Here is a 57,671-nt window from a genome sequence, read left to right as displayed (position 1 = left end):
TTTGTCGTATTATTGATGCCATAAGGTTCATTAAGGTGAATATCACGATTACGAATAGATGAAGTGATCTGAGTTTTATCTTCAACTAACTGAGTAGGAACATCATCAGTCACCAAAGACATTAACCCTGTTGCTTTGATAGTCAACACATTGGTCGATATGAGTGTTGTTGAAGGTTCAAATAAACTCTTCACTCTATCCATAAAGCTCGCTGATTCACCCGCTGTAATGGTAAGCTCTTCTGTTTTTGCCATATCAATCAAGACTTCTCGACGTTCACCCGGTGCCAACGACAGTTCAGGCACTTTGACTGGTGATGTCAATAATCCTTGATCGGAGGCTATCATCACAAAAGGACGCCCATCGCTAATTTTCATGACATAGCGCCTCGAATTAGAGGCATTTAATAAGCGTAAACGGATCCAGCCACGGGAAACTTCAATATAAGGGTCTTGAACACCGTTAATTAATAACGTATCCCCAAGAAAACCGTCCTCATTGGCTTGGTATTCAGGAACCCCAAAATTATCTAAGCGCTTATCTTGGATAATAATAGGAAAATCATCGACGCCATAATGTTTTGGTAGTCGCAGATTCTTCGTTGAATCATCTTCAATGATCCACATCCCTAATAGACCATTATAAATTTGAGGCCCCATTTTGCCTTCTGTATTCGCGTGATACCAAAGGGTCGCTGCGGGTTGACGAATAGGGATCACAGGAGACCAATCGGCTCCTGAAGAGATTAACCTTGCCGCTCCACCTATTTGAGTACCAGGAACTTGCAGGCCACTAACTGTCATGGAAACAGACTCAGGTAAGCGATTACTATAAATCAGCTTAATATCATCGCCATTTTTTACTTTTACCGTTGGACCTGGATAAGAACCATTAACCCCCCATATATCCGCAGAGTATTTCCCATCAAACGACCAATGTATTTTTTGTAATGTCAAAAATAACGGCTGTCCTGATTTGGATTCTAATAATGGAGGAACAGGGAGCGGGTTTTTGCCATTACCGCTCGCAAAAGCATAGTTTGATGTATTGACCAAACACAAAGCCAGCCCTGCAATAAGCAGAAACTGACGCCGACTGAATGACATAAATTCTCCACTAAACTAAAAATAGCAGCGCTAATTATTGTTAGATATTCGCAATATAAGCCAATTTAATCGTTAATTTTAGGTTCGCGCTAGCATAACCCATCATTGGGCCATAATCTTAAACTTGATACAAATGGGTTGTAATGATATCGCGAAAATAGATGAAACTCTAAAAATATCTATAACGATAAATAAAATTTAATAGTCAAAAATGACAAGATAAAATGTAATTAGACGTGTAAACAGGATCATGTGATTCATTAAATAAAAACGCCCTTTTCTGATGAGATAACCTATTCAGAAAAGGGCGTCATGTTAAGTCATCGTGCCGAACAACTTATTTATTTTGCTTGTCTATTTCAGCAATCTCTTCATCGAGCTGCTTAATTTTAGCTTCCATCAAATCATGGCAATATTCAGCGAGCTCCCTGACTTGCTCCTTGGAATAGTTTTTTGTCTCTATTGGCTCTAACATTTCAACGATCACATGACCATTATTCCAACGGTTGAGTTTGATCCTTCCTTGAGTGGTAGAAACACAAACCGGTACAATTGGTACACCCGCAGCAATCGCCGCATGAAATGCCCCTGTTTTAAAAGGTAGCAACCCACGACCACGGCTACGAGTTCCCTCTGGAAACATCCAAATTGAAATTTGATGTTTTTTGATTTGTTCAGCCACTTGCGAAATTGTGTTATGCGCTTTTGAACGATTCGAACGGTCGATCAAAATATTCCCCGTGATCCAGTACAGAAAACCAAAAAACGGGATCAACACTAAACTTTTTTTCCCTACTGTCACCGTTCTTGGTTGAACACCATTCGACATTGTGACCATGTCATAGTTATTTTGGTGGTTACCAATATAAATGCTCGGGCCATATTTTTTCGCTTTTTCTGGAACGCGGTTAATAATTTTTATGCCAAATAATGTTGATAACCGCCCAAACATATGGCCAAAAACCATCACATGTTTTGGATCACGAGGGCTAAATAAACAATAAATTCCCCCAAATACACACACCAATATTGTATAAATAATCACAATAATGGCCCTAATCAGCGCTAGCATAGAGACCTCTGTCTAAATAATCAGAACTTGATTATCCTCGCCATACTTCAAGTGCAGCATTGTCAGCACGATTGATTCCGCTATCGGCTGGCTGACCTTTACGTATTTAGAGCATAATCAATCCCATAATAAAATTGCACTATTATTATTTGTCTGCATCCGCAGTTTCAACTTCAATTCGCTCAATATTATGCAAGCCACGAGGTAGTGATGTACCACGACGCCCTCTTTCTGCACGATATTTTTGCAACTCTTCCGATTTCAATCTCAGTTTCCGTTTACCGAAATAGAGCGTAATTGAAGCCTGTGCTGGCAGCACTAATAACCAAACAAGAAGGTCTTCACCACTTGCCGCTTGAGCACCGGTAATATTGATGATCTTATTACCTTTCCCTTTCGACAATTGAGGCAAATCAGCAACAGGGAACATTAACATACGACCAGTCTTAGTAATGGCTAACAGTACATCTTCTTGCTCATTATTAATCTCAATTGGTGTGAGGATCTTGGCGTTATCCGGCAGATTAATCAGAGCCTTACCTGTTTTGTTCTTGGTGACAAGATCATTAAAGGTACAAATAAAACCATAACCCGCATCCGATGCCATTAAATATTTTTGCTCATCTTGGGCCATCAGAACATGTTCGATGGTCGCCCCTGGCGGTAGTGATAAACGCCCGGTTAATGGCTCCCCTTGACTGCGTGCGGAAGGTAGCTCTAATGGGTCAACCGAATAACTACGCCCTGTCGTATCTAGGAAAACAACAGGCTGATTGGTTTTACCTCGAGCGGCACCTTTGAAACTATCTCCAGCCTTATAATTCAGGTTAGAAGGCTCAATATCATGCCCTTTCGCACTGCGTACCCAGCCCATTTCTGACAATACAACGGTAATCGGCTCTGAAGGTAGAATTTCATGTTCGCTCAATGCTTTTGCTTCTTCACGTTCACGCAGTGGCGAGCGACGCTCATCCCCATAAGCTTTGGCGTCAGCCTGAATTTCTTTTTTAATCAGCGTATTTAGCTTACGCTCGGAGCCTAAAATACTTTGTAATTCATCACGCTCTTTAATTAATTCATCTTGCTCGCCTCGAATTTTCATCTCCTCGAGTTTAGCCAAATGACGTAATTTTAATTCTAAGATAGCTTCTGCTTGCGTATCAGAGAGATTAAAGCGCGACATTAAGACAGGTTTTGGCTCATCTTCCGTACGGATGATCTCAATAACTTCATCAATGTTAAGATAAGCAATTAATAAACCGTCTAAAATATGTAAGCGTCTAAGAACCTTTTCTAAACGATGATTAAGGCGATTACGTACCGTTTGACGGCGGTAAACAATCCATTCATTGAGTATATCTACCAACCCTTTAACTGCTGGACGATTATCAAGACCTATCATGTTGAGGTTAACGCGATAGCTTTTCTCGAGATCTGTCGTCGCAAACAGGTGATTCATCACTTGTTCGAGGTCAACACGATTACTACGCGGCACAATGACTAGGCGTGTAGGATTTTCGTGATCGGACTCATCACGTAAATCATCCACCATCGGTAATTTCTTCGCGCGCATCTGGCTTGCAATCTGCTCAAGCACTTTCGCCCCAGAAACTTGATGAGGCAGAGCAGTAATAACCGCATTGCCATCCTCTTTTTCCCAAACAGCACGCATACGAACCGAGCCGCGACCATTTTGATAGATCTTACGAATATCCTCTCGGGAAGAGATAATTTCTGCTTCGGTTGGGAAATCTGGACCAGGAACATACGACATAATGTCATCCAGCGACAGCGTTGGCTTATCCAGTAGAGCAACCAAGGCTTGAGCCACTTCCCGTGCATTATGAGGTGGGATATCTGTCGCCATCCCAACGGCGATCCCCGTTGTACCATTGAGCAAAATATTCGGTAAACGCGCTGGCAACATTTTTGGCTCATTCAAAGTGCCATCAAAGTTAGGGATCCAGTCCACTGTGCCATGCGCAAGCTCGCTCAATAATACTTCTGCGTATTTTGATAGCCGTGATTCGGTATAACGCATCGCGGCGAAAGATTTAGGATCATCAGGCGCCCCCCAGTTTCCTTGACCATCAACCAATGGATAGCGGTAAGAAAACGGTTGAGCCATTAGCACCATCGCTTCATAACAGGCAATATCACCATGAGGGTGATATTTACCTAGTACGTCACCGACCGTCCTCGCTGATTTTTTATATTTCGCCGTATTATTAAGTCCTAACTCGGACATTGCATAAACGATACGGCGCTGGACGGGCTTTAGCCCATCGCCAATAAAAGGTAACGCCCTATCCATGATCACATACATCGAATAGTTCAGATAGGCGTTCTCAGTAAAGGCGTGGAGGGGTAAACGCTCTACGCCGTCATGAGTAATTTCACTCATTCAATACTTTCCTTACTCTTTTTGATAGCGTGATGAATGTTAGACTTCAATTTCAGCCATATCGCCTTTTTCTTGTAACCAGTTACGACGATCTTCTGAACGTTTTTTTGCTAACAGCATATCCATGACGGCCACTGTTTCTTTGTAGTTCTCATCATCAATGGTTAATTGAACAAGACGGCGAGTGTTGGGATCTAATGTCGTTTCACGCAATTGAATTGGGTTCATTTCCCCCAACCCTTTAAAGCGCTGTACATTGGGTTTGCCTCTCTTACGACTCAGCCTATCAAGCACGGCATTCTTTTCGCTTTCATCCAATGCATAAAACGTCTCTTTCCCTAAATCGATACGATACAGTGGCGGCATTGCCATGTATACATGCCCTTCTTTGACAAGCTTAGGGAAATGACGCACAAACAATGCACATAACAGCGTCGCAATATGTAACCCATCAGAGTCAGCATCCGCAAGAATACACACTTTCCCGTAACGCAATTGGCTTAAATCCTCACTATCAGGATCCATACCGATGGCAACAGAAATATCATGAACTTCTTGCGACGCCAGCACTTCATCGGAAGAGACTTCCCATGTGTTTAGGATCTTCCCACGTAAAGGCATAATAGCTTGATATTCACGGTCGCGGGCTTGCTTTGCTGAACCTCCCGCAGAATCCCCTTCCACCAAGAACAGCTCTGTCATACTTAAATCTTGGGAGCTACAATCTGCTAACTTACCGGGTAAAGCGGGGCCACTGGTTAACTTCTTACGCACCACCTTTTTAGCCGCACGCATACGCCGCTGAGCGCTAGCAATTGCCATTTCCGCTAACTGTTCGGCAACTTGAACGTTTTGGTTTAACCATAGGCTAAAGGCATCTTTTACGACGCCAGCAACAAATGCCGCACATTGGCGAGAAGAGAGACGCTCTTTCGTTTGCCCAGCAAATTGCGGATCTTGCATCTTAACCGAAAGCACATACGCACAGCGCTCCCAGATATCATCAGCAGACAGTTTTACGCCACGAGGTAAGATATTACGGAACTCACAGAACTCCCTCATTGCATCAAGTAACCCTTGGCGCAACCCATTCACATGGGTTCCCCCTTGTGCGGTTGGGATCAAGTTAACATAGCTCTCCGTGAGCAGTTCTCCGCCTTCTGGTAGCCATAAAAGCGCCCATTCAGCCGCTTCGCTCTCCCCCGAAAACTCTCCAGTAAATGGTTGATCCGGTAACAGCTCTAATCCATTAACGGCTTCCATTAAATAGTCTGTTAGCCCATCCGTATAGCACCAGCTTTGCTCTGTATTGTTGAGCTGATCCTTAAACGTGATTTTCACGCCAGGGCATAAAACCGCTTTTGCTTTTAAATTATGAGCTAAACGAGAAACGGAAAAACGCGGATTATCGAAATAGCTTTCATCCGGCCAAAAATGCACGCTAGTGCCAGTATTGCGCTTAGCGCACGTACCGATAACATGCAATTCTTCGACTTTATCGCCATTTTCAAAGGCAATTTGATAAATTTGACCATCACGGCGCACTGTGACTTCAATACGCTTAGACAAAGCATTAACAACGGAAATACCTACACCGTGCAAGCCACCTGAGAATTGATAGTTTTTATTGGAAAATTTACCACCAGCGTGTAACTGCCCTAAAATCAGTTCCACAGCGGAGACTTTCATTTCAGGATGGATATCAACGGGCATACCTCGCCCATCGTCAATCACTTCAAGTGACTGATCAGGATATAAAATTACTTCAATATGCCCTGCATGCCCTGCCAGTGCTTCGTCAACACTGTTATCAATTACTTCTTGTGCTAAATGGTTCGGTCGGCTGGTGTCTGTATACATCCCAGGGCGACGGCGAACAGGTTCCAAACCACTGAGGACTTCAATGGCCTCTGCGTTATAACTAGATTGAGTCATGTTGTCATTCTGCGGTAATAGGTGATTAATTGAACAACTCAAAGCGTTCAATCAGTGATTTACTGTTGATAATAACAGTGTACAGATGTTTTGGCATTATTTCTCTGCCAATCTCAGAAAATGGATGATTTGCGGAAAGTGATTCTCAAAACCAACAAAGGCATGATTACCTTGTGGTTCAACAGTTTGTTTGCATTTTGCAAGATAGGAAACCGCTTGGCGATAATCGAGCACTTCATCCCCCATTTGTTGTAACAACCAGATCAAATCGGGATGATCAACTTGTGGCAGATGCAATGCTTTCAGTTCATGCATATGCTTAGGCTCAAGAAAATACTTTTCATGCGTATAAGGATTGATATTTTCGCCAAGATAATCCTGCAAAAGATCAAAAGGACGCACTGCGGGATTCACCACAACGGCTGGGATCTGAAAACGCTGTGAAAACCAAATCGAAAAATAGCCGCCTAATGATGAGCCAACGAGCCCCATCGGCGCGTCTTTATGCTGTAGCACAATCTCTTCTAACATAGAAGCGGCTTGCTTTGGATAGTTAGGCAATTGCGGCACAATCATGTTGATGTGCGGGTAGCGCTCATTCACCCACTGTTTTAAGCCATTGGCTTTCGCCGACTGTGGCGAACTATTAAAGCCATGGATATAAAGAAGCGTCGACATTAGTAGCCGTCCGAATCAAAGTCAGGACTGAATTCTTTGGTATTTAAACGACACACTTGCGTACTAATATGCCTTTCCCCTTTCTCATTGATGGAGAGTTCGAGATAGCGCCAGCCTGGAGCGACGGTATCTAGTGCAAAGTTGGTACAATGAGGCTTAAACTGCACGCATGTCGAAGGCGTCGCTAATAAACGAATACCATGCCAGTATTCATCCATTTCTTGATGAATATGCCCACAAAGCATCACTTTAACTTGTGGATACCCTTTTAGGTAATCCGCAAGAATATGGGAGTTACGCAAGCTGTGCTGATCAAGCCAAGTACAGCCCGAAGGTAAAGGATGATGATGAAGCATCACTAAAGTGGTACGCTGAGGGCGCTTATCCAAACAGCTTTTCATCCACTCAAGTTGCTGCTCTGACAATTCGCCATGTGGAACGTCTTGCAATTGGCTATCCAGCATCAAAATTTGCCATTCATCACCAATCAAAATTTCTTTTGCACTTGAAATCCCCGCTAACTTTAAAGAGCTGACCATTGCAGGTTGGTAATCATGATTACCTGGGAGCCAAACACAGGGAGCCGGTAGACGCTCAATCCCTTTTGCAAAATGTTGGTAAGCTTCTGGTGATTGATCTTGGACTAAATCACCGGTTGCAACGATCAGATCGATAGGCAGATTTTGTTCTAAAATAGCATCAAGGACGGCATGATAGCTCTTGTGCGTGTTAATCCCCAATAGGGTATTCGCTGTATCAGCAAAGAGATGCGTATCAGTAACTTGTAAAATCCTGACTACCTTCGCATTACGAGCAGTCACTTCGAGCTGGCTGTCCAAAAGTTTTCCTTGTTCCAATAAAAAATGTCACCGTTATTTTGCTATTCTACCGTTAACAGTAGGTTAATATCTGCTAAATAGCACACACTTCATTAGATTAATTGTTATTTAAGACAGTTTCACCCATTTTTGTTGCAATTTTTTGTAATTAAGCTGTAGCCACTGGAGCACAATGACCGTTGCCGCATTATCAATAATCCCCTCCTCAACCCATTGATAAGCCTGCTCACGGCTAACCACATGGACACGGATATCTTCATTTTCTGATTTTAAACCATGGATACCAGAAGCATGGGAACTGTCAACCTCACCAACATACACATACATACGTTCAGAGGTGCCCCCAGGACTCGATAAATAGCTTAATGCTTTTTCAGTGCGACCAATGACCAATCCGGCTTCTTCGTCAGCTTCACGACGTACTACTTGCTCTGCAGTTTCATCGGTTTCTATCATTCCTGCAACCGCTTCAAGTAACCATGGCGTTTGACTGGTTTCTATGGCAGGCAACCTAATCTGCTCAATAAGCACAACCTTATCGGCTTCAGGATCATAGGGTAAGATAACGCCGGCGTGCCCGCGTTCAAAGACCTCACGAGTAATTTCTTCGCTCCAACCCCCCTCAAATAATCGATGGCGAAAGCGGTATTCAATCATTTGAAAAAAACCATTAAATAATTTACGCTTAGATATAATTTCAACATCATTTTTATTATATTTAATTGGCTGCTCTACATTTTTTGTCATAACAATCTCCTAAGCTGATGTTTTCCATATTAAGGAAAAATTATGGAATAAAACAGTTTTTAGGGCTTTTTCCCTTTATATGAGTTAATGTTTAAACAAATTGAGACAAAATGGCACAAAACGCTACCGTTAACCTATGCGATACTCTGTTACAATAAGCGTCAATATGAACTGAAATATATAGGCAACAACAAGGTCTGTTTTTGACAAGTATTTCTAGTGATGATGATTTATTTACATATAGGTTCCAGTTTGTCCTATTTATCTCGGCTCTCTCCTCACTTATGCCAGTGGGGCACAGGTAACAGGCTGAACTTATTTGCTGTTTAATCAAGGAATCCAAATGAAGAAACTGCTTCCCCTTTTTATTGCATTAAGTTTTGTGGGTCTCAGTACGAATAGCTACGCAGAAGATCTACTTCAGGTTTACCAAAAATCCAAAGAAAGTAACCCTGATCTAAGAAAATCATTAGCGGAACGTAACCAAGCTTTTGAAAAGATTAATGAATCCCGTAGCCCATTATTACCACAATTAGGTTTAGGGGCCGGTATAACATATGGCAGTGGTTATCGCGATACGAGAAATACTGAAAGCAACGGTCTCAATGCTTCTTTGAAATTGACCCAAGTCGTTTTTGATATGTCAAAATGGCGTCAACTCAGCGTCCAAGAAAAAACCGCGGGTATCACGGATGTTTCGTATCAAACCAGCCAACAGCAACTGATTTTGGATACTGCAACAGCTTACTTTAACGTATTAAAAGCGATTGACGCGCTATCCTATATCGAAGCAAATAAAGAAGCCGTTTACCGTCAACTCGATCAAACGACCCAACGCTTTAACGTGGGCTTAGTGGCTATCACTGACGTACAAAACGCCCGTGCAAACTACGATAGCGTGTTAGCACAAGAAGTTTCAGGCCGTAATGACTTAGAAAATGCGGTTGAAAAACTGCGTCAGGTCAGCGGTGTTTACTACAATCAACTGGCTTCACTGAATATCGATCGTTTTAAAACCGTGACTCCTGATCAGGTTGATGCAATTTTAAAAGAAGCGGAAGAGCGTAACCTAAGCTTACTGAGCGCTCGTTTAGCACAAGATGTTTCACGTGAAAACATTCGTTTAGCGGAAACTGGGCATATGCCAACCATCAATCTTGATGCGGCTACCAGCGTTGCCAATACACATAACCATGGCAGCAACTTCAACGGGTTAGATCGCAATAGCTATACTGGTCAAAACAGCATTGGCTTAACCTTAAGCTTACCACTTTATAGTGGTGGTGCGGTGAGTTCACAAGTTGAACAAGCACAATATGGTTTCCAAGGTGCCAGTGAGCAACTTGAGAGTGTTTATCGTAACGTAATTCAGTTGGTACGTTCTTCATATAACAACGTGTCATCTTCTATCAGTAGCATCAATGCGTACAAACAAGTCGTTGTCTCTGCACAAAGTTCATTAGATGCGATGGAAGCTGGTTACCAAGTGGGAACTCGTACGATTGTTGACGTGTTAACCGCAACTACCGCGCTGTATCAGGCAAAACAAAACCTGTCTAATGCACGTTATGATTACATGATTAACCAATTAAACATTGAGTTTGCTCGTGGCACACTCAATGAAGAAGATATTGCTCGCCTTAATGCAAGCCTAGGCAAAGAGGTTTCAACCTCACCTAGCAGCATTATTCGCAATATTGAAACACCACAAATTAGGTAATAACAACTTTAAAGGGGTCGATAAGTCGGCCCCTTTTTATTCGCGCCAACCTCCCTCCTTTTTTAACTTTCCTTTCTTAAACACGTTGATGATCACCACGGCCTAAATTGCACGCTGTCATCAGTGAAACATTTGTGTTTTCTCCTCCATCAATAAATTAACAAAATCTATTAATATAAAATAAATTCAATAGGTTACAATGAAATCTAGCATAAATTATGGAGTTTGCGTCAGTGAATGCAAAGCCATTTTTCTCAATAATTAGGGAGTGATATAAAACGAGCTCCTTAATTGATAGATAACAGATGGAAATATTATGAAGAGATTTATTCTTCTTGCATTATGCACGACGCTTATACTGCCAACTATGGGTGCACAAGCATCCCCACGCTCTCATCATACTGAGGCAAAAATTTCAGCATCACCAGTTAAAGCACATAAAAATAAAAAGCCAACACCACCGCCAAAAAAGAAAAAAGCCCCAAGAAAACATAAATCTAAAATTCCACCAAGACCATAATTGGGACTAATGTGCATGGGTGTGTTTATGAATTTAAACCACCCATTATTTAGCAAGCAAAGTATCTTTAACTGATAAAGCCCTTTTATTTAGTGAATAATCACCATAAAACAGGGTTTTTGATTTTATAAAAAGCCTAAAACATCATGTAGTAATAGTAGAAATTCGTATAAATATCGTTTTTGCTATCTAAAAGAGTGCAACCAGACTTTATTGATTATTTCTTTGTGCAAAATCAGCCAACTCTGATGAGAAACATTAAGTAATAAATCAAAAAACAAACAAAATATAATTTATTGAAATAAAACAAAAATAGTTATACTTTTTCTAAAATAACTTCTCTTGCGTATTAATTCTGACGAGGAATTTGCAAAATTTATTATTTAATCGCATTTCATTGGCATTTCTGCTTTAATTTTCAACGTATTTCCCCTATCCTAGAGTCAACAAAACTAACCTCTTACTCACTCTTAATTCAGGGTAATTACCATGACCATGAAGCGTACCAAGCATATTAATCAAGACGCATTTCGTAAGTCTTGGCGTTCATATCGCTTAGCACCCGTTGCTATTGCCGTTAGTGCTGTATTTATGCTCTCCGCTTGTGAAGAAAGCGATGAGACTGTTTCTCTGTATACCAATGCGCAGGATTGTAGCCAAGCTAATCCTTCTCAAGCTGAACAATGTACTTTAGCCTACAACAATGCATTACAAGAAGCGGCAAAAACAGCCCCTAAATATGCAACGAAAGAAGATTGTATCGCCGAATTTGGCGAAGCAATGTGTACTCAAGCACCTGCACAGGCTAGTTTCTCAAGTACCGCAGGTAATGGTGAACAAACAGCTCAAGCACAAAGTAGCTCTGGTAGCATGTGGATGCCATTGATGATGGGTTACATGATGGGTCGAATGATGGGCGGTAGTGCACCTTCACAACCTCTTTTTAGCTCTAAAAATCCAGCTAGCCCAGCTAATGGCAAATTTGTCGATGCTACAGGTAAAAGCTATGGTCCTGCTGTTGCAGGTGGGCGTTCTATCAGCGTACCAAAAACAGCAATGGCACCTAAGCCACCAACCACTTCCACCATCACTCGTGGTGGCTTTGGCGACACGGTGAATAAGCAAGCGATGGCACAGAAATCTTCCTCGTCTAAATCTTCTTCATCTTCCCGTTCAATGGGTGGTTGATAAGTAATGAAACGAGTACCAATTATTGAGCGCCCTGATTGGCGCGAAAAAGCAGCTGAATTTGGCTTTGGTTTTCATACCATGTATGGCGAGCCATACTGGTCTGAAGACGCTTACTATCAATTCTCAATGGCGCAAATTGAAGAAATTGAAGATGCCACTGCTGAATTACACCAAATGTGTTTAAAAGTGGTTGAACGGGTTATTGAAAGTGATGAGTTACTTGCACGCTTTCAAATCCCAAAACACTGTTGGGAGTTTGTACGCCAATCGTGGAAGACGAGCCAACCTTCGCTCTATTCACGCCTTGATCTGGCCTACGATGGAGTTAACCCTCCTAAGCTACTAGAGAATAATGCTGATACACCGACATCGCTCTATGAGTCAGCCTTTTTCCAGTGGATTTGGTTGGAAGATCAGGTCAATGCAGGGAAACTACCTGAAAACGCCGATCAATTTAACAGTATTCAAGAGCAGTTGATCGAACGTTTCACTCAGCTTAAAGATCAACATGGTTTCCGTCTGCTGCATATGGCGTGCTGCCGTGATACCGATGAAGATCGTGGCACTGTTCAGTACCTACAAGATTGTGCTCATGAAGCAGGTGTCGCAACTGAATTCCTTTATATGGATGAAATTGGCTTAGGTGAAAGAGGTGAATTCACAGATACACAGGATCAGATCATTAGTAATCTGTTTAAACTGTATCCGTGGGAATTTATGCTCAGAGAAATTTTTTCTACCAAATTGGAAGATGCCGGTGTACGTTGGTTAGAGCCAGCTTGGAAGAGCATTATTTCGAATAAAGCACTGCTACCAATGTTATGGGAAATGTTCCCAAATCATCCTAATTTGTTGCCAGCTTACTTTGCTGATGGCGAAAAACCAGAGCTTGAAAGTTATGTGATCAAACCACTATTTTCTCGCGAAGGGGCGAATATTCGTGTGATTGAAAAAGGCCAAGAGATTGCCTCAGCAGATGGTCCATATGGCGAAGAAGGCATGATCATCCAGCAGTTCCATCCGCTACCTCAATTTGAAGGTAACTATACATTAGTAGGAAGTTGGTTAGTGAATGATCAACCTGCGGGTATCTGTATTCGCGAAGACAAAGAGCTTATCACTCAAGACCTCTCTCGCTTCTATCCTCATGTCATTATTGACTGATAGACAAACGGCATGTTAACCATGCCGTTTTCTTCCACTAAAAACACAAGGCAGTAAATTTACCTTCAACGCGGGAAAGTCATTTTTGTTTACCTTTCCTAGCCTGTTATTCACCTACTTGCACCGATAGCATGCTCAAAGAGCCTGATACAATCCCTTCTGTCGGGGTAGATATTGCTTCTTTACCATCCCAACTACCAATCACATACAACAAAGGTAAAAAATGCTCCGGTGAAGGGTTAGAACGCCTCCCATCTTCCCGTATAAGAGCCGCTGTCAAAGGGTGAGGTAACTGCTTGCTTGTTAGGTGCTCAATCACAAATTGCTCAAACGAACGCGCCCAAGGGTACGCCTCAACATTCGCATTTTGCCAATTCATTTCCCTCAGATTATGCACCACATTCCCACTAGCCATAATCATCACTCCCTGCTCTCTTAATGAGGCCAGCTTACGCCCCACTTCTAAGTGCCAAGCCGCAGGTTTTGTTCCATCAATACTCAATTGAACGACTGGAATATCTGCTTGAGGATACATACGAACGAGGATCTCCCATGCACCGTGATCTAGCCCCCATTCACTTTTATCTAAATAGACTGGTAATGGCGCTAATAAATCGGCGACTTGCTGAGCTAGTTCAAGGGAGCCTGATGCTGGATATTGCATTTGATACAAAGGTTCAGGAAAGCCGCCAAAATCATGAATGGTTCTTGGCTGAGCCATCGCGGTGACCGCGGTTCCTCGAGTATACCAATGTGCCGAGATCATCAAGATAGCTTTGGGTTTAGGCAGCGACTGCCCAAGAGCTGCCCATGCCTGAGTATATTGGTTATCTGATATCGCATTCATTGGGCTGCCATGGCCAATAAAAACCGCTGGCATTTTGTTCGCTGACATGAGTTTCATGCTCCATCTTACACATTATTATCTCAGCATACGCAGTTTAATAATAAATCACAGTAGATGGTGCTGAGCATCTTCGTCAAATAAATTGAATAAGCCACAAAGGTGTGCAACTTTGTGGCTTAAAATTCGATGCTAAATGTCTAACTCTCTGTTTGCTTAGCTCGCTTTCTTTTCCATCTGCAAACGGTATGCAACCAGATCTTCAATTGTTAAAACGGTCATACCATGTTCTTTAGCAAAAGCAACGACGTCCGGTGCGCGAGCCATTGTGCCATCATCGTTAGTCAATTCGCACAACACTCCCGCGGGTTTAAACCCAGCTAGTGTCGCTAAATCAATGCTCGCCTCTGTATGACCACGACGAGTCAGAACCCCGCCATCACGACCACGCAGCGGGAACACATGCCCTGGATGATGTAGATCTGCCGGCGTTGCATTATCAGCAATGGCAGCACGGATTGTTGTGATACGGTCTGCTGCTGAAACGCCCGTCGTTACCCCTTTAGCTGCCTCAATCGTTACCGTAAAAGCAGTATTGTTTTGGCTGGTATTATTTTGCACCATCATAGGCAATTCAAGCTGTTTACGGCGTTCTTCCGTAATGCACAGGCACACAATCCCGCTACTATAGCGGATAGTCATGGCCATTTGTTCTGGCGTCATTGTTTCTGCGGCAAAAACAAGGTCGCCTTCATTTTCACGATCTTCATCATCGAGCACAAGCACACCTTGGCCTTGGCGCAATGCTGCAATGGCACGTTCAACACGTTCGATTGGATTACCGAATTCGGAAAGTAGCGTCTGATTCATGGTAAAAACCTCTTAAGTAATAATTTATTAGTTACCAGAATCAGGGCAGTCTTAGGAGTATGAGAACTGAATAAACAAAACAGCCACGAGTGTGCGCTCTGCCAATTCAGATATGAAAAGCAATACAGTGCTTCGATAGCACAATGATGCTAATACCGTTATTCTCTCCCATCCGGACTATAACCGTCGGCTCCAGATTCACACTGGATCTGCTGACCTTTACCCTAACAAATGATAAAGCGCTCGCGGGCTTCATGCCTAGGCATGTTACCGCCGGTGGGGACTTCCACCCCGCCCTGAGATAAGCGCATTCAATATAACGCCAATAATTACAACGTGCAACGGGCAAACCCAAAATTAACGGCTAACTCACATTTTCTGTCAAAAAAAATCAATAAAAAAACGAAGCGTTATTCATTCGAGTCACACATTAGATACGCTTAAGTGAAGATGAGTAATTGAGGAAGACAGGCCTATCTTGCACACCTTTATCTCAACTTGCTGCACAAGGTGCATATGGGCTTTATTACAAAGCATTCTAGTATTACACTATCGGCAAATTGATCTTTTAAAACTTAAGGACCCGCGAATGCTCGATCCGAAAAAAATTGAACAAGTAGCCCGCCAAATTCAAGGTGCTTTACCAAAAGGCGTCCGTGATTTGGGTGAAGATTTTGATAAGAAACTACGTTCACTGCTTCAGTCACAACTCAGTAAACTTGACCTTGTAAGCCGCGAAGAGTTTGATATTCAAACCCAAGTGTTATTGCGTACACGCGAAAAGTTAGCGCAAATGGAACAACGAGTGAAAGCATTAGAAGAGCGTTTTGGTGAACCAAAAGCGCTTGAAGAGAAGCCATCTGAACAAGAATAATTTCTTGCTCCCCTAGGCGGTAGCGCTATACGACGAATTTTGATAAGACCTGTGCCACATCTATCACAGGCCTTATCAACGGTATGTTTGTAGCTTATTTGCTGGTTTTCATAATATTTTTAATGATATTCGTCGTTGAAATACCATCTTCAAAGTTCAGTACTTTAACCTCACCACCCGCAGCCCAAACTTCCTCGCTCCCAGCTATCTCTTCAGGGCGATAATCTCCCCCCTTCACCAGAACATCAGGTAGCACTTCACTAATTAAACGTTGTGGCGTGTCTTCTTCAAAAGGAACGACCCAATCGACAGATTCCAACGCTCCTAGCACAATCATACGCTGCTCCAGCGGATTGACGGGGCGAGTTTCCCCTTTAAGGCGACGCGTCGAAGCATCACTATTTACGGCGACGATTAGCCTATCCCCTAGCTTACGAGCATTAGCAAGGTACGAAACATGGCCTGCATGCAGAATATCAAAACAACCATTTGTCATCACCACACGTTCGCCACGCAACCTCGCGTTTGCCACAGCCTGTTTTAGCTGCTTTTCATCCATCACACCAAAACCGTTATCGGCACGGCCGCGGATCGCATTCTCTAACTCGATAGGGGAAACGGTTGAAGTCCCCAATTTTCCAACGACCACACCTGCCGCAGCGTTAGCTAACGCACATGCCTCATGCAGAGGGCGACCTGAAGCAATAGAGGCCGCCAATACGCCAATAACCGTATCCCCCGCCCCTGTTACATCATAAACTTCTTGCGCTTCTGTCGGTAAATGTAGCGGTGGCTCATCACGGCGGATCAGGCTCATCCCTTGCTCAGAGCGTGTGATCAATAACGCTGTTAAATCGAGGGATTTCAATAAATTCATCCCCTTCTCTTCAACATCTTGGTTATCACGGCAACGACCGACAATGGCTTCAAACTCAGACATATTTGGTGTCAGCAACGTCGCCCCACGGTAGCGTTCAAAATCACTCCCTTTTGGATCAATCAGAACAGGCACGCCGGCTTTGTTTGCCAAGGCAATCATTTTTTGTACTTGCGATAATGCCCCTTTAGCATAATCTGACAATACCAATGCACCAATATGTGGCAAGGCTTGTTCAATACGTTCTAGCAAAGGTTGAACATCAATATTTTCAAAGCCTTCTTCAAAATCAAGGCGGATCAGTTGTTGATTACGTGACAACACCCGTAATTTCGTAATCGTGGGATGAGTTGGGATTGCCACAAAGTCACAACGTACTTTTACAGCATTCAAACTTTCAGTGAGTGCTTTTGCCGCATCGTCAATTCCCGTCAAGCCAACAAGGCGAGAGTTGGCGCCTAATGAAGCAATATTCATGGCTACGTTAGCAGCACCACCAGGACGCTCTTCAACCATATTGACTTTAACCACCGGCACCGGTGCTTCTGGTGAGATACGACTCGCTGGGCCATGCCAATAGCGGTCTAACATGACATCACCAACAACAAGTACACCTGCTTGTTTATAATCAGGGAGTGTTACTTTCATCCCAAAACTCCAGTTTTCAAAAGGAAGCTGTAATTAATTAACGCGATATTATCACAAAGCAATAGGCCGCGTTAATGATGCGATTCGACCGCCCCTAGCCATTTTTCCCAACTCGCTAAAACCTGTTCACGCTCAACGACAAACTGGCTGATATCCACTCTACTTGGCAATGATTGCAAAGCAAGATGATGTAATTCATCACGCATAGTCACATACGCCTGAGTTAAAGCATTGGCTTCATTTTCAGGCATCAACGCATGTTGAGCCATAAGTTCAAAGATACGGACATTATCAGACCAACGAGTTAACGATGGGTTTTCAGGTGCGTAGCGTAAAACAAGGTATTGTGCGATAAATTCAATATCGGTAATGCCACCCGGATCAGCTTTCAAATCAAATAGGTTACTTTGATGGCTCCCTAAGTGTTGATGCATTTTCAACCGCATATCACGTACTTGCTGACGTAATGTTTCTGCATCTTGTGGAGTACATAAGGTTTCATGGCGAATACGATTAAACTCTTGTTGTAATCTAGCATCGCCAAATACCATTCTAGCTCGGATCAATGCCTGATGTTCCCATGTCCATGCTTCATTTTTTTGATAATCATCAAAGGCTTCAATGGTACTGACTAACATACCAGACTCCCCTGATGGCCTTAAACGGGCATCCACTTCATACAGTACCCCAGAGGCTGTACGGGTACTAAATAGATGAATAATGCGCTGTGCAACACGTAAATAAAATTGCCTTGCGTCTATTGAACGCTCACCATTCGTGACAACCCCGATAGGGCAATCGAATAGAAACACCAAATCCAAATCGGAACTGTAGCCAAGCTCCCAGCCGCCTAATTTCCCATATCCCAATACCGCAAAACCATATTGTTTTTCATCTAATTGAGCAAGATGTGCTGGCTCACCGTAGCGTTTCACCATTTTTTGCCATGCTTGATGAACAACGGCATCAATGATCGCTTCAGCCAAATAGGTTAAATGATCACTGACTTTCATCACTGGCAAGACGCCCGTAATATCTTCCGCAGCAATACGCAATAATTGTGCTTGTTTAAATTGCCTTAATGCCTCTAGCTGTTGCTCTTCATCTTCTTCTGGCACTCGCATTAAATATTGACGCAATTCATCACGATATGCGGTTAAAGGTAGAGGTTGGTAAAGGGACTTCGGATCGAGTAGCTCATCAAGCAATAATGGGTGGCGGGCAAGCTGCTCCGCAATCATTGGGGATGCGGCACATAAGCGAATAACGTGAGTCAATACTTCATCAAATTCAAGCATCAACTCTAAATAGGTTGTTCGGCTAACTATGCTTAATAAAAGTGGTGTTAGACGTTCGACAACTTGCCCTGCATCCGCCCGCTCTCCCACTTTTGCCAATAATTTAGGCATTAATTCATCAAGAACATCTCGCCCACGCGGCCCTATCGTGCGTTTATTGAGGTCGTGACGAAACATCAAAATGCCATGAATGATTTTCTGGGCAACTTCCTCGTCCTGAGAAGGCAAGTAAGGGGCTAACTCCTCTTTAGTAAGCTCTCCTTGCCACAAGGTGATATAGATCTCATCGAAGCTATCTTGACGCTCTTCTTCATCATCCTGACCAATTTGTTCAGTAAAAATATGATGAACCATCGCCATTTTCTGCATGAGTTCTTGATAAAAAGCCTGCCAGTGTTCAAAGCCCATCCCCCAAGCTAAACGGGCTTGATTGAGAGCATCATCTGGTAGAGTCTGGGTTTGCTGGTCATCAATACTTTGCAATAAATTTTCCACCCGCCGTAAAAAGAGATAATTCTCTTGTAGCAGTTCGACTTGCTCGGCAGGAAGCAGTTCAAGCTCTCGAATACCTTTCATGGCTAGCAGTAATGATTGTGATTGCAGTGCCGGTTCGCGGCCGCCACGGATCAACTGAAAAACTTGAGTGATAAATTCAATTTCTCGAATGCCACCAGCCCCAAGTTTAATATTATCGACCAGCCCCCGACGGCGAACCTCTCGCTCAATCATATTTTTCATATTACGCAGCGATTGAATCACACTAAAATCGATATAACGGCGATAGACGAAGGGACGTAGTAACTGACGCAATGTATCTGCATAATGTAGGCTATCTGGCCCCATAATACGTGCTTTAACCATTGCATAGCGTTCCCAATCACGCCCTTGCTCTTGATAATAATCCTCTAAAGCAGAGAAACTGAACACCAAAGGCCCACTGTCACCAAATGGGCGTAAACGCATATCGACACGATAGACAAAGCCCTCAACCGTGACTTGATCGAGGACGCGGATCAACTTTTGTCCTAGACGGGTAAAAAATTGCGCGTTATCTAGCTCTTTGCGTCCACCGCGTGTTACGCCATTTTCGGGATAGGCAAAAATCAAATCGATATCAGAAGAAAAATTAAGCTCTCCACCACCCAGTTTCCCCATTCCGAGAACCAGTAATGGCTGTGGGTTACCTTCGCTATCACAAGGCGTTCCCCACGATTGACTATATTGCTGATATAACCAATCTCTTGCGGCAACGATCACAGTTTCCGCTAAATGACTCAGTTGCTGTAAAGTTTCTTTTTCCGAACTGATCTTTAAGGCTTGCATCCAAGCGGCTCTGACTAGCATTTGATGGCGAAATGTCCGCAATACTCGCATCAAATGATCTTCATCTACCACCGATTCCAAATCCTTTCCAAGCCACTGCTCATAATGTTGCCATTCGCTAGGGCTAGGTCGTTGCTCACGGATCTGCTGCAAAAAACGTGAATGCGCTAAAACCTGCTTTAACACAAAGTCACTAAAACTTAGTACGATGGCTTCTTCATCACTCAGAGGCAGTAATTCACTTCCATGATCGGCCAAACGTGCGATAACCCGCTCTCGTTGGCTGTGTAGCAACTCAGGAAAAGGATGCATATCAACACCTTAATGAATATCAGTATATTTCAAGGCAATTAACCACTGCGTGAAGGCCAATTTACATTTTAACCAGCGGCTGCTGTAGCAAAAGGTTTCTGCACTCAGTTTATCATCGGCAAGATCCGCGCGAAGCTGCTCTAAAGGAATATCCTGCACAAACTGGGGGGCAGAGTTGCGATAATGCACCAAAAACGCTTGGACAAAGCGTAAAAAGACATCAAGCCCTTCACGGGCACCCGCCTCATCGGCTAGCCAATAGGCTTCATGCTGTTGGCTTAGCTGCTGCATATGCATCAATGCTTGTTCTATGGGCTGTTGCTCATAATCAAACACCGTTTCTGGCTGTTGCAATGGCGCGCGCTCTGTTTGCATCAATGAATAGCCTCTTGCAGCTTTACTGGTGGAAGAGAGGCGCAAACCATCAATGTCGGCTAGCTTTTTCGCTAAATTCAGTACATCTGCAACGAAACCTTTTTTAAGTTCTAATTCAAATTCTTGAATAGGAAGATCTCGGGAGCCAGCAGAAATTTCCCCCTGATCGAAAACAATTTCGATTTCACTGTCTTCAAATGTCACTAGCCATTTTTCACGGGTAAAATTAGTACTAAAAAGGATCTGTAATTGTGACTGTAATTGCTGGACATCGGTGCCTTCTGGCCAAATTTCGACGGGAAAAGCGGGTAAATTGAGCTCTGGTGCATCAATATCAACATTATATTCAGGACGTTGATGCAATCCGCCAATCACTTGTCCTGCCGTTTTAATGGTCATTTCATAACGACCATCACAACCGCGAATACGCAATCCCATATCCCATTGGCGCAGTTGACGTGTTTCAGTATCGAAATAGATATTAGTCAGTTTCTTTGGTTCAGTATGTTGGTGGGAAAGTGTCGATAAAAATTGGCGTACTGGCTCGATTGCCGTGGTTTGAGCAGCCAATTTCAGTTCAACTTCTAGGTGGCTCATACATTTCCTTAATTGATAATTTCTCTGCAATTATATTACCCCAATCAGCGCCGAGTGAGAAAACAAAGCGCAAAGAAACCAAAAATTCTATGCTCTCAATTTATTTCAGGTGTTTATGTCAAGAAATGCAAGGAATTATACGCTATATAGTGAGTTAGGATAGTTCCCATTCTGGTTTTACATTTGCACACGCACACTTAACTCTTTAGTATTTGTACTCGTCGTACTTCAAGTTGTCGCAACACGCTGAGTTTTTGTTGACTAAGTCATCCGCGCGAATGGCATCGCTATCTATTTCGCTCACTCACCGTCTAGCCGCAACTCGAATGATCTAGAGTATGTCTACACATATGCCGCATTCATTCACCATAAATAATAGAAAGTAAATACTATGCGAAAAATACCATTACTACTCCTTTCAATCATGGGGCTAAGCCTATCAGTCAGCACCGTTGCCGCTGAAAAACGTTATATTTCTGATGACTTATCAACTTATGTGCATAGTGGGCCAGGAACAAAATATCGGATTGTTGGCACACTCAATGCGGGTGAAAGTGTTGAGCTTATCTCAACGGATGGTAATTTCGCTCAAGTCAAAGACGAACGTGGGCGTACAGTATGGCTTCCAGAAAACCAACTCAGTGACACACCGAGTATGAAAATACGTATTCCTGAGTTAGAAGCCGAAAATCAAAAATTACGTCAGCAACTCGAAAATATTGATAATACGTGGAATACACGCACGGCGGATATGCAACAGCGCGTTGCCGATAACGATAAAATCGTCAACCAATTGAAAGCCGAAAATGAAAAATTGAAAAATGAGCTTATTAAGTCTGGCAAGAAATTAGAAATTGCGGAAGTTAACCTTGATGACCGTCGTCGTGAACTCATATTACAATGGTTTATGTATGGTGGTGGCGTTGCGGGGGCTGGGCTTATTTTTGGTCTGATCCTGCCGCATATTATTCCGCGCCGTAAAAAACGTAATGATCGTTGGATGAGCTAAAAATTAATGATGAAAGTATATCTGGTCGGTGGAGCGGTACGAGATGAACTGCTTGGCCTTCCGGTCTCAGATAGAGACTATGTGGTGGTAGGGTCAACACCTGAAACGATGTTGGCCCAAGGTTTCCAGCAAGTGGGGAAAGACTTCCCGGTATTTCTTCACCCTCAAACCCATGAAGAGTACGCTCTAGCAAGAACTGAGCGCAAAACAGGCGCAGGGTATACTGGATTCAGTTGCTATTCCGCCCCAGACGTGACCATTGAAGATGATCTTCTACGCCGTGATCTCACTATCAATGCCATCGCTAAAGATGACCAAGGACAGTTGACCGATCCCTATAATGGGGTCGATGACTTAAAGGCGAGAGTCTTACGTCATGTGTCTGAGGCATTTGCTGAGGATCCACTACGCGTTTTACGCGTAGCGCGTTTTGCCGCTCGTTACGCTGAACAAGGTTTTCATATTGCCCCCGAAACCCTATCGTTAATGCAAACCATGACGGCATCTGGTGAACTTACTCATCTAACCGCTGAACGTGTTTGGGCAGAAACCGAAAAAGCCTTGAAGTCCAAATCACCGCAGGTCTACTTTGAGGTACTCCGTCAATGTGGGGCCCTTGCCGTGCTATTTCCCGAAATCGATAATTTGTTTGGCGTGCCAGCTCCTGCCAAATGGCACCCAGAAATTGATACGGGGATACACACCCTAATGGTGTTACGTATGGCCGCCCAACTTTCCACTGATGTTGATATTCGCTTCTCTGCACTGTGCCACGATGTCGGTAAGGCACTCACTCCCAAAGCTATCTGGCCTAGCCATCCTCATCATGGCGAAGCTGGCGTTGCCCTAATCGATAACTTGTGTGATCGCTTAAAAATTCCTAATAGCGCGAGGGAGCTTGCACGCCTAACCGCTCGTTTCCATGATAAAATTCATGTCATAAATCGATTAACAGCCCAAGAGCTGGTTCAATTATTTGATGGATTAGACAGTTGGCGTAAACCTGAGCGAATAGCCCAATTGGGGGTGATTAGTGAAGCTGATGCGCGTGGTCGCGCTGGCTTTGAACAGCAAGCGTATCCACAAGCGGAGTTTTTTCGCCAAGCTTTTCATGTTGCCCAAACGGTTAGCGTTAAGCCTATTGTTGAGCAAGGGTTTCAAGGTCCCAAAATCCGAGAAGAGCTGACTCGCCAACGCATTGAACAGATTGAACAGTGGCGGCAACAGCAAACACTGTTACCTATTAATGCCTAACCGATAGTTGGCGGCGATACACCGCCCTATCTTTCTTTTCAGTTTTAAGCGGGTCTAGTGCCTCTTTCAATAATAACACCCACACTTTTCGCCCGCACAACTGCGCCTGGCTTAGCAACTTTAATGCGTACCCAAGGGCAACAAAAATGACCTAATAGAAGTTGAGCGACTTCTTCCGCGACACGTTCTACTAAGCCAAATTTGTTTTTACTGACATGATCCATAATGGCTTGGCTAATTTGCGCGTAATCGAGACAATCGGTGACATTATCGCTCCTTGATGCTCGTTTGTTATCCCATCCCATTTCGATATCGAGCACGAGTTTCTGCTCAATTTTTTGTTCCCAGTCATATACACCAATGGTGGTGATGACTGATAATTGTTCAATAAATACGATATCCATCACGTCATTTTCTCGTTTATGTGCTGAATTGATACCACTTCATGGAAAATATGCGTATTATCCAATGAGTGAAATAAATTGTGTATATATACCCCAACTGTTTTGGAGTTTGCTATGAGTGCAACCGCGCTTGGCATGATAATCTTTGCCTACCTTTGTGGCTCAGTTTCAAGTGCTATACTGATCTGCCGATTGGCAAGATTGCCCGACCCTCGTCAACACGGCTCAGGTAACCCTGGAGCAACCAACGTCTTGCGCGTCGGCGGTAAATTAGCCGCAGCCGCAGTGCTCATTTGTGACGTCCTAAAGGGGATGATCCCGGTTTGGTTGGCTTATTATCTAAAAGTTCCTCCATTCTATCTTGGCTTTGTCGCGATTGCAGCTTGTCTGGGACATATTTACCCCGTTTTCTTCCGTTTTAAAGGCGGGAAAGGTGTCGCAACGGCATTTGGCTCTATCGCCGCTATCGGCTGGGATCTTTCTGGCTTAATTGCGGGCACTTGGTTACTCACGGTACTTCTTAGCGGCTACTCTTCATTAGGTGCCATTATCGGTGCACTACTTGCCCCATTCTATGTTTGGTGGTTTAAGCCCGAGTTCACCTTCCCTGTGGCGATGCTCTCCTGCCTCGTCTTAGTCCGCCATCATGGTAATATTCAACGTTTATGGCGCGGGCAAGAAAGCCGTATTTGGCAAAAGCTCAAAAATAAGAAACAAAAAACCCCGAAAGAAATCGCTCAAGAAGCAAAAGAGCAGGAACAAGAAGATTAATATTAAGAGGCTGTCATAACAGCCTTTTTTATGCTTTCAACATAATTGACCTACTCCTATCCAAACTCTGTACCAAACTTAAGTGATATTGCGGGTAAAAATCAGATAAACATCAAATTATTATAAATAATGCCTAATGATAATTTGAAATAAGTCGAAATATACCATTGAGAAACTCAACAATTATAATGGTGTATTTATGACGAGCATTCCCTTCATTACACAAAACGAATATCAATTAGAAGACGATACCACACTGATGACCACGAGTGATTTGGATGGCAATATCACTCACGCAAACGATGACTTTATTAAAGTAAGTGGTTATTCACTCTTGGAACTGATGAACCAACCTCATAACATCATTCGCCACCCTGATATGCCTAAAGCAGCCTTTGCGGACATGTGGAGTACCTTAAAAAAGGGGGAGCCATGGACTGGTATTGTAAAAAATCGCCGTAAAAACGGTGATCACTATTGGGTTAGAGCCAATATTTGCCCAATGATGAGAGAAGGTGTTATCACGGGTTATATGTCGATTCGAACAAAAGCCTCACGAGAAGAAATCGCCAGTGCTGAGCCGCTCTATCGGGCATTAAACCAAGGGCGCCCCCCTCATAAATTACATAAAGGCCTCGTGTTAGCAAAGCACTGGTTTGGACAATACCCTGCGCTGTCGATACGTTGGCGTATTCGATTACTGATGATCCTGTTATTTACGGGTTGGATAAGCGTTGCTGCACTCTCGGGCCTACAAGGCTTGTCTTTTCTTCACGCAACCGTTCTCACCTTAATCACCTTATCCGCTAGCAACGTTTTACTTGAACGTATGGTGGCGAAGCCTATCGAAAATGTTGCTAGACAAGCCCTTGATGTGGCAAGAGGCGAGCGCCACAGTATCAGCCATCTTCATCGTGTTGATGAAATTGGGATGATATTACGATCTATTGGTCAACTCGGATTAGTGTGCCGGTGGTTAACCAACGACGTGTCTTACCAAATCAGTAATGTGCACAACGAGAGTGAACTATTAGTTAACGATTGTGATGAACTAGAACAGCATACCCAAAAAACAGTGGGCTATGTGCAACAAACGGTAGCGGCGATGAATCAAATGTCAGTGTCCGTACAAATGAACGCAGATAATACGATACAGGCGGATAAACTCTCTAGTCAGACAAGTGAAACCGCAATTCATGCCGCGGAAGCCATGAAAAATGTTGTCCAAACCATGGATGAAATTGTTCACAGTACGAATAAAATCAACGCTATTACCGATGTGATTAAAACGATCGCTTTTCAAACCAATATATTGGCCCTTAATGCCGCTGTTGAAGCAGCTCGAGCAGGAGAGCAAGGAAAAGGTTTTGCGGTTGTTGCAGATGAAGTGCGTAGCCTTGCCAGCCGAAGTGCGAGCGCCGTAAACGATATTCGTGACCTTATTGATGACTGTGAAAACAAAGTACATTCAGGCAAATTGCACGTACACACCACGGGAGATACATTGCAAGAAGTGGTCAAGCAAGTACAGGATGTCACCCAACTGATCAGCCATATCAGCAACGCAACTTCCGAACAAGCAGCCGGACTCACTGAAATCACACAGGCCGTCTTTGAACTCGAATCCATCGCCCAGAAAAATACCGTGTTAGTCGAACAAAGTGCTAATGCCTCTGAGGTCGTCAAAAAACATGCGATAAGATTGGATGATGCGATAACTATTTTGCACTAAATCACCGTTTCTGGATCTAAAAAAGAAAACGAGATATCGGGAGACAATAAATTAGCGGCGACTCAATTGACAATAAATGGGCCGCCGCGCTAATCACACTTTCGATACTATTCGCGAGTTTCGACTAATGGTGGAAGCTCCGCTAATGGCCAACGCGGGCGCACTGTAACGCCTAAGCCTGTTGTCGCGCCGCCTTTTAAGCGGATCAGCCCCGCTAATGCAATCATCGCACCATTATCAGTACAGAACTCTGGGCGTGCATAAAACACCTCCCCCCCACGCTGCTTTAGCACCTCTTCCATTTTAGCGCGTAGTGTACGATTGGCACTCACTCCCCCCGCCATAACTAGGCGTTTAAAACCGGTTTGTTCAAGTGCACGCTTGCATTTTATGGCTAATGTATCCACTACGGCATCTTCGAAAGCGCGTGCAATATCTGCGCGAGTTTGCTCATCATCCGCATTTTCCCGAATGGTATTAGCGGCAAAAGTTTTCAGCCCTGAAAAGCTAAAATCAAGCCCTGGTCGGTCGGTCATTGGTCGAGGGAAAACAAAACGACCTTCTGTGCCTTGTTGTGCCATACGCGATAACACTGGCCCCCCCGGATAATCTAACCCGAGTAGTTTTGCTGTTTTATCAAATGCTTCACCCGCGGCATCATCAATAGACTCACCGAGTAATTCATATTCACCAATACCAGTCACACTAATTAGCTGGGTATGTCCCCCTGACACTAATAAGGCAACGAATGGAAACTCAGGGCTTTTTTCCTCCAGCATCGGTGCTAGTAAGTGCCCTTCCATATGATGAACAGCAACAGCAGGAACGCCCCATGCAAAGGCTAGCGAACGTCCCACGGTGGCACCAACCATTAAAGCGCCTACAAGCCCCGGCCCCGCTGTATAAGCGACCGCATCAATATCGGCACTCGTAAGATTGGCTTGTTTAAGCGCGGCCTGAATGAGTGGAACCGTTTTGCGAATATGATCGCGAGAAGCCAATTCAGGAACCACGCCACCGTAGTCAGCATGAACTTTTATTTGGCTATATAATTGATTAGCTAATAGACCGGCCTTATCATCGTAGATTGCGATCCCGGTTTCATCGCAGGATGTTTCGATACCTAAAACGCGCATTGCACTACCCTTGTTTGTTGCATGAGCCAAAGTCTATCATTAAATTCAGGCTATCGTATAATTTATGATGCCAAAAGGCTGACTTTTCCTGTTGTATAGTCTATAATCAGTGCCCTGTAATAAATTTCGTGTGGCTAATTTTCATTATTACCTAAACTCGCTGTTTTTTTCATCAAAAAAACAACGAAATGGTAATCTTGTGTGTTTCAATTTTATACGGCACTTTACAAACCCGTACTCATTGAAGTAAAATTCCGCACCATTTTAAATGACGGCTGGTGGAATAAAGCCAGCAACAACCCGATTTCTATTGAGGTGAGAGGCACATGCCGGTAATTAAAGTACGTGAAAACGAGCCATTCGACGTTGCATTACGTCGTTTCAAACGTTCCTGCGAAAAAGCAGGAGTCTTAGCTGAAGTTCGTCGTCGTGAATTCTATGAAAAACCAACGACTGAGCGTAAACGCGCTAAAGCATCTGCTGTTAAGCGTCACGCTAAGAAACTGGCTCGCGAAAACGCACGCCGTACTCGCCTGTACTAATTGGTCGCGGTAACCACCGCAATCATCACAGGCAGTATTAGTAAGCAGTTAAAGGCCGTGCTTTCCTGAGGGAAGCGCGGCTTATTATCGTTCATCAACAGGCGAAAAGAGGCTTATGGCTGGACGAATCCCGCGTTCATTTATCAATGATTTGTTAGCGAGAACCGACATCATCGATTTAGTCGATGCAAAAGTCCCGTTAAAGAAACAGGGTAAAAATCATCACGCGTGCTGTCCGTTCCATAACGAAAAAACACCATCTTTCACGGTGAACAGTGAAAGGCAGTTTTATTACTGCTTTGGCTGTGGTGCACATGGTAATGCGATCGATTTCTTGATGAATTACGACAAACTCGATTTTGTTGAAGCCATCGAAGAATTATCCGCCTTACATGGCCTTGATGTTCCTTATGAAACGGGAACTGGCACAAGCCAAATTGAACTTCATCAACGGCAAAATCTGTATCAGTTGATGGAGAAAATAAACCATTTTTACCACGCTGCCTTAAATCATCCATCGGCAAGTAAAGCCAAAGATTATTTAAGCCAACGTGGTTTATCGGCTGACGTTATTGAGCATTTCTCGATAGGTTTTGCCCCTGTCGGATGGGACAACCTGCTCAAAAAATTTGCCGTAAACCCAGAAAGTCGCAAACAGCTTGATGATGCAGGTATGTTAGTGACGAATGATAGTGGCCGTACCTATGACCGTTTCAGGGAACGGGTAATGTTCCCCATTCGAGATCGTCGTGGGCGTGTTATCGCTTTTGGTGGGCGTGTTTTAGGTGACGCATTACCGAAATACCTAAACTCACCGGAAACCGATATTTTCCATAAAGGCCGGCAGCTATTTGGCCTCTATGAAGCAACGCAACACAACAGTGAACTTGATAAATTACTGGTTGTTGAAGGCTATATGGACGTTGTTGCATTGGCACAATACGGTATCCGTTATGCGGTTGCCTCACTTGGAACCTCAACAACCTCTGAACATATTCAGTTGCTCTATCGTTCAACAGATACGGTTATTTGCTGTTATGACGGCGACCGTGCTGGGAGAGAGGCAGCTTGGCGAGCCCTTGAAAATGCATTGCCCTATTTGACCGACGGTCGTCAATTACGGTTTATGTTTTTACCTGATGGCGAAGACCCTGATTCTTTAGTTCGCAAAGAAGGTAAAGAAGCATTTGAATTACGAATGAATGACGCACAAACATTATCGTCATTTCTATTTGATTCACTCGTGCCACAAGTTGACTTAAAAACACAGGAAGGACGAGCAAAATTTAGTAAGCTCGCCATCCCTTTGATAAAACAAATACCTGGTGAAACATTGCGCCTATATATGGCTCAAGAGCTAGGAAATTTTATTGGTATACCGGATATTTCTCAGGTTCTTGCTATGATTGATAGAGAGAATGCAGAACCGGTAAATTACCAAGCACCGAAATTAAAACCAACCACAATGCGTATTTTAATCGCGTTGTTGGTACAGAATCCGAGTTTTTCGGAATTCGTTCCCTCGCTAGAGGGAATAGCCCATATCCAAATGCCGGGGCTTTCTCTATTTCAGGAATTGGTTGATGTTTGCCGTTCCACCCCTGGTATGACGACTGGGCAGTTGCTTGAGCTGTATCGTGACAATAAATTCGCGAGTCAACTTGAAAAACTGGCAACTTGGAACGATATAGAAATAGAGGAGATAGCGGAAAAGACATTTAAAGATGCTTTAAACCATCTATTTAATAGCGCGCTTGACGAGCGTTTTGACTACTTGATAGCCAAAGAACGAACTGAAGGGCTGACCCCAGAAGAGCGCGCAGAAGTCCGCCTAATCACGCTTTCACGTGTGAAGACATAACTGAATACCAAACGGCTTAAGTGCCGATTTACTAAAGGCAAATGCCTGTAAAATGCTACGATTTTAAAGGGGCGTAGCGTAATAATAAAAATCCCCTTTGAATGTTCTTGTTGGCCGATTGTTTCGCCGACCGACACCAATCTAAATACTCAGAAGTGTGGATACCGTCTTATGGAGCAAAACCCGCAGTCGCAGCTTAAGCTACTCGTAACCAAGGGTAAAGAGCAAGGTTACTTAACCTATGCTGAGGTCAACGACCATCTGCCGGAAGATATCGTCGATTCAGATCAGATTGAAGATATCATCCAGATGATTAATGACATGGGCATCCAGGTCATGGAAGAAGCACCTGACGCCGATGATTTGATACTGGCTGAAACCACATCCGACACGGATGAAGATGCGGCAGAAGCTGCAGCACAAGTTCTATCCAGTGTTGAAAGTGAAATTGGTCGTACTACAGACCCTGTGCGCATGTATATGCGTGAAATGGGAACGGTCGAACTCTTAACCCGTGAGGGTGAGATCGACATCGCAAAACGTATTGAAGATGGCATAAACCAAGTTCAATGCTCTGTTGCAGAGTACCCTGAAGCCATCACTTATCTCCTTGAACAGTATGATCACGTCGAGGCAGGCGAAAGCCGTTTATCCGACCTGATCACCGGTTTCGTCGACCCTAACGCTGAGGAAGATCTCGCACCAACTGCAACACACGTTGGCTCTGAACTTCCACAAGAAGAGTTAGATAAAGACGACGATGAAGACGAAGATGATGAAGACGGCGATGACAGCGATAGCGATGATGATAACAGCATCGATCCTGAACTAGCCCGTGAAAAATTCAGCGAATTGCGCGCGCAATACGAAAAAACACGTCAGCACATTAAGCAATTTGGTCGTAACAATGCACAAACCGCACAAGCGATTGAAGAGCTTTCTGAAGTCTTCAAACAGTTCCGCTTAGTGCCAAAACAATTTGACTATCTGGTCAATAACATGCGTGAAATGATGGATCGCGTTCGCCTTCAAGAGCGTACCATCATGAAACTGTGTGTTGAACAGTGCAAAATGCCTAAGAAAAACTTCATCACGCTATTTAGCGGTAATGAAACCAGTGAAACTTGGCTAACAGCCGCCAAAGCGATGAACAAGCCTTGGTGTGAAAAGCTGGTTGAAGTTGAAGAAGAGATTTTGCGTTGTCTGCAAAGATTACGTCAAATTGAAGAAGAAACAGGCCTGACTATTGAGCAGGTGAAAGATATCAACCGTCGCATGTCTATTGGTGAAGCCAAAGCTCGCCGTGCGAAAAAAGAGATGGTTGAAGCGAACTTACGTCTGGTTATTTCGATCGCGAAAAAATATACCAACCGTGGTTTACAGTTCCTTGACTTGATCCAAGAAGGGAATATCGGTCTGATGAAAGCGGTTGATAAGTTTGAATATCGCCGTGGTTATAAATTCTCGACCTATGCAACTTGGTGGATCCGTCAGGCAATTACGCGTTCTATCGCAGATCAGGCTCGTACCATCCGTATTCCTGTTCACATGATTGAAACCATCAATAAATTGAACCGTATCTCTCGTCAGATGCTACAGGAAATGGGCCGTGAACCTTCACCAGAAGAGTTAGCGGAACGCATGATGATGCCGGAAGATAAGATCCGTAAAGTACTGAAAATAGCTAAAGAGCCTATCTCTATGGAGACGCCAATTGGTGATGATGAAGATTCACATCTCGGCGATTTCATTGAAGATAATACTTTAGAACTGCCATTAGACTCAGCAACTTCAGAAAGTCTACGTTCGGCAACTCATGAAGTATTAGCTGGCTTGACTGCACGTGAAGCAAAAGTACTGCGTATGCGTTTTGGTATCGATATGAACACTGACCACACGCTAGAAGAAGTAGGTAAACAGTTCGATGTTACCCGTGAGCGTATCCGTCAGATCGAAGCAAAAGCACTGCGTAAATTGCGTCATCCAAGCCGCTCAGAAGTTCTACGTAGCTTCCTTGACGAATAATTCAGTCTTTAAACACCTGCTTCGGCAGGTGTTTTTTTATTCGCCTAATTAATACACTAAATGTTCACTTTTCGACGTTTAACAATCAACCATAGTGTGAAAACCACAACACCCGCCCCACCTATCATCGCCACATTAAACCCTGATGTCATTGCCGCTCGAACAGCTTGAGCAACATAAGGTAAGGTAACAGCGGAAGAATTATTAATAAGTAAACTGACTTCTTGAGTAGGTACGGTTGCCATTAACATTTCATCATGCTGTAATTGATTGAGTGCTTGATGCGTCATTAATGTCCCTAATAGTGCGATCCCCAATGTCATGCCTGTTTGCCGTAACGCATTCATCACCGCGGAGGCAACCCCTGAATAGGCTTTATCAACACTCCCCATAATCAAAGCTCCTATCGCCGGTGTCGCCATTCCCATCCCAGCCCCCAGCACAAATAAAAGCAAAGCAATAACCGTATAAGCCGTATCTGCATTCACCAAACCAAGCGCAGTAGATGTTAGTGCAATAAGCACAAACCCTAAAATCATTAAATTTCTGACACTCGTCAATCGAGTCAAATGACCGAAAGAGAAAGAAAATAGTGCCATGGCAACAAATTCAGGAGCCATACGCAATCCAGCCTCAAAGGCTCCCCAACCCTGCCCTTTTTGTAGAAATAAGGCGATAAAAAATACATTGCTGTAGGTCGCAAAACCAAGCGTAAAAGAGGCCACGTTGTATTGAAAAAAGTATTGATTAGTTTTAAACAAAAAGATGGGAAATAAAGGCTTTGCGACTTTCATTTCGACTATCACAAAACTGATCAAAGCGAGAAAACCTACAGTTAATCCCCCTATCGTCATAACGCTTCCCCACCCTTGCGCTCCTGCTTCAATTAAGCCATATGTCACACCCGCAAGCGCAACAATACTCAAGCATTGGCCTAATGGATCAAAGGCGGCTTTCTCAGGATCTGCACTTTCATCAATACCTATCCAACCCAACAACAAAGTGACTATTCCAAGAGGAAGATTAATTAAAAAGATCGTTGGCCAATCAAACAGTTCAACTAATACCCCACCTAAAATAGGACCAATTATCAATGATAATGCACTCACAGCAGACCAGATCCCAATTATCTTCACTCGCTCAATATCATTCAAAAATGCTTGGGTAATAATAGATAAAGCTCCGGGGATCAGTGCTGCTGCCGCAATGCCTTGGATCACTCTTCCCCAAATCAGCATATTTGTTGTCGTCGCTATCGCGCAAAGGGCAGAGCCAAATGTAAAAATGGCGATCCCTGCTAGCCACACTTTTTTACGCCCATAACGATCACTAATCGGCCCCACAGACAAAATCAATGCAGATAAACAAAGCGCATAAGCATCAATGATCCACTGGAGCATTCCCATATCAGCATTGAGATCCCGTTGAATTGCAGGTAATGCAACATTGACGATGCTGATATCTAATGTCGCCATAAACGTGCCTAAACAAACGGCAGAGATCAAAAAAAGACGTTTCATTATTCTCACCTTCCCATCAAATGATGCCTTTATCATAATTATCGACCGACCGACGGTCAATAATAAATGAGATTGAATATCATTTAATGTTAGGGATCAATAAGATCACGCCTGTGGGTTTAATGAAAAGGGATCATTAACTAAGTTATAGGGGGATGTTGATAAACCAAGCCTACTTTATCAATTCATAAAATAAGACCATCACTAAAAGATTTAGTAATGGTCTTAGTAAACGAATATAGCATAAGTCAAAATTATTCACTACCCAGTATTATTTCACAGGCAATTCTGTTCACTTCAACAAATTCATGCCATGTATATTGATCGTGATAATGAAGCAAATACTGTTTATCGACACGACAGATATCTGGGCGCTCTTCGTAAATAGTGCATAACATGCTAGTTTCATTATAATGTTTACAGATGCCATCGCCTCTATCAAGAAATTGAGTTTCATTAGCGCGATCAACATGGCGGCAGCATGCCCCACATTTATCACAAGGAAATAGCTCGGTTTCTAAAATCATAATGAATCCAGCCAATCACTGAATGAATCATCACTATCTACATCATAGGGTAATGCAATATTGCTCCGTTTAATTTCCTGATTAAGAATAATTTTTCGCTCATATTCTGTATTTGTCGCCTGCAATGCATGGGTAAACGTCTGCATTTCAGCAACATTAAAATTAAATTCAAGCTGAGCAAGTTCTGTTAGGTATTTATCTAAAGCAGCATTAACATCTCGGTAGTACTTTAATGTTAGCTCATACTTATTGCGGAATTTATTTAAAAAACGCCAAATCTTTTGCATTAAATTACTGTGCTCTAAATAATAGCACATCGCCAATGTCAATAAACCAGAGACTAAAGCCCCAATGAATAGCGCAACATCATTACCGAATGGGAATGATAATATTCCATTCAAGTATGTTGTTATCATTGAACCGAGTACAACAGAAATACTGGTCGATATAATTTTAATGGCTGATTTTAGTAAATCCCCTAATGCTAAATTTTCTGGATTAAAAAAGAGCAGCTTCACAGCAGAAAATAGGCTATTTGCAGACTCTCGGATTAACTTCCCTATCATTTTTGTCGATGTTAGGAAAATATTCAACATGGTGGTTGTAACACTGGCTAATAACCCACCAAACAACCCATTATTAAACTCAGTCCAAAAATCTTTAAAACGAGCTTTTAATCTTTCCCAAATATTCGTAACAACACCTTTCAAATCCTCCAAGAAAAGTTTAAATTTAAAGTTTGTTTTATGCTGTTCAATCAATTTAGGAATCGAATCTTTTAATTCAAACCAAAGCTCTGCAAATACAATCCCTAGCATTTGCCTTGCTCCCATTCTCAACCCAGTGTTAATAGCCGCTGATGCCGTATTCACAAAAAACTTACTGCTACTGTAGTACTTGCTACTAATTTCTGCATCATACTGTTTTCTGGCCTTTTCATCGACAGCCTTCATGGCATCAAAATTGGCTTTCTGCTTATTCTTAAGTGTCTTGAGTTTTTTTAACTCAATATCGGTTAGTTGCCCTTTACTTTCTAATGCACTAATTTCTGCTTTAAGCAGTGTTTGCTGTGACTTTAGATTCGAAATAAAGTCTGCCATTTTTTTGGCTTTTTTCGACTTATTTAATGTTTCATTCGTAAAGGTCAAATTTGAGTCACGGTTAGCTAAATCCGCACCGTCAATTTCAGCAAGAACACGTGCAGGGTCATTATGCACTTCATAAGCCGCAATAATATGATCAAGATTAGTCACATCATGTTGGCTAAACGTTTCTCCTGTATAGGAGTCCGTTAACTCACCCGCTAACTTTTTTTGTTTGCCTTTGCGGTTTGTCTCTTTGTAATTCTCGTGGCTGTGGTATGCATGTGAATCATATTCACCACGATCCTGATAACGATTTTTTTCTTTCTCGGTTGCCCAAATATCATTTCTGACATTATGCACCGTATCAACATCCCCCCCTTTTTTATCTTTTAATAATAAAAAATCCAAACCAAAGGAAGTGACTAAACTTTGAACAATCGTATCATTCACTTCTTTTTGCCAATTATAATTTGTCTGTTGCATATGTCTTACCTATAAGTAGCAGTGAAAGTACTGCTACTTATGATTTATGATGCCATCAAGATAACGTAAAACGCTTAGTTTCATCTAATCGCTTATCTAAACATTCCTGATTTAATATTTTCAGACCATGGCTATCTGTTTCAATCTCGATAACCTCATCAACAATAATAGCCTCATTATTTTGATTTAATTTCGGCTTAAATAATGGTGTCGTAATTAGGTTAGTCATAATAGCTGCAAGTTTATAACCATTATTAATAGTGAGCTTTAACTCATCCGTAATGCCATGGGTGTTAGCCTGACCTAATGCTTTATTACGTTGAATCATTTTGTCGGCTTCTATGAGTGCTAATAGATATGGTTTAAACACGGTAAATTGTGCTTCTAAAACATGATAAATAGCGACAACGTACTCTTTGGTTTTGGTTAAATTTTCATAAGCTAAAGTCATTTTTGCAACGGCACCATTAACTTCAGAGCGAATTTTTTGGGCATTATCTAATGCTTTTTCAGCGTGAGAATTATAAGCCCAACCAGCAATCGCTAAGATAGGAGCAACAACAGCACCACCTAACACCATTGCTCCACCTGCCATCCCCCAACCACCAGCAGCTAGAGAACCGCCACCGATAGCCGCCATTGTCGCATTATAAGCAGCCGCACCTGAAAGCGCTGCAATTGGTGTTCCTGTAGATGCAGCCGCGAATGCCATAACACCACCATAGACAGCAAACCCCGCAGCAGCACTTGACGCACCGGCTCCCACTAAGGTTCCAAGATACTCTGTCGCTGAAATAGCGAGGTTTTCAATTTTATTGATTTCATGACGTGGAATCGAAATTGAAATATCCTGTCCTGATTCATTAAGCTGCTTTAATATTGATTGTGCGATAGTGTTAAATTTATTGAAACTTTTACCGATTTTTAACTCAAGCGTACCTAACTTTTCTAATTCCGTTGTCGTGCTAACATTTATTGACTCTAGCACTTCTTTTTTTTCATCATAACGACGTTTAGAGCTCTCTAAAATATCGTCAGCTTCTGATTTTGTTTGGTATCCGTCATAAGCTTTCTTTCCACCAAACGCGGCGGCCGCAATAGCTGCACCAGCAATAATAAATGGTATTGCCATACAATCCTCTCAGTTTTAATAAAATGAAAATAACTAGTTACAATTGACTAATATAATCCCGTAGGTTTTGTTCAAACTTTATCTTTAACCATTCTGGCTCTAAAACTTTAATATTTGGGATCCAATATTGAATTAAAGGTAAAATTTGTTTTTCACTCATCGCAGAGCATGAAATAGTTAGAGAATCACTACTTTCATCAACAATACACTGATTAGGTAAAACATCTCTTCTTTTGAAGTAATCAGCTATCGACTTTGAAACCAAAACTCGAGCATGAAAATAATTATGGCTAGTCCATGGGTCTTTACTCTCCATTAACATATTGACAATATTATTATCAGGTAAAAAAGTTTTTTTGCTGACATATAACCATTCAATCCTATTTAGTGAAAATGATTTAAGCTTCCCCTCTTCAATGGCATTCAAGTACCAAATCGTATTGTGACAGATGAGCTTATATGGATATATTGTCCGATTTTTGCTTTTATACAAAATATGACATTCTCTTTTATTATCAATTGCATACCTAATTCTTTCATAATGTGTTTTTAAGTAGCTCTTGATCTTATGCTCAATGCCATTAAATTTAATGAGAACACTTCTGTTCTGAATAGTCTCAGGAATACTCTTCAAAAAAGACTGACTAAAATCAGGCAAATACTTATCTATACCAAAAAAAGAAATCATTTTATAATATTCGACAACTGTCGAAAAACCATACTTTGAATTCCCTTTATGCTCTAAAATTAAGTTTAGCGAATTCAAATCTCGATAAATCGTCCGCTCGCTGACTTTAAAACGAGAGGCTAATTCATACTTATCTACTTCACCATAAAGATATGCTTCGAGAATAATTGTTGCTAATCTGACTCCTTGATTTTTTTTATAGTCATCCATTTTATCACCAACTATGATTTAGGTTAATATTGATTACACAAAGAATATCAAACTCAGTGACAAATAGCGTCAGTACAAAACTTTTTATCGTATAAGATAACTCTCATTTTTATATCATAGCAATTTTTCAGCTACCTTTTATTTAAAAACCACTGTAATTCTGCACAGACTATTTAAGAGTAAACAGCCAATAAAAAACATTAATAACAAAATTACGCTTAATAGGTGATTTTTATTCTAACGACAAGTTAAAAATGCTCATAAAACAAACTGTGATTATCTAATTCTTATTATCTTAGTCTTTTAATAAAGGGAAAACGATACCATGATTAAGTAGCGTGATGACTTTAACTGGGTTGGAAATAGTGATAATGATGGCAGCATAGTCGCTCGCACATGTGAGCAACATTTTAATGTATAAAGGAATATCCTAGTTATCCCCAGCCAATATGTCGAAAATTCGATTAAAAATGATAATGAAGATGAAAAAACGTTAGCCTACTGTTCCAAAATACGCTAACGCTTTAATAAGTAAGTTAGTTTTTATTTATAGGAGTTTCATGCAAATATACCCAAAAACAATGTTCCCCAAGTACCTTAATACAAACCGTAGCAGTTCGTAACAGCCTTGATTCAGGGGTTTCATGCAACTCTTGATACTGTATCCAGCAATACTCACCTCGCTCAAAAATTGGTTTAATATCTGATAATGTAATTGTAAGTGAAGGTCTTGTGCCTATATTTTGGCTAAACAACTCATTCACTTGCTCTAAACCAATACGTTCTCCCTTAATTGTCACCATTGCAAAAGCATCATCAAAGCTAGCTAATAAAGGGGTTAATGCATGCGTATCTTTGCCAGTAAATACATTTTCAATCAAGATATGTAGATCTATAACACTCTGCAACGCTTTTTCCATGTGACTCATAAATTATCTCTCTTTTAATACTGCGATTAATGATAGTAGGCCGACAACCGCTGCTATCATGAAGGTATACTGATAGCGTAATAAATCATTTTGTACGGTGACGACACTAAAAATAGATACCAACACGACCGTTCCCACACTGAACGAAACTTGGCGATTAATATTCCATAGCACACTCCCTTGCAATAAATCCTTCCCTGAAAAATCAATTAATGCACTGATCTGAGCGGTATTAGTACACAACCCACCACCAGCCCCCATTAATAAATAAGCAGCAATGAGTAGAGGCAAATCTGAATAACTTGATACCCAAAACAGCAACATTATTCCTAAGCTATGAGTCGTCATTCCTACAAAAAATAGCGTTTTCTTACCAACTTGGTGATAGAGGTAACCACCACTTAGCATTGATAGTAGTGCCCCTGCGGCATATAGCAGCATAAACATACCCGTCTGAGCTGCACTAAAATGCAAATTGTTTTGTAAGTTAAAAATATTGAGTAAATTGACACCTGTAAATACACCAGGTACTGCGTAATAAACAATAAAAGCATTACGCAAATTGCTATTTACGAGTAACTGAAAATTTAAAATGGGCGCCGAACATTTTTTGGCGTATTGAAGATATAAAACCAGAATAAAAGCGGAAAATAGAAAGCTACTTACGGCCAGCACAAGGCTATGATAGTCGCTATAAAATGAAAAGGATAACAATAAGAACAGTAAGCTAAAGCTCACCATAATCAACCCTATCACATCAGGTTTTTCTCTTTGTTGCCGCCCATCATTATTCACCCACCACCATGCTAAGATTGCCGCAAATAATGAGAAAGGCAAATTAGCATAAAATACCCAGCGCCACGATAATGAATCAATAATCATTCCCCCTACTGCTGGAGAAAATGCAGGCGCCGTTAAAGCGACAACCATAATTAAAGTTGAAATACGATGGCGCTCTTTACCTGGAAATAGCTCAAAAACGAGAGCCTGTCCCACAGGGATCAATAGCCCACCAGCAATGCCTTGAATAAAACGCCAAACTACCAAGCTATAAATTGAATGACTCAGTCCACACAATAAAACACTGACTGAGAATAACAGCATAGAAATACTGAGCAGTTTCTGGTTACCTAATTGCCCAGCGAGCCACAAACTCAATGGCATGATCAGGACTAAACCTAAGATATAACTATTAGCGACCCAAGCCACCATTGATTGGCTGGTAGAAAATGCTGAAGCAATATCAGGCAATGCAATCGCTGACATAAAAATATTAATACAGTCGATAAAGAAGCCGATTAAAAAAACAGTTGCGATTTTATATCGATAAGACATACCTACCTCCGGTGCACAAGAGTAGGTATTCCCCCTTTCTTTGTCGATATAAGAGGATTAAACTCATTGTTTAATAATGACAAACAATCAGACTGATTATGCAAAAAAACCTTAAGCAAATAACCACTTTTCTGCAAGTCGTGGACTCAGGCTCTTTTACTAAAGCCGCTGATATTTTAGGCATGAGCCGGTCTATGGTCAGTATTGATATCAAGCAGTTAGAGATACGGCTGAATGTCAGTCTGCTCATACGTAATACGCGCAATATTGCCCTCACCGAGGCGGGTAAGCATTTTTATGATGACTTTAAACGTATTCAACTAGAGATAGAAGAAGCGTTTGAAAGAAGCCAAAATTTAGCAACAAACGTCACAGGCTTACTGCGTTTTTCATCCACGAATGAATTTGGCCAACGTTATATTTTGCCTTTACTACCTGAATTTTGTCGCCTTTACCCGAAGTTACGCCTGCAATACAGCTTTAATTCATCATTAGATGATTTGGTCACCGAAAAATTAGATCTCGCGATACGTTTAGGTAATTTAAAAAGCTCATCACTAAAAATACGTAAAATAGGTGAATACCAAATCTATATTGTGGCGACCCCTGAACTATTAAAACACTATCCCGTTAAAGGTATTAACGATTTAGCACAAATTCCTTGGATAACCCATTCATTACTCAATTGGCAAGATACACAATACGTTCTAAAAAATACTCTAGGGGAAAAATACCCTCTTCCTATCATAAAAAGCCAATATGAATCGAATTCAGTAGCGGTGATCCACCAAATGGTACTGGCCTCTCTTGGGGTCGCTATCTGTCCTGATTGGCTAGTTAATGATGATATTAATGCAGGGCGTCTCATTCGTTTATTACCTGAATTTTATCTACCTTCACAGAATATTCAGCTACTTTATCCCAATAGCACCACTCTACCTGCGAAAACACGCGTCTTTATTGATTACTTAGTTGAAAAATTTAGCCTATAAAAAAAGCCGTGTCTCATCGAAACACGGCCTTAAAATAGCATCGCAACTGTCAATAACGCTGGGTGCAGCTAGGCAATAAATGACTAAGGCGCTAGAGCACAGACTTGTGTGAGTGTGAGTCAGCGTCATCAGCAAAGCGTAAAGTATGACGAGTATATTAAAGGGCTATCCAAAACACTCCATTCGCTTTAATAGCCGTAAACTGCTGTAAGAATTCCTGCAAATTTTGCTCTGGCTCTAAGGTTGCAAAAGTCTGCGGATGCATAAACTTAGCCATGGCTTCAATAGCAAAAATATTCATTGGGTTATTATAGAAATTATGGTAAACCGCCATGACATGCTTATCTTTTACCGCTGTCAGCGATGAAATCCCTTGGCGATCGACAAGCTTAGCCAATTGCTTTTTAGCAACCGTTGCATCTGCATAATAACCCAGTTTAACGGCTGTTGAACGGCGATTAAAATTCTGCCAATCTGCACCGGTTAATAAATAAAAGTCAGGGTTTAGGGTAATAATGTTTTCAATTGAACTTTCAGCACCTTTAGCCGGAAACTTGTCTTCCACTAAGTTTTTACCACCCGCAAGGCTTGCTAAAACCCCAAAACCTGACCGACCGTAGAGCTGACAACAACTATCCGTGAATAAACCCGCATTAGCCTCAATTAATACCGATGGATAAGGTTTTTTCAATTGCTCTTCAATGGCGGCTAGCTTTTCTTGATACAATTTTGCAAAGCGGTTTGCACGTTCCTGAGTTCCTAATAATTCACCTAATAACACAATACTTTTTGGCGTGTTATTGGCGATATCCATACGGAAATCAATAAAAATAACCTTGATCCCTGCTGCTTCCAATTGTGGCATAAATTGGCTATCGCGCATCGCTGCATAATTAGATTTATGCATTAATACCACTTCTGGCGCCAGCTCAAGTAATTTCTCAATTTGAATGCCCGTCTCACGGGTTTTTCTTAGTGTTGGTATTTTGGCTAACTCAGGAACCGCAGAAAAATAAGCCTGCTTTAAATCAGGCGCGTACTGTTCTAACGAATCACTCCAGCCAACAATACGTGAAAAAGCGTCTTGCCCCGCGGCAATATCGACCGACAAAATATCTCTTCCATCAATCAAAAATAATTTTTCGACAGGAAGATCAACACTCACTTCACGTCCTTGTAAGTCCGTAATTAATGTAGGCGTTTTAGCTGACGCAATTACACTGACTAAGCATAATAATCCGGTTAATAGCCATTTCATTCAATAACCTCATTGAGTCATAAAGATGAGCCATCAATAAGATGGCTCATAAAATATTCAACTTAAAACGTCACACTATAATTCAACGCAAAAGTTCTTCCTCTACCTTTATAGGTATACAGATCTGCTGCCCCATAACTCGGGCTATATAATTTAGGCGCACGCTGTCCCCAAATGGTGGTGTAATCTTCATCCAGTAAATTTTCTACCGCAAAACTGACTTTACCAACTGGCAATAAATAACTGCTTAAGAAATCCACGGTATTATAGCCATCGAGCTTGTTACCATCCGCATCTGAAACATTAAAGGTTTGCTGGCTTTGTAAACGTAGAGACCAATCATTAGGCTCCCATCCCACATAAGCAGTAACTTTTGATGGGCTAGCAAATTTAACGCTCCATTTTTCCCATTTACCATCCACTTTGGTTTCTGACTTTTGCAGATTAAAGTTACTACCAACACTCCAATCACTATTATCGAAGAAATAATCAATCGCCCCTTCCACACCATAAATACGACGTTTATCTGACTTCATATAAATCGTCATATCCGTATTATTAATGTCATAACTTCTATCTGACAATGAATAATATGCTGCAATCTGTGTACGTAGGTTCTCGCCGGTATAACGCCAGCCCAGCTCATAAGAGTCAACTTTAATGCCTTTAACTTTAGTATCATTAATATTAATACTATTTTCTAATGCCAAATGCCCATTAGCATCAGGGGCTGCTGCATATTTCCCTGTACCATAATATTTTGCAATATCAGGAATTTCGAAGCCTTGAGAGAAATTAAACCATGTTTGCTGATCTTCCGTTAAATTAATTAGTAGACCTACATTAAAGAGTAAATTGTTATAATCAGTGTTCCCCCCAGGTACTGCATCGGCGGATTTTATCTTACCTTCTGCAATTTGCTGCTGTTGAGCATACCCAACAAAGTCATCCACTTTGTTTTCGGTATATTGATAGCGCACGCCGCCGCTTAAAGTGAATATTGGATTAATATCGTAGCTGCTTTGTAAGAAAGCGGCCATATTGGTTGTGGTATAACTTGGATAACGCCCAACTTGATAGGCTTTTTTCAAATCCATACCACCTGATTCTTTCGCTTTATCTAAATTAAAGAACATTTGATTAGCACGAAATTGTTCGTGCTCAGCGTCAGCACCATAAGTCAGCGTCAGATTATCGACAGGCTCACTATTAAACGTCAGCTTAGTGCCATAGAAATTGGTTTTTTGATCGGAAGCACTAATGCTGGTCACATCCTTTGCTTTATTTAAAGCGGGGAATGGGTAAAATTTTTGTGATTCATCACGATAATAAACTTGAGCAACAAAATCTTGCCCCCAAAGGTCGCCATTTGAATATTGTAAATTCAACATATGGCGCTCAGTACCCGGTAAACGATCTGAGTTTAATTTGCCACTATTATGGGCTTCGCCTTGGCCTTTCACCGCCGCAAAATCTTTGCCTAAATAAAGCCCATGTTTGCCATCGGACTCACTTTTATAATATTGAACCGTGGCTTGTAGCTGCTGATTATCATCAATATTAATAACCCCAGCGCCCATTACATCCAAGCGATCAGAAAATTGTAGGCCTGTTTGTGTATTATCAATATTAATTGCCTTACCTTTGCCATCATACCAACCGCCATAACGTTGATAGGCAACAGATAAACGACCATGGGCGTTTTCATTACCCCCACTCATTGCCGCAGCAACATTTTCATCATGATCTTTGCCATTACTGAAACCGGTTTTTCCACCAATTTGCAGGTCAACTTGTTTTTCTTCTTGGCCTTTTTTGGTGACAATATTAATTAATCCACCACTACTACCGCCACCATATAAAGAAGTCGCGCCAGAAATCACCTCAATATGGTTAATATTAAATGGGTCGATAGAGTCTAATTGGCGGCTGTCACTACGCGAAGAATTTAAACGTACGCCATCCACCATCACAATCATTGAGCGGCCACGCATATTCATGCCGTAATTAGTACGTCCTTGACCGCTAACACTCATACCGGGGATCAATTGTGACAGAATATCTTTTAACTCTTTTCCACCTTCTGCTTGCTGTTCAATTTCAACATTATCAATAACCCATGTGGTTTGGGCCATCTCCGACACACTTCGATAAGAACGCGTTGCCGAGACAGTCATTTCATCTTGTTTGTTTTCTGCTGCGAATGTTGCTGGTGCAATAAATGAAGCAAAACATGGAGAGAGTATCCAAAGATGCTTAATTTTCATGTGCCTAAGATCCTAATAGGTTGTCGTGTTTTTTTAAAAGCCGCGGCCGATAGCATTACGGCTTTTTATCCGGCTAAATTAGCGGCTAATTTTAACTGATAACAAACATACTATTAAGAACTATTATCATTATTATGTCTTTTTTTAGACGCTTTCGGCAGATAAGAAGATAGGAGAAGCCAAATATTTATAAATCAGAAAAAGAAATACTGGAGGAGATCAGACAAAAAGCAGGTTTATCGGATTTTGAGCTACCATCAATAACAAGTTATGACTAAGTCGCTATGTCGTTGTCGAGCCAATTAAAACGATATATAAAACGAATAGTAAGGTGTTTGCCTTTGATTAAACTAAAAACAAACACCACATTAACAAGGCTTTGATTTTGTACTACCCATAATATTTCAAGTGACAACGTTATTGATTAGGTTCGCTCGTATTCGCCACAACATTTTGTCTGTGCCTAACGACTTGCTCACTTATCAACTAACCTAAATTGAAATTATCTAGGGCATAAATTTAACTTATTTTTTTGACGCTAAGTAATCTTGTAACGTACCTTCAGGGTGCTTCTTACAGAATTCAACAATCTGTGGCGCTTCAGCAACGCTTTGCTCTGTTAACGCAACATAATCACCACCTTTAAATTGTGTATCCATATTGGTGATCCACAATGCAACAGGTGCCCAGCTTTGCGGGTTCAGGTTAATATATTCCTGACAAGTCATTTTTTCAGGCGTGACAATATTCGAGTCCGCAGCCATCGCATTAAAAGAGAATGCTGCCATAGCAGCTAAAACGCTAGAGATAACAATCTTTTTCATTATAAACCTCTTATGTGTATAAATAATGCATAACAATGTGGCTGTTTATTTTTATCACAAACTTATTAAAGTTTATATAATCTTATTTGGATGATAAAAATAGAAAACAAAAGACTTAATTTGACCATCTTTTTATAATCAACTTAAATTGATAAAATAGAAAAAAAAGCTTTCATTTAAGTTTCTATAAGAGTAAATAAAAAATAATAATATAAACCTATCACTGAATCTAATATTTAAAATATAAATTGTTTATTGGAATAAATGAGCATAGAGATTTCATTATTTTTCTGTCCCCGGAAAATAACCGGCTAGCTTACTTAATGACCTAATTGATGATACTGCCACCTCTTTGTTAGGATCCTTGCATAGCGCCATTAATCTTACAACAGCATTATGTTGCTCAATCGTTGCTTTATAATCCCCTAATGCAGAAATAGCCGCAATTTTGACATCATCGTTACCTCTAAAGGTAAGCTCAATCAATGTGCTTATTATTTGTTTTTCCATGAGTTAGCCTGTTATAGTAAGAAATAAGTGAATGTACTTGGTTATTTTAAGTCAAATAACTAATTACATCCTACTGTATTCAAGAACAATTTAAGTGGCTAATTGGAAATTTACTCCCATTTATTATGTGTTTTAATATTTATAGCGATAGTTCAAATTAGACGTAAGATTTATAACATAAAATACTCGTCGTTGGATGAAAGGGCACTATCCTTCATTAAAAAACACGACTCATAGTTTAAAATCGCCATCCATACTCATTACGTACTCAGAGAAGATCGCTATGTATAAAACCTAATTGTTGAATATCAAGTTGTTGTAATACTAAAGCTCGTTAAAAATGGGAATCAATTAACGATACCAGCCGTAAAATTGATATATTCAGGGCGAATAGATATAATGTGGAGTTATAATATAGAAAAATATGAAGGCAAAAATATTATGAAGTTAAAATCTATTGAAGATTAAGACAGGCACCTGAAACTACTAATTCCACCACATGAATACTTTAGAAGAGGTAACTTAATGATATTAATATAATTTCCACATAAACAAACCGTTTAAAAACAGCAAAAAAATCTACTTAACCATTTCAAATTAAGAAATAAGTAACATTTGTTATATTTTAACTTACTAGTTATACTTATTAAATTCCAACACTTAATTAAGTGATTTTTTATTTAAAAAATTAACCAAGAATATATTAGCAATAACTCAATTAAATATTACCAAAAAAAATAAATTAAAATAGCAACCTCTCATATTAAATCAATATGAGAGGAATTACATTACTTAGCAAATATAGATAAGTCTAAAGCACCATAATAAACACCTGGCTCAATATAGTGTTCATCTTTGCATAAATTCCAATCTATAGTGAACTCACCACTATAATTATCATATTTATGTTCTAAATCAATATCAAAGGCTTCACCATTAAATAAAATATCCCCCTCATCATCACAGTCTGAACCATTCTGATTGATTATCCCTTCAATATATAAACCATTATCTTCATAGTCTTCATTAATTAAGTAAAACTTATTTGGTTCGTCTTTTATTAGCCCAGTTTGCAATCGAACAGAGCCTAGAACAGTATTTCCAATGTTACTATCACAATCAATTTCAACAGTCACTCTTTCATAATCAACCAATCCTGTTGACTCATCAGAAGATAGATAAAACCTAGATGAAGTATTTCCATTCACATCGATTGTGCAAGCATCAAGAACATCAATGTTAAAAGAACTAACTAATATCTCAGATAAATCTGTAGTTCCGTTTGCTTTTGCCGTTAATGATGCACCATATAGTTGAGGAACTATTGTACCATCACTTAATGCTATAAAATATTCCCCTGGCTCTGCCAGATCCGGTGATATAAATTTAATTTCTGCTCCTGTTACAGTAATATCAGTAACTCGATCATCATTTGGTGAAAATAGTTCCCCATTAAGGTTTTCTGATGGGGAGTAACAATATGCATATGAACTAGACTGCACTAAATTATCAATCTGAACAACTTTACCATTAACAACTCTTACACTACCATTATCGTGATTACCATCTAAATCAACCCAACTGGATGTAGCAAAAAAACTTAATGAAAAATAACCCACATGTTCCATGTCACTATTTAACAAATGAAAGTAATATTGGTCATCTTCTTCATAAAGTTTGTCGCTATTTAGGCAATAGTTTCCATCATGGCTTATAGAGATAATCCCAAATACATCCCAATTCCTAGGATCTTCAGTAGGGCCAATTAAATTAATACTAGAACTAATTGATACATAAGATACTTCTGTATCCGGTGGAATAGTTACATCAATAGTATTAGCAACCCCTAATGAACCTTTCAGTAAACACAACACTAAGATAGCTTTTGCAACACCCTTTTTAATCGTTAATATCATTATTTCATTCCTCATACTAATACTGGCTATCTTGCATTAATCACTGACACGCTAAGCTGATTTTTCTAATTGGGTTGTCTTCCGTTACTGCAATATCTTTCAAATGAGAATAATGAGCACCACACGATGCACTGTGGCTATTTCCCCATTGGATCAGCAATGTTCCGGAATCAGGTAACCCACTCATATAAAGTTGGCCGTTATCACCCACAATACTGGTGTTTTCTTCATTTGTTTCATCATCAACCAGCTTAGCAATCGCCCCAAAAGGGATCACACCGTCTCGATAGGTTAGTGAAATCAGTGCCTGCATCCCGACACGTGTTGGGAATTTCGCTTTAACCACCGCGCCTTTCGTCGGGTAAACGTTTTGCGAGGTCTTTGGTAACGTCACATCATCGGGTAACGTATTTACATTCAAACCAATGGTATTTTTGGCGTATTCGTTCACGTTCGGGGCAACCGCATAACCAAACATATCAATTTTTGCATTACCTTGATTTAACGAGGTCCCATCCGCATCCGGTGCTTCAACTAACACCACGGAATTGCCTAATGTTCGTGCTAATGTCAGGCCACCTGAATGGATCACCATCCCACCATTGACGCCCGCATTCACAGAAGAAGAACTTGATGAATAGTTATATCCCCCAGAAAAGCTGCCTTTTGAGGTGTTGTAATTCAGACTAATGGCGCTATTACTTTCTTGGTTGTTATTTCCCATACTCTGTGAAACAGAATAAGACAAGTCTCTGTCCAATAATGAACCGTGCAGCCCGACTTGCTGGCTATAGTTACCGCGGTTGTTTTTGGAAATATAATAATTACTGCTCATATTTCGTAAGTGCTCTTCATTGGTAAATAAACTGAAAGGCACATTCACATTGAAAGAAATTTGATGGTTTTTAGGCCAATCATTACGGCTATCGGATTTTCTGTAGTCAATCGCATAACTGACGTTGTAATTCACCCCTTTAAAATTACCGTTATACCCTGTCGATAATTGGGTAGTTTCAGTATTGGAGTCCCAATAATCGGTACGACTGCCACTTAAATAAATCGAGCCATATTTGCCCAGTGATTGTGAAAGCGCGGTTCGGAAACTAGAACGTTGGCGTAATCCTAACCAAGGTGCCACACCATCATTGAGCTGATAATTATGTGTATTAAAATCAGAGAAGCTGAAGAAATGACGTGTGGAATAACGTAATGCGGTTAAATCGACATTAGTTCCTGTAGAGGTTAAGCTTTTTGAATATTTAATCCTAAAAGATTGACCTTCTTTTCGATCACCAGAGACAAAAGAAGCTGCTGCATGGGTAATATCGACGGACAAAGCGCCAAAATTCCCTAACGAAATCCCCGTCCCCATCACCCCAGAAAAATAATCTTTGGAGAATAAAGAGCCACCGTATAAGGTCACATCATAAGGCAAGCCATAAACCAAGCTACCCAACAAAAATTTAGCGCGTTTAGAAGAGCGCGTTAAATTGCCGTTATATTCTCCCGCCGTCACTTCATATTTCATGCCACCCGGTCTTAACATCACGGGTAATGAAGAATAGGGATAAACAAAGGTTCTTTCAGAACCATCTTCTTCACTGATATTGACCTGTAAGTTCCCTGAAGAGCCCGTTGGGTATAAATCTTTAATGCTAAAAGGCCCCGGTGCAACATAAGTTTGATACACCACATTACCATTTTGACTGACAGTGATCCGCGCATTAGATTGTGCAATGCCATTAATTTCAGGAGCAAAACCACGCATACTGGAAGGCAGCATTTTTTCATTCGAAAACAGCTTAATTCCTTTAAAAGGAATACTGTCAAATACATTACTGCCCGTTGAACTTTCCCCCACCAACACCTCCCCCCGTAACGCGTTAATGGCTCGCATCACATAGGTGTTTGAAAAAGTCGACGTGCGGTTAGTGTAATTACGCCTTCCTTCTGAATTCGAATAGTAATAACGATAATTTGAACGCAAACGCCAAGCCCCTAAATTGACGCCGCCACGCAGGCTTAAAAAGGCATTATCATTATTTTGAGTTTCTCGTTGGGACTTATTACGGCTGTGACTCCCATTGAGCTGATAAGAAAGCAAAATTGCAGGGATCCCATTTTCCAACAGCCCTTCAGGCACATAACCATTAGCACGGTTATCCATATAAATTTGCGGAATACTGATTTCCATGCTCAGTTTAGACAAATTTGTTTTCACAAACGCGTCGGGAATATAATCCCCTAATGCGGTGATCGCTTCATCATCCGAAAGTTTTTGTAACGTTGGGGTCGAGGCTACATTCACACCAAACTCACCGAGCATAGACTTAGTGAACTCAGCGGAAACATCACCATCATGGCCTTTTACGAAAGTAACATCCATGCTTCCCATATCTTTTTTATTGATAAATACCGTAATATTGTATTTACCTTCAGGAACCGTATTGGCTTTTTCAAATTGAGATAAATCGATTGAGTTCGGATCCATTCCTGACTGCAAAGATAATAGTTTTGGGTCAAAGTAATCCTCTGCATAAGAATAACCAGCAATGCCAAGACAATAAGAAATAAAGCTCAGATAAAAAATTCCACTTTTCATCTTAGACGAATGATATAATTTCATAGTTATCTCTCAGTGATTTTTTTTATAGTTTTTGGGTTTGCTCTGGCATTTCCAGCATGAATTCATTTAATAATCGCCATTTCACCGTGGCATTCGCATAATTCCCTTTCGGTAATGAATAACTTTGTTTGCCAAAAGGTGGAATTAATTTAAACAGTTGCATATTGTCAATTTGATGTTGACCCACCGCTAATTTCCCAAAGGTTAAATAAAGTGGAGACTGGTTATCAACGATCAGTTTTCCATCAGAAACAGTAAATTTAAATTTATCTTTAACATTAACCATTTTAAGATTTTTAATCGCTTCTGGGCGATAATAAAACTTATAATGTAAAACTTTTGATAGAGTTAAGCTTCTATCCATTTTTTTAAATTTAACAGTATTTTTAGTTCCTTTCGGGGGAATAGACTTTAATCGAATAAAAAACACTGACTCCCGGTCTTGAGGTAATTTTTTTAAATTATCAATTTTTTTGATTTGCCAGTTATATTCTGACTTGGCCTCTAGCCGATATAAGGGTGGTGTAATCATAAAAAGAACTGAATCCGCTTTTTTCGCATTCAGCCCTGTCGACTCATCAGGAATGGCAATATCAGCTTGAACAAGATACGCATTTTCATCATTATTTTTTAATAAAAATGATAGTCCTCGGCTTTCTTGATGAAAAACCAATCGTTCATTAGGAAAGCGCAAGCCACTGCTAGTATTTTTTGCAATAGCTTGATGAAAGTTTAATAGACCTAAAAATAATATGATTAATGAAATTATTTTCATTTTTTAGCCTTACTTTCAAATATAAAAGGTTTGGTTGTGCCGCCATAATCATTCATTATTCGCCATGAAAAAGAACTAAGCCCCGCCATATCAGGTATCGTTATATGTGAATATGGAGCAACCATTTTATTCTTTATTTTACGATTATTATTCACCTTCATATCAACTAAAGTAGTATAATAAGGTGTTGGATTATTAATGGTTAATGTATTATTTTCATAGCTCACTGATATCTTTCCATACGAGTCTTTAACTGCCATATCTAAGTTTTTAGGCCGATAATAAAGTTTAATAACCAAATTTGTAACTATGGATAATTTTCCACTACCTTTTTCATCATTTTTCTTTGGTGGAATAGCTCTTGAGCTAAAATAAAATACACTCTCACGATCTTTTGGCAACAAGCTTAATGATGCAGGAAAAATACGCATCATAAAGGTTGAGTTTTTTTCAACTCTAAAAATATTAGGTGTAATAATAAAAAAATCGCTTTTTTTATTATCTACATCATAAATTTCATTTTGAACAAGAAAGGGAGATCCCACATTATTTTTAAATGTCACAGATGCAGATTTATCACCTTCATTGAAAATGATCCGGGTCTTATTTAAACTTAAACCAGCAGAATAAGTAAAAAAAGAGAGAAAAAATAAGAAGACAGTAAGCGTTATTTTTTTCATTATAATCGCCCTAATCTGAAAAATAGCTAAAAGTGACATGAGCGGTAAAGTCACCAACATCATCTTCCGAACAGCTTTGTCTAAGATCATAACAGGCTAATACTGCGGTTAAGATAATATGTTCATCTCCATCATCAATATCATCAAAAACGATATCTCCAACTGCAAAATTCTCTTGTTCATCTTCATCCATGATAGCGACACCAAAATAAGCATCGGGATCGCTATTAAAGACATAGCCATCAGAGCCATCAACAATACTTCCAGACGTCATTTGAATATAGCTGGTTGAAAAATCACCTTCACAATCTTGAAGAATAATTTCAAACTTTCTCCTCTGCGTTTGCTCAATAATGTCCTGCATTGATACAATGCCAAAATCAATTTCATCAGAAGCTTCATAAAGATCTTCGACAATAATGTCACAGGGCTCTTGATCAACATAAGCTGTAAATTCAAAACGGATCGAATCATTATCAGCTTTCACTGAAATGGAAAACAATAAACAAAATAAGAAAGAAAAAGTAACCCAATATTTTTTCTTATTATGGTATTTGTAATGAGAGTTCAATGGCAGCATCAATATCACCTGATGTTATGGTTTGATTGTCAATTTTTGCAGCAACAACTTCAAAATAATGCTCACCAGTCCCTGACTCGACGATTGCCTCATCGCCAGAAAAAATCACTTCCTCACATGCACCATTGTCATCACCGCAATTCATCAATAAAAAACCCACATTGATCGCGCTATCTTCATACAACACGTTATTTTTTATGTGTGTACTGCTTAATGGTGTAATCACAATATCGATGGATTCGGTGTCCTCTGAGATCCCTTCACAGCTATATTCCACCGTGAAAGACTTGCGATAATTACTTTCTTCGCCCGGCTGCAGCGCGTTCAGTACACTGCTGCTAAAAGGCTCATCAAAAATAACTTCCTGATCGCTATCTGCGGCGAATTCACAAGTTGCATTAGCTACCGTACCACTAAAATAAATCGTCGCACTTTCATCAGCCAAGCTGACCTTAGATAGTAAAACTGCTGGCAATAATACCCCTAAAAAATACTTATTGAATTTCTGCTGAATAGCCATCATAACCCCCTAAATCATTAATTGCAGTCCATTTTGCTATTGCCCCTTTTGGCGTTTTTAGGTCAAAATTAATACTTGAAAATGGTGCTATCATGTTATTTTTATTATCTGAACTAATAGTCATCACTTTATTATTCAGCGTAACGCTAAATAGACTGATGTAATAAGGTGAACGATTGATAACCTCAGTTTTATTACCAACATTTTTAAATACTAGCGATGACTGTGCTTCTTTGGCTGTTTGCTTTAAATCTGTAGGTCGATAAAATAATTTGATAATATTATCAAAACCGATAATTACCCCTTCGCTATTTTTATCTCTCGCTGGCACCATTCGTGCTTTAAAGTAAAAAACAGACTCTCTATCTTTAGGTAATTGATTATTGATCAACATAATGCGCACATCTTGCCTGCTCATTTTTTCTAAACGAAATAAAGGTGGAGCCACTTCAAAGGCATCGGGATATTGCTCACTCGCTATCGTGATTTGTGTCAGATAATTAATCTTTTCGTCATTATTTCTTAGTGTCACAGAAACACTTTTTTCACCTTGAGGATAAATAATGCGTGTTGCATCAATACCTACTCCAGCGGAATAAGCAAAGTTATTTAACAATAAAAAATTAACTAAAATAATAAACAACCAAATTTTTAATGACAGTGTATTTTTCATAAATTTTTATTAAGGTGATTACAAAATTTGTAATCACCTTGCTTTAATTAGTTATAAGCTACGCTAAAGATAACAGGTACATTCAGAATATCTGTATCATTAGCACCATTGAGTGCGAACAGGTCTGCCTGCATTGGTAATAAATTTACTGCGTTACCATCAACATCAGTTGCAGCGCCTTCATCATCCGTACTCATAGCCAGTGATTGATTAACACTGATTAATTGGTTTGGTTTAATTTCAGTGGCTGTGCCTGAAGCAGGATTGGTTTTAATTCCCACTGCTAATGTTTTTGCATCAGTGTTAGCAAAGAGATTAGGATTAAAGATACTTGCTTGACCATCTGCGTATAAACTTAATGCACCAGAAGTGGTTTCAGCACCCGCACAATTAGTTAATACTAAGTTGAAATCTTTATTAGCAATGGATGTTGTTGGACCTTGAGTCACGCTCTCAGTTGTGAAAACACCAAAGTCAACAATAGAGCCAGAGCTTGTTGCAATATCACAAGTTCCTTTCTGCAATTGTGCTTTAAAAGTTACCGTTGTTGTTGTTGCTGCCATAGCAGAACTTGCAACGCCAGCCGCTAACATTAATGCAGCGATAGATGCTAATTTAATTTTCATATTGAACCTCTTTTATAATGATATAAACGTGCGACACCATATAGAGACAGAACAATTCTGACTCTCTATTTCTTTGTATAGAAATTAATTTATTACCCTTCGGTAAGTAGCTTATTTACAATAAACAGTAATGTGACAATTTTTATATAACGCCTCTACTAACTAATAAAGGGGACAAAAAATAATTTGTTAATATTTTTCATTTCGCTAATTTTAAAATCATTTTTTAAATGTTAATGGCTCGAACCCTAATCGAATAATCATCGATTTACGATATTTCATTAGAATAATTTATCGAAGATTTATATATAAAATACACTTTATAATTGGGCTACTTTTATTCATATTCGATTTTTATAATACCTGACTTGGAATAATTTCCAGGAACAAGGTCAGTATCAATACTACTCACCTGAGCCCATAATATGGAGTTTTCTACTTTATCCCGATGCAATTGCCAATTGTTTTTCTTAGCAGACCAATAGTTATCATCAAATGACATACTTACCGTTAAGCCCCCCATATGCATGTCCTGAGGTAATACTTCTAGATTCACTATTACATCACTATTACATTGACCACTGATGACTCCACTTCTATTGGCCTTCATAGCTGAGTTCTGGTCAACAACCCCTAAATCTAATGTATCTTCATCTAACCAAAAATTACAAACGAGATCAGGTTCTATCGGTTCTATAGGCTCTGTCGGTATAGGCTCCCCTACAGACAAATATGCATGGTCGCCACATGACAGTCCATAAAGATCAGCATAAGGAATAACGTTTGGTCTTGCACCAGCACCATGAACATAAACAGGTGAACTCCGACCAGGCTTAGTATAAAAACCTTGAGGGCCATCAGTTACATATACTTCTGCAGATAACCCTGGTGCGCTAAATGTCGCTATAAATTCAGGTTTCCCTAAAGGCATTCCAACCCATCTAGTTTGCACTCCAACACCACCGCCAAACCCCTTATCATATAATGCACCAGCACTATTATAGACGGTGCCTGTAATTCCTGGCTGCATAACGGTCCAGCCAACAAATAATTGCGCCTTAGGATCTACAATTTCACAATTACCTAAACCATAATAAAATGATTCATTTATATTTAAACTAATAGTACCGCTATAACTATACTTTAGCGTTGATACTTTATAACTTTTTCCATCTATAGCTACACCAAGCCAAATATCATTTGTTTCCATTACATCAAAAGTAGATGAGGTATGTTGAAATTCAACACCAGGAATTAAATATGCAGCCCTCATAACTAAATTAAATATTCTGGTTTCATTAGGGTATGGTTCCGCATAAACAAATGGAGAAATAAAAAAGAATGCGAATATAATTTTTAATTTCATAAAACTCCATTAAACCTCAATTAAATATTTATTCATAGCTTAACGCATAAGTCATGATTGCATTGAAATCTCCAGCCACTAAACTTTTATTTGCTAGAGCTTCTCGCTCTCCTTGTACATAGGCTTTTAAACGAATAAGCATATCGCCATCAACAAGCTGTACACTATAATTTGACTTTCCATCTATAGAAATAGGCCGACCATCTAAATATTCTAAGCCTATTCCTGCACCTTTTGCTTCACTTCCTGGTGCAAACCTTAATAAACCTTCATTATTTGTTGATCCTGAAAATGAAGCTTTAACAGTAGTACCTAACGATGTATCGCAATCTTTCAATTCAAATGTTATTAATATTCCTGAAGTTCGGGTAAAGCGATAGAGTGATTTTGTTGGAGTAACACCTAAATCATAATAAGCATTCTCCGTCCCTGGTTCTATCGTACATGGAAGAGCAATTAAAGTGCCCCCATAGTGAATAGTTGTCGAAGATGATGCCATAGAATAAATTGGTATTAATCCTCCACTCAACAGGAATAATATTAAATATTTAAAAGCTATTTTATAATTATTCATATTGTTTCCTTTTTAAGGATAACGAATTTCTACTGTGCCAGTAGCTGAAAATGTACCTTCAAATAAATTGCGATCATCTTCTCTCACAGGAACAGCCCATAAGGGAATTACCTTTGAATAACCACCTGACATTACGATGGGAATGTCATCATTATTAGGAGAAACAACTTGGTCTTGATAATATAAACGTATGCCAAGCCCTCCAATACTCGTTTGTACAGCATCATTATCAAATGGAGCATTCATACCGTTATATCCCATATACAGCTGCACACCATTACCAAGGTCATTACCGCAAGTCACTATTAATGTAAAATCCTTCCTATAATTAATTCCGTCGATCCTAGTAAGCCCGACTTCATCAAAATCAACATAAATTGGATCATTTTCCCCCGATATATCACAAGGTGGATGGCCAATTAAATTGCCATAAAAATTGACTTGTGTAGATGCTTGTACAGGTATCATGATATATCCAGATATCAATACACTGGCTATCAGCCATAATACAATGGAAATTACACGTTGTTGTGCCATTACTCATACTCCACAGTAAGTAACGCCGAAGCCGTAAACGGACCGTCATCAATTCCAGCTGATCCTCTTGCTACAGGAACAACAGACAACTCAGGTTGATTGCCGTAAGTAAAATAAACCCAATTATTAAACGCAAAAGGATAGCCATCTTGTTTCACTCGCAGCCCTAAATTAGGTTCGCTCGTACGTAATAAGTTGGCATTAAAATTTGCCCCGGAGTTATTTTCAAAACGTAACTTAAGTGGAGTACTATTGGTTGCATCGTCACAATCAAGTGTATAATCAATCGGTTGCTCGTAGGCTACACCATCGATATTTTTGATAATCATGTCACCAAAATCTACTTCAATGGCTTGATTATCATTTACATCACAAGTTTTAATCTCAATACGTATAGTTACCCTAAAGTCTAACTGAGTTGAACCAGCTAAAACATCTCTTGGTAGTAATACCGTTCCCAACAAAACACTATACAACCAGAGTATTTTGAATATTTTTTTTCCCATAACTATTTCACCTTACTCATAGCGCATTTCAAAAGAAATCAGCGCAGAGTACGCTCCCGGCTGCATCAATTGTGCCGTACGTACCGGTGAGACATAATAGGTCAGCGTCGATTGCCCTGATGGCAGCAGATCTGGGTTACTATTTTGATTTAAAGGCAAGATTTGCCCTGCCTTATCACTCAGTACTAAACCAATCCCTTGTGCGCCAGTCACTCTGGCAAAATCCGGCATCCACGGTACCGTTGGCGCAATAAAACGGATTTTAACCGCCGGTTGGGTGCTACTCCACGCGGTTTGCCCAGTTTGGACGTTTTCCAAGGCACTGTTCACTTCGATACAATCTTGCAGTTCAAGGTGAAACGCCGTTGCACGCCCTTTATCCCCCACGGCTTTCAGTTCCGCCG

Annotated in this window: 51 protein-coding genes and 1 riboswitch (1 of these 52 running past the window's edge); of the genes, 13 read left to right on the top strand and 38 right to left on the bottom strand. The window is 40.6% G+C overall.

Annotated features, from left to right (window positions below):
• The 7 genes from ftsP to nudF form a co-directional block, all read right to left on the bottom strand.
• Window positions 1-1,106: the 5' portion of a cell division protein FtsP gene (ftsP, locus tag PR675_RS13270; RefSeq protein ID WP_040132433.1), read on the bottom strand. 307 nt of this gene lie to the left of the window's left edge; the window shows 1,106 of its 1,413 coding nt (coding positions 1-1,106); the start codon lies at window positions 1,104-1,106; the stop codon falls past the left edge of the window.
• A gap of 337 nt (window positions 1,107-1,443) precedes the next feature.
• Window positions 1,444-2,178, bottom strand: a complete 735-nt coding sequence (locus tag PR675_RS13265) for a 1-acylglycerol-3-phosphate O-acyltransferase (protein WP_014657639.1) — start codon at window positions 2,176-2,178, stop codon at window positions 1,444-1,446.
• 145 nt (window positions 2,179-2,323) lie between these two features.
• A complete protein-coding gene (parC, locus tag PR675_RS13260) occupies window positions 2,324-4,582 on the bottom strand; it encodes a DNA topoisomerase IV subunit A (protein ID WP_272582760.1) in 2,259 nt (752 codons plus the stop codon).
• Window positions 4,583-4,621: 39 nt separating this feature from the next.
• Window positions 4,622-6,517, bottom strand: a complete 1,896-nt coding sequence (gene parE / locus PR675_RS13255; RefSeq protein ID WP_004925119.1) for a DNA topoisomerase IV subunit B — start codon at window positions 6,515-6,517, stop codon at window positions 4,622-4,624.
• Window positions 6,518-6,613: 96 nt separating this feature from the next.
• Window positions 6,614-7,195 (bottom strand): esterase YqiA, encoded by a 582-nt coding sequence (gene yqiA / locus PR675_RS13250; RefSeq protein WP_040132435.1) that lies wholly within the window; start codon window positions 7,193-7,195, stop codon window positions 6,614-6,616.
• Window positions 7,195-8,034, bottom strand: a complete 840-nt coding sequence (gene cpdA, locus PR675_RS13245; RefSeq protein WP_014657637.1) for a 3',5'-cyclic-AMP phosphodiesterase — start codon at window positions 8,032-8,034, stop codon at window positions 7,195-7,197. Before cpdA ends, yqiA begins: the two co-directional genes overlap by 1 nt.
• A gap of 108 nt (window positions 8,035-8,142) precedes the next feature.
• Window positions 8,143-8,781 carry an ADP-ribose diphosphatase gene (gene nudF / locus PR675_RS13240; protein WP_004925129.1) on the bottom strand — a complete coding sequence of 213 codons (639 nt, stop codon included), beginning with the start codon at window positions 8,779-8,781 and terminating at the stop codon, window positions 8,143-8,145.
• Between the two features lie 343 nt (window positions 8,782-9,124).
• Between nudF and tolC the strand changes: the two genes are divergently transcribed.
• The 4 genes from tolC (at window position 9,125) to PR675_RS13220 (ending at window position 13,376) form a co-directional block, all read left to right on the top strand.
• On the top strand, window positions 9,125-10,501 hold the full coding sequence (gene tolC / locus PR675_RS13235; protein ID WP_004925132.1) for an outer membrane channel protein TolC: 1,377 nt from the start codon (window positions 9,125-9,127) through the stop codon (window positions 10,499-10,501).
• 316 nt (window positions 10,502-10,817) lie between these two features.
• Entirely contained in the window at window positions 10,818-11,021 is a 204-nt protein-coding gene (locus PR675_RS13230; protein WP_127891330.1) for a hypothetical protein, read from the top strand.
• A 489-nt stretch (window positions 11,022-11,510) separates the two neighbouring features.
• On the top strand, window positions 11,511-12,209 hold the full coding sequence (locus PR675_RS13225; RefSeq protein ID WP_004925139.1) for a DUF1190 family protein: 699 nt from the start codon (window positions 11,511-11,513) through the stop codon (window positions 12,207-12,209).
• A gap of 6 nt (window positions 12,210-12,215) precedes the next feature.
• Window positions 12,216-13,376 (top strand): glutathionylspermidine synthase family protein, encoded by a 1,161-nt coding sequence (locus PR675_RS13220; protein WP_060561409.1) that lies wholly within the window; start codon window positions 12,216-12,218, stop codon window positions 13,374-13,376.
• A 106-nt stretch (window positions 13,377-13,482) separates the two neighbouring features.
• Here PR675_RS13220 and ygiD read toward each other — a convergent pair whose 3' ends face one another.
• Both ygiD and ribB read right to left on the bottom strand, forming a co-directional pair.
• Window positions 13,483-14,271 carry a 4,5-DOPA dioxygenase extradiol gene (gene ygiD / locus PR675_RS13215; RefSeq protein ID WP_060561408.1) on the bottom strand — a complete coding sequence of 263 codons (789 nt, stop codon included), beginning with the start codon at window positions 14,269-14,271 and terminating at the stop codon, window positions 13,483-13,485.
• Between the two features lie 165 nt (window positions 14,272-14,436).
• Window positions 14,437-15,090 (bottom strand): 3,4-dihydroxy-2-butanone-4-phosphate synthase, encoded by a 654-nt coding sequence (gene ribB / locus PR675_RS13210; protein WP_004925150.1) that lies wholly within the window; start codon window positions 15,088-15,090, stop codon window positions 14,437-14,439.
• A 156-nt stretch (window positions 15,091-15,246) separates the two neighbouring features.
• Window positions 15,247-15,397: riboswitch (FMN riboswitch) on the bottom strand.
• A 282-nt stretch (window positions 15,398-15,679) separates the two neighbouring features.
• Here ribB and ubiK point away from each other — a divergent pair.
• A complete protein-coding gene (gene ubiK, locus PR675_RS13205) occupies window positions 15,680-15,964 on the top strand; it encodes a ubiquinone biosynthesis accessory factor UbiK (protein WP_004925153.1) in 285 nt (94 codons plus the stop codon).
• 94 nt (window positions 15,965-16,058) lie between these two features.
• Here ubiK and hldE read toward each other — a convergent pair whose 3' ends face one another.
• The 3 genes from hldE to PR675_RS13190 form a co-directional block, all read right to left on the bottom strand.
• Window positions 16,059-17,489: a bifunctional D-glycero-beta-D-manno-heptose-7-phosphate kinase/D-glycero-beta-D-manno-heptose 1-phosphate adenylyltransferase HldE gene (gene hldE, locus PR675_RS13200; protein WP_004925155.1), complete on the bottom strand. Its 1,431-nt coding sequence runs from the start codon at window positions 17,487-17,489 to the stop codon at window positions 16,059-16,061.
• Window positions 17,490-17,560: 71 nt separating this feature from the next.
• Window positions 17,561-20,422, bottom strand: a complete 2,862-nt coding sequence (glnE, locus tag PR675_RS13195; protein ID WP_053109743.1) for a bifunctional [glutamate--ammonia ligase]-adenylyl-L-tyrosine phosphorylase/[glutamate--ammonia-ligase] adenylyltransferase — start codon at window positions 20,420-20,422, stop codon at window positions 17,561-17,563.
• A 9-nt stretch (window positions 20,423-20,431) separates the two neighbouring features.
• Complete coding sequence (locus tag PR675_RS13190) at window positions 20,432-21,394, bottom strand: CYTH domain-containing protein (RefSeq protein WP_004925160.1); 963 nt, start codon at window positions 21,392-21,394, stop codon at window positions 20,432-20,434.
• A 391-nt stretch (window positions 21,395-21,785) separates the two neighbouring features.
• Between PR675_RS13190 and PR675_RS13185 the strand changes: the two genes are divergently transcribed.
• The gene (locus PR675_RS13185; RefSeq protein WP_014657632.1) at window positions 21,786-22,403 is read left to right on the top strand and encodes a TIGR04211 family SH3 domain-containing protein; all 618 of its coding nucleotides are present in this window, start codon (window positions 21,786-21,788) and stop codon (window positions 22,401-22,403) included.
• A gap of 9 nt (window positions 22,404-22,412) precedes the next feature.
• On the top strand, window positions 22,413-23,657 hold the full coding sequence (locus tag PR675_RS13180; RefSeq protein WP_060561415.1) for a multifunctional CCA addition/repair protein: 1,245 nt from the start codon (window positions 22,413-22,415) through the stop codon (window positions 23,655-23,657).
• A 44-nt stretch (window positions 23,658-23,701) separates the two neighbouring features.
• Here PR675_RS13180 and folB read toward each other — a convergent pair whose 3' ends face one another.
• Entirely contained in the window at window positions 23,702-24,061 is a 360-nt protein-coding gene (folB, locus tag PR675_RS13175) for a bifunctional dihydroneopterin aldolase/7,8-dihydroneopterin epimerase (RefSeq protein ID WP_004925173.1), read from the bottom strand.
• A gap of 114 nt (window positions 24,062-24,175) precedes the next feature.
• On the opposite strand from folB, the gene plsY reads away from it, so the two are divergent.
• Window positions 24,176-24,832 (top strand): glycerol-3-phosphate 1-O-acyltransferase PlsY, encoded by a 657-nt coding sequence (plsY, locus tag PR675_RS13170; protein WP_014657630.1) that lies wholly within the window; start codon window positions 24,176-24,178, stop codon window positions 24,830-24,832.
• A 199-nt stretch (window positions 24,833-25,031) separates the two neighbouring features.
• Window positions 25,032-26,564, top strand: coding sequence for a methyl-accepting chemotaxis protein (locus PR675_RS13165; RefSeq protein WP_040132438.1), 1,533 nt, complete (start codon window positions 25,032-25,034; stop codon window positions 26,562-26,564).
• A 107-nt stretch (window positions 26,565-26,671) separates the two neighbouring features.
• Here PR675_RS13165 and tsaD read toward each other — a convergent pair whose 3' ends face one another.
• Window positions 26,672-27,700, bottom strand: coding sequence for a tRNA (adenosine(37)-N6)-threonylcarbamoyltransferase complex transferase subunit TsaD (gene tsaD, locus PR675_RS13160; protein WP_004925183.1), 1,029 nt, complete (start codon window positions 27,698-27,700; stop codon window positions 26,672-26,674).
• A 326-nt stretch (window positions 27,701-28,026) separates the two neighbouring features.
• On the opposite strand from tsaD, the gene rpsU reads away from it, so the two are divergent.
• From rpsU to rpoD, 3 genes are all read left to right on the top strand, one after another.
• Entirely contained in the window at window positions 28,027-28,242 is a 216-nt protein-coding gene (rpsU, locus tag PR675_RS13155; RefSeq protein ID WP_001144069.1) for a 30S ribosomal protein S21, read from the top strand.
• A gap of 115 nt (window positions 28,243-28,357) precedes the next feature.
• Window positions 28,358-30,103 carry a DNA primase gene (gene dnaG / locus PR675_RS13150; RefSeq protein ID WP_004925191.1) on the top strand — a complete coding sequence of 582 codons (1,746 nt, stop codon included), beginning with the start codon at window positions 28,358-28,360 and terminating at the stop codon, window positions 30,101-30,103.
• Between the two features lie 117 nt (window positions 30,104-30,220).
• The gene (gene rpoD, locus PR675_RS13145; RefSeq protein ID WP_120752680.1) at window positions 30,221-32,128 is read left to right on the top strand and encodes an RNA polymerase sigma factor RpoD; all 1,908 of its coding nucleotides are present in this window, start codon (window positions 30,221-30,223) and stop codon (window positions 32,126-32,128) included.
• A gap of 56 nt (window positions 32,129-32,184) precedes the next feature.
• Here the strand turns inward: rpoD and PR675_RS13140 are convergent, their stop codons facing one another.
• From PR675_RS13140 to PR675_RS13110, 7 genes are all read right to left on the bottom strand, one after another.
• Window positions 32,185-33,648, bottom strand: coding sequence for an MFS transporter (locus tag PR675_RS13140; protein WP_060561407.1), 1,464 nt, complete (start codon window positions 33,646-33,648; stop codon window positions 32,185-32,187).
• Between the two features lie 254 nt (window positions 33,649-33,902).
• Entirely contained in the window at window positions 33,903-34,175 is a 273-nt protein-coding gene (locus PR675_RS13135; RefSeq protein ID WP_004925202.1) for a YkgJ family cysteine cluster protein, read from the bottom strand.
• Window positions 34,172-35,743 carry an ATP--cob(I)alamin adenosyltransferase gene (locus PR675_RS13130; protein WP_036943117.1) on the bottom strand — a complete coding sequence of 524 codons (1,572 nt, stop codon included), beginning with the start codon at window positions 35,741-35,743 and terminating at the stop codon, window positions 34,172-34,174. The genes PR675_RS13135 and PR675_RS13130 overlap by 4 nt, the downstream gene beginning before the upstream one ends.
• Before the next feature lie 55 nt (window positions 35,744-35,798).
• On the bottom strand, window positions 35,799-36,875 hold the full coding sequence (locus PR675_RS13125; protein ID WP_004925206.1) for a hypothetical protein: 1,077 nt from the start codon (window positions 36,873-36,875) through the stop codon (window positions 35,799-35,801).
• Between the two features lie 37 nt (window positions 36,876-36,912).
• On the bottom strand, window positions 36,913-37,773 hold the full coding sequence (locus PR675_RS13120) for a helix-turn-helix transcriptional regulator (protein WP_060561406.1): 861 nt from the start codon (window positions 37,771-37,773) through the stop codon (window positions 36,913-36,915).
• Between the two features lie 536 nt (window positions 37,774-38,309).
• Window positions 38,310-38,702, bottom strand: coding sequence for a hypothetical protein (locus PR675_RS13115; protein ID WP_181710236.1), 393 nt, complete (start codon window positions 38,700-38,702; stop codon window positions 38,310-38,312).
• Window positions 38,703-38,705: 3 nt separating this feature from the next.
• Window positions 38,706-40,037 carry an MFS transporter gene (locus PR675_RS13110; protein ID WP_060561405.1) on the bottom strand — a complete coding sequence of 444 codons (1,332 nt, stop codon included), beginning with the start codon at window positions 40,035-40,037 and terminating at the stop codon, window positions 38,706-38,708.
• 98 nt (window positions 40,038-40,135) lie between these two features.
• Here PR675_RS13110 and PR675_RS13105 point away from each other — a divergent pair, with 98 nt between their 5' ends.
• Window positions 40,136-41,029: a LysR family transcriptional regulator gene (locus tag PR675_RS13105; RefSeq protein ID WP_036943111.1), complete on the top strand. Its 894-nt coding sequence runs from the start codon at window positions 40,136-40,138 to the stop codon at window positions 41,027-41,029.
• Window positions 41,030-41,186: 157 nt separating this feature from the next.
• On the opposite strand, the gene PR675_RS13100 is transcribed toward PR675_RS13105, so the two are convergent.
• From PR675_RS13100 to PR675_RS13020, 17 genes are all read right to left on the bottom strand, one after another.
• A complete protein-coding gene (locus PR675_RS13100) occupies window positions 41,187-42,287 on the bottom strand; it encodes an ABC transporter substrate-binding protein (RefSeq protein WP_053109752.1) in 1,101 nt (366 codons plus the stop codon).
• Between the two features lie 62 nt (window positions 42,288-42,349).
• A complete protein-coding gene (locus PR675_RS13095) occupies window positions 42,350-44,554 on the bottom strand; it encodes a TonB-dependent siderophore receptor (RefSeq protein ID WP_060561404.1) in 2,205 nt (734 codons plus the stop codon).
• 524 nt (window positions 44,555-45,078) lie between these two features.
• On the bottom strand, window positions 45,079-45,378 hold the full coding sequence (locus PR675_RS13090) for an HdeA/HdeB family chaperone (RefSeq protein WP_014657621.1): 300 nt from the start codon (window positions 45,376-45,378) through the stop codon (window positions 45,079-45,081).
• Window positions 45,379-45,660: 282 nt separating this feature from the next.
• On the bottom strand, window positions 45,661-45,888 hold the full coding sequence (locus PR675_RS13085) for a HEAT repeat domain-containing protein (protein WP_014657620.1): 228 nt from the start codon (window positions 45,886-45,888) through the stop codon (window positions 45,661-45,663).
• Window positions 45,889-46,676: 788 nt separating this feature from the next.
• Window positions 46,677-47,804, bottom strand: a complete 1,128-nt coding sequence (locus tag PR675_RS13080; RefSeq protein WP_060561403.1) for a hypothetical protein — start codon at window positions 47,802-47,804, stop codon at window positions 46,677-46,679.
• 40 nt (window positions 47,805-47,844) lie between these two features.
• Window positions 47,845-50,430: a fimbria/pilus outer membrane usher protein gene (locus PR675_RS13075; protein ID WP_231136226.1), complete on the bottom strand. Its 2,586-nt coding sequence runs from the start codon at window positions 50,428-50,430 to the stop codon at window positions 47,845-47,847.
• Window positions 50,431-50,452: 22 nt separating this feature from the next.
• A complete protein-coding gene (locus PR675_RS13070) occupies window positions 50,453-51,205 on the bottom strand; it encodes a fimbrial biogenesis chaperone (RefSeq protein ID WP_060561402.1) in 753 nt (250 codons plus the stop codon).
• Window positions 51,202-51,885, bottom strand: a complete 684-nt coding sequence (locus tag PR675_RS13065) for a fimbrial biogenesis chaperone (RefSeq protein ID WP_014657614.1) — start codon at window positions 51,883-51,885, stop codon at window positions 51,202-51,204. The genes PR675_RS13070 and PR675_RS13065 overlap by 4 nt, the downstream gene beginning before the upstream one ends.
• A 10-nt stretch (window positions 51,886-51,895) precedes the next feature.
• Entirely contained in the window at window positions 51,896-52,465 is a 570-nt protein-coding gene (locus PR675_RS13060; protein WP_014657613.1) for a fimbrial protein, read from the bottom strand.
• On the bottom strand, window positions 52,431-52,985 hold the full coding sequence (locus PR675_RS13055) for a fimbrial protein (RefSeq protein ID WP_014657612.1): 555 nt from the start codon (window positions 52,983-52,985) through the stop codon (window positions 52,431-52,433). Before PR675_RS13055 ends, PR675_RS13060 begins: the two co-directional genes overlap by 35 nt.
• Window positions 52,960-53,658: a fimbrial biogenesis chaperone gene (locus PR675_RS13050; protein WP_060561401.1), complete on the bottom strand. Its 699-nt coding sequence runs from the start codon at window positions 53,656-53,658 to the stop codon at window positions 52,960-52,962. Before PR675_RS13050 ends, PR675_RS13055 begins: the two co-directional genes overlap by 26 nt.
• A gap of 47 nt (window positions 53,659-53,705) precedes the next feature.
• Window positions 53,706-54,284 carry a fimbrial protein gene (locus PR675_RS13045; RefSeq protein ID WP_014657610.1) on the bottom strand — a complete coding sequence of 193 codons (579 nt, stop codon included), beginning with the start codon at window positions 54,282-54,284 and terminating at the stop codon, window positions 53,706-53,708.
• A 337-nt stretch (window positions 54,285-54,621) separates the two neighbouring features.
• Complete coding sequence (locus PR675_RS13040; protein ID WP_060561400.1) at window positions 54,622-55,650, bottom strand: hypothetical protein; 1,029 nt, start codon at window positions 55,648-55,650, stop codon at window positions 54,622-54,624.
• 28 nt (window positions 55,651-55,678) lie between these two features.
• Window positions 55,679-56,224, bottom strand: coding sequence for a fimbrial protein (locus PR675_RS13035; protein ID WP_060561399.1), 546 nt, complete (start codon window positions 56,222-56,224; stop codon window positions 55,679-55,681).
• Window positions 56,225-56,236: 12 nt separating this feature from the next.
• Window positions 56,237-56,761 (bottom strand): fimbrial protein, encoded by a 525-nt coding sequence (locus PR675_RS13030; protein WP_060561398.1) that lies wholly within the window; start codon window positions 56,759-56,761, stop codon window positions 56,237-56,239.
• A complete protein-coding gene (locus tag PR675_RS13025) occupies window positions 56,761-57,267 on the bottom strand; it encodes a fimbrial protein (protein ID WP_272582759.1) in 507 nt (168 codons plus the stop codon). Before PR675_RS13025 ends, PR675_RS13030 begins: the two co-directional genes overlap by 1 nt.
• Window positions 57,268-57,279: 12 nt before the next feature.
• Window positions 57,280-57,671, bottom strand: a 392-nt coding sequence (locus PR675_RS13020) for a fimbrial protein (protein ID WP_336297847.1), incomplete at its 5' end; no start/stop codon positions are given.

Source organism: Providencia sp. PROV261, from assembly GCF_028477945.1.
Taxonomy (GTDB): Bacteria; Pseudomonadota; Gammaproteobacteria; order Enterobacterales; family Enterobacteriaceae; genus Providencia; species Providencia stuartii.
This window is presented reverse-complemented; position numbering and strand designations above follow the sequence as displayed.

What these genes read in the sequence shown, in the direction of transcription:
- PR675_RS13265 (WP_014657639.1), bottom strand. Translation starts at nt 2,178, where the DNA reads ATGCTAGCGCTGATTAGGGCCATTATTGTGATTATTTATACAATATTG.
- parC (WP_272582760.1), bottom strand. Translation starts at nt 4,582, where the DNA reads ATGAGTGAAATTACTCATGACGGCGTAGAGCGTTTACCCCTCCACGCC.
- parE (WP_004925119.1), bottom strand. Translation starts at nt 6,517, where the DNA reads ATGACTCAATCTAGTTATAACGCAGAGGCCATTGAAGTCCTCAGTGGT.
- yqiA (WP_040132435.1), bottom strand. Translation starts at nt 7,195, where the DNA reads ATGTCGACGCTTCTTTATATCCATGGCTTTAATAGTTCGCCACAGTCG.
- nudF (WP_004925129.1), bottom strand. Translation starts at nt 8,781, where the DNA reads ATGACAAAAAATGTAGAGCAGCCAATTAAATATAATAAAAATGATGTT.
- tolC (WP_004925132.1), top strand. Translation starts at nt 9,125, where the DNA reads ATGAAGAAACTGCTTCCCCTTTTTATTGCATTAAGTTTTGTGGGTCTC.
- PR675_RS13230 (WP_127891330.1), top strand. Translation starts at nt 10,818, where the DNA reads ATGAAGAGATTTATTCTTCTTGCATTATGCACGACGCTTATACTGCCA.
- PR675_RS13225 (WP_004925139.1), top strand. Translation starts at nt 11,511, where the DNA reads ATGACCATGAAGCGTACCAAGCATATTAATCAAGACGCATTTCGTAAG.
- PR675_RS13220 (WP_060561409.1), top strand. Translation starts at nt 12,216, where the DNA reads ATGAAACGAGTACCAATTATTGAGCGCCCTGATTGGCGCGAAAAAGCA.
- ygiD (WP_060561408.1), bottom strand. Translation starts at nt 14,271, where the DNA reads ATGTCAGCGAACAAAATGCCAGCGGTTTTTATTGGCCATGGCAGCCCA.
- ribB (WP_004925150.1), bottom strand. Translation starts at nt 15,090, where the DNA reads ATGAATCAGACGCTACTTTCCGAATTCGGTAATCCAATCGAACGTGTT.
- ubiK (WP_004925153.1), top strand. Translation starts at nt 15,680, where the DNA reads ATGCTCGATCCGAAAAAAATTGAACAAGTAGCCCGCCAAATTCAAGGT.
- hldE (WP_004925155.1), bottom strand. Translation starts at nt 17,489, where the DNA reads ATGAAAGTAACACTCCCTGATTATAAACAAGCAGGTGTACTTGTTGTT.
- glnE (WP_053109743.1), bottom strand. Translation starts at nt 20,422, where the DNA reads ATGCATCCTTTTCCTGAGTTGCTACACAGCCAACGAGAGCGGGTTATC.
- PR675_RS13190 (WP_004925160.1), bottom strand. Translation starts at nt 21,394, where the DNA reads ATGAGCCACCTAGAAGTTGAACTGAAATTGGCTGCTCAAACCACGGCA.
- PR675_RS13185 (WP_014657632.1), top strand. Translation starts at nt 21,786, where the DNA reads ATGCGAAAAATACCATTACTACTCCTTTCAATCATGGGGCTAAGCCTA.
- PR675_RS13180 (WP_060561415.1), top strand. Translation starts at nt 22,413, where the DNA reads ATGAAAGTATATCTGGTCGGTGGAGCGGTACGAGATGAACTGCTTGGC.
- folB (WP_004925173.1), bottom strand. Translation starts at nt 24,061, where the DNA reads ATGGATATCGTATTTATTGAACAATTATCAGTCATCACCACCATTGGT.
- plsY (WP_014657630.1), top strand. Translation starts at nt 24,176, where the DNA reads ATGAGTGCAACCGCGCTTGGCATGATAATCTTTGCCTACCTTTGTGGC.
- PR675_RS13165 (WP_040132438.1), top strand. Translation starts at nt 25,032, where the DNA reads ATGACGAGCATTCCCTTCATTACACAAAACGAATATCAATTAGAAGAC.
- tsaD (WP_004925183.1), bottom strand. Translation starts at nt 27,700, where the DNA reads ATGCGCGTTTTAGGTATCGAAACATCCTGCGATGAAACCGGGATCGCA.
- rpsU (WP_001144069.1), top strand. Translation starts at nt 28,027, where the DNA reads ATGCCGGTAATTAAAGTACGTGAAAACGAGCCATTCGACGTTGCATTA.
- dnaG (WP_004925191.1), top strand. Translation starts at nt 28,358, where the DNA reads ATGGCTGGACGAATCCCGCGTTCATTTATCAATGATTTGTTAGCGAGA.
- PR675_RS13140 (WP_060561407.1), bottom strand. Translation starts at nt 33,648, where the DNA reads ATGAAACGTCTTTTTTTGATCTCTGCCGTTTGTTTAGGCACGTTTATG.
- PR675_RS13135 (WP_004925202.1), bottom strand. Translation starts at nt 34,175, where the DNA reads ATGATTTTAGAAACCGAGCTATTTCCTTGTGATAAATGTGGGGCATGC.
- PR675_RS13130 (WP_036943117.1), bottom strand. Translation starts at nt 35,743, where the DNA reads ATGCAACAGACAAATTATAATTGGCAAAAAGAAGTGAATGATACGATT.
- PR675_RS13125 (WP_004925206.1), bottom strand. Translation starts at nt 36,875, where the DNA reads ATGGCAATACCATTTATTATTGCTGGTGCAGCTATTGCGGCCGCCGCG.
- PR675_RS13120 (WP_060561406.1), bottom strand. Translation starts at nt 37,773, where the DNA reads ATGGATGACTATAAAAAAAATCAAGGAGTCAGATTAGCAACAATTATT.
- PR675_RS13115 (WP_181710236.1), bottom strand. Translation starts at nt 38,702, where the DNA reads ATGAGTCACATGGAAAAAGCGTTGCAGAGTGTTATAGATCTACATATC.
- PR675_RS13110 (WP_060561405.1), bottom strand. Translation starts at nt 40,037, where the DNA reads ATGTCTTATCGATATAAAATCGCAACTGTTTTTTTAATCGGCTTCTTT.
- PR675_RS13105 (WP_036943111.1), top strand. Translation starts at nt 40,136, where the DNA reads ATGCAAAAAAACCTTAAGCAAATAACCACTTTTCTGCAAGTCGTGGAC.
- PR675_RS13100 (WP_053109752.1), bottom strand. Translation starts at nt 42,287, where the DNA reads ATGAAATGGCTATTAACCGGATTATTATGCTTAGTCAGTGTAATTGCG.
- PR675_RS13095 (WP_060561404.1), bottom strand. Translation starts at nt 44,554, where the DNA reads ATGAAAATTAAGCATCTTTGGATACTCTCTCCATGTTTTGCTTCATTT.
- PR675_RS13090 (WP_014657621.1), bottom strand. Translation starts at nt 45,378, where the DNA reads ATGAAAAAGATTGTTATCTCTAGCGTTTTAGCTGCTATGGCAGCATTC.
- PR675_RS13085 (WP_014657620.1), bottom strand. Translation starts at nt 45,888, where the DNA reads ATGGAAAAACAAATAATAAGCACATTGATTGAGCTTACCTTTAGAGGT.
- PR675_RS13080 (WP_060561403.1), bottom strand. Translation starts at nt 47,804, where the DNA reads ATGATATTAACGATTAAAAAGGGTGTTGCAAAAGCTATCTTAGTGTTG.
- PR675_RS13075 (WP_231136226.1), bottom strand. Translation starts at nt 50,430, where the DNA reads ATGAAATTATATCATTCGTCTAAGATGAAAAGTGGAATTTTTTATCTG.
- PR675_RS13070 (WP_060561402.1), bottom strand. Translation starts at nt 51,205, where the DNA reads ATGAAAATAATTTCATTAATCATATTATTTTTAGGTCTATTAAACTTT.
- PR675_RS13065 (WP_014657614.1), bottom strand. Translation starts at nt 51,885, where the DNA reads ATGAAAAAAATAACGCTTACTGTCTTCTTATTTTTTCTCTCTTTTTTT.
- PR675_RS13060 (WP_014657613.1), bottom strand. Translation starts at nt 52,465, where the DNA reads ATGCTGCCATTGAACTCTCATTACAAATACCATAATAAGAAAAAATAT.
- PR675_RS13055 (WP_014657612.1), bottom strand. Translation starts at nt 52,985, where the DNA reads ATGGCTATTCAGCAGAAATTCAATAAGTATTTTTTAGGGGTATTATTG.
- PR675_RS13050 (WP_060561401.1), bottom strand. Translation starts at nt 53,658, where the DNA reads ATGAAAAATACACTGTCATTAAAAATTTGGTTGTTTATTATTTTAGTT.
- PR675_RS13045 (WP_014657610.1), bottom strand. Translation starts at nt 54,284, where the DNA reads ATGAAAATTAAATTAGCATCTATCGCTGCATTAATGTTAGCGGCTGGC.
- PR675_RS13040 (WP_060561400.1), bottom strand. Translation starts at nt 55,650, where the DNA reads ATGAAATTAAAAATTATATTCGCATTCTTTTTTATTTCTCCATTTGTT.
- PR675_RS13035 (WP_060561399.1), bottom strand. Translation starts at nt 56,224, where the DNA reads ATGAATAATTATAAAATAGCTTTTAAATATTTAATATTATTCCTGTTG.
- PR675_RS13030 (WP_060561398.1), bottom strand. Translation starts at nt 56,761, where the DNA reads ATGGCACAACAACGTGTAATTTCCATTGTATTATGGCTGATAGCCAGT.
- PR675_RS13025 (WP_272582759.1), bottom strand. Translation starts at nt 57,267, where the DNA reads ATGGGAAAAAAAATATTCAAAATACTCTGGTTGTATAGTGTTTTGTTG.